This window comes from Hafnia alvei, assembly GCF_964063325.1.
Taxonomy (GTDB): domain Bacteria; phylum Pseudomonadota; class Gammaproteobacteria; order Enterobacterales; family Enterobacteriaceae; genus Hafnia; species Hafnia alvei_B.
Genome location: NZ_OZ061315.1, coordinates 57,672 through 115,342, shown reverse-complemented (window position 1 = coordinate 115,342; position 57,671 = coordinate 57,672). Strand labels below are relative to the sequence as shown.

Here is a 57,671-nt window from a genome sequence, read left to right as displayed (position 1 = left end):
TTTCGGGTTGAAGTGCAGGCCGTGCCACATACGCGTAACAAATTTAATCTCCTCGCCAGCTATGGTGAGGGAAATGGCGGGCTAATGCTGGCAGGCCATACGGATACCGTGCCGTTTGATGATGGGCGCTGGACGCGCGATCCTTTCACGCTCACCGAACACGACAATAAGCTTTACGGACTCGGCACCGCAGATATGAAAGGCTTCTTCGCTTTTATTCTGGATACGCTGCGCGATGTAGATTTGAGCCAGCTCAGCAAGCCGCTTTATATTTTGGCTACCGCCGATGAAGAAACCACTATGGCTGGCGCGCGTTATTTCGCCGCAACAACCCATCTGCGCCCTGACTGCGCCATCATTGGTGAACCAACCTCACTCAAACCCGTGCGCGCGCACAAAGGACACTTATCAGAAGCAATCCGCATCACGGGACAATCCGGTCACTCTAGCGATCCTTCTCGCGGCGTAAACGCAATTGAACTGATGCATGATTCCATCGGCCATCTGCTGACGCTGCGCAACACGCTAAAAGATCGCTTCCACCACGATGCTTTTACCATCCCATACCCAACCATGAACCTTGGGCATATTCACGGCGGCGATGCCCCTAACCGAATCTGTGCCTGCTGCGAATTGCATATGGATATCCGTCCGTTACCGGGCATGACGCTTAACGATATCGACGAGTTACTCAATCAAGCACTGGCACCGGTCAGTGAAAAATGGCCGGGACGTTTGACCATTGAACATATGCATGTGCCGATCCCTGGATATGAATGCCCTGTCCATGCCCCGTTGGTGCAGGTCATCGAGGGATTATTAGGCGAGCGGGCGGAAGTGGTGAACTATTGCACCGAGGCGCCATTTATTCAGGAAGTTTGTCCTACACTGGTCTTAGGGCCCGGCTCAATCGATCAGGCCCACCAGCCAGATGAATACTTAGCAACGTCGTTCATCCAGCCCACTCGTGATTTGATCGGCCAAGTGGTTAAGCATTTTTGTCGATAATTGATGAATTGCGGATCTGCGCTTTCATGAATTATTCGCAGTGAAAACGGCGGTGATATCACCCTATTGCCGCCGTTTGCAACGTAACTGTTATTAGAAACACTAATTCCCGTCACCGTGTAATTAAATTTCAGTTAAATCACCAAATTCATGTCGTTTAGCAATAAATTGTGACAATTGACGTAGACAATGGAACGTGGCTTTATAAAAGAGGCGGTCTACGCCTTTCGGGTGAAAGAAATTTACATATTGGAGGGGTCAGGGGTCTTATGAACGAACAATATTCGGCAATGCGAAGTAACGTCAGTATGCTAGGGAAGCTGCTCGGCGACACCATCAAAGAAGCGCTGGGCGAGAATATTCTGGACCGCGTCGAGACTATCCGTAAATTATCAAAATCCTCACGTGCGGGTAACGATGCAAGCCGTCAGGAACTTTTAACGACGCTACAGAACTTGTCGAATGATGAGCTATTGCCGGTTGCCCGCGCCTTTAGCCAATTCCTGAGTCTGACAAATACCGCCGAACAATATCACAGCATTTCCCCTCATGGCGAAGCGGCAAGTAACCCTGAAGTGATGGCTCAACTTTTCACCCGTTTGAAAAATAACAACCTCAGCGATGAGCAGATCAAAAAAGCCGTAGACGATCTCTCCATTGAGCTAGTTCTCACCGCTCATCCTACTGAAATCACCCGCCGTACCCTGATTCATAAACTGGTTGAGGTTAACAACTGCCTTAGCCAGCTCGATCACAGCGATTTGGCCGACTACGAACGCAATCAAATCATGCGTCGTCTGCGCCAGTTAGTCGCTCAGTCATGGCATACCGATGAAATTCGTAAGAACCGCCCATCCCCAATTGATGAAGCTAAATGGGGCTATGCAGTGGTGGAAAATAGCCTATGGGAAGGAGTTCCTGCATTCTTACGCGAGTTTAACGAACAGCTAGAAAACTCTTTGGGTTACCAGCTACCGGTTGAAGCTGTACCCGTGCGTTTCACCGCATGGATGGGCGGCGACCGTGACGGCAACCCGAACGTTACCGCAGACATCACACGTCACGCTTTACTGTTAAGTCGTTGGAAAGCCACCGATCTGTTCCTGCGTGATATCGCCGTGCTGGTTTCTGAACTGTCGATGACAGAATGCACGCCAGAACTGCGTGCTTTGGCCGGTGGTGACGACGTTCAAGAACCATACCGCGAGCTGATGAAAAAACTGCGCACGCAGCTAACCGAAACTCAGGTTTATCTAGCTGCGAAAATCAAAGGCGAACGCGCGACGCGCCCAGATAATCTGCTGGTGAAAAACGAGCAGCTTTGGGAACCGTTGTACGCTTGCTACCAATCACTCAAAGCCTGCGGCATGGGTATTATCGCCAATGGCCAGTTGCTGGACACGTTGCGCCGCGTTCACTGCTTCGGCGTGCCGCTAGTGCGCATGGATGTTCGTCAAGAAAGCACTCGTCACTCTGAAGCCTTAGCTGAGCTCACCCGTTATTTAGGCCTCGGCGACTATGAAAGCTGGTCAGAGGCTGACAAACAGGCCTTCTTGGTGCGCGAGCTCAACTCCAAACGCCCACTGGTTCCACGCCAATGGGAGCCAAGCGCTGAAACTAAAGAAGTCTTTGATACCTGCCGAGTGATAGCAGAAGCACCTCAGGGTTCCATCGCCGCCTATGTCATTTCGATGGCGCGCACCCCTTCCGACGTTCTCGCTGTTCATCTGCTATTGAAAGAAGCGGGCTGCCCTTACGCATTGCCTGTTGCTCCGCTGTTTGAAACTCTGGATGACCTAAATAATGCCGAAGATGTGATGACTCAGCTATTGAGCATCGATTGGTATCGCGGCTTTATTCAGGGTAAGCAGATGGTGATGATCGGCTACTCTGACTCAGCAAAAGATGCAGGCGTGATGGCGGCATCATGGGCGCAATACCGCGCTCAAGAAGCGTTAGTTAACGTATGCGAAAAAGCAGGCGTGGCATTAACCCTGTTCCACGGACGTGGCGGTTCAATCGGTCGCGGTGGTGCACCGGCTCATGCAGCTCTGCTTTCACAACCACCGGGCAGCTTGAAAGGCGGTCTGCGTGTCACCGAGCAAGGCGAAATGATCCGCTTCAAACTCGGTTTACCACAGGTCACTATCAGCAGCCTATCGCTGTACACCAACGCTATTCTAGAAGCTAACCTGTTGCCACCACCGGCACCAAAACAGGAATGGCGCGATTTGATGGATGAGTTGTCAGACGTTTCCTGCGATATGTATCGTGGCTACGTCCGTGAAAATAAGGACTTCGTACCTTACTTCCGTTCTGCAACGCCTGAACTTGAACTCGGCAAACTGCCTTTAGGCTCTCGTCCTGCCAAACGCAAACCAAACGGCGGCGTTGAGAGCCTGCGCGCCATTCCATGGATCTTCGCGTGGACGCAAAACCGTTTAATGTTGCCAGCGTGGCTGGGCGCGGGTGCCGCGCTACAGGCCGCCGTTGACGAAGGAAAACAGTCAACGCTGGAAACCATGTGCCGCGATTGGCCTTTCTTCTCAACCCGCATTGGGATGCTAGAAATGGTGTTTGCGAAGTCAGATTTATGGCTGGCTGAATACTACGATCAGCGCTTGGTTGACGAAAAACTGTGGCCGCTAGGCAAACAGCTACGCGATCAACTATCGAAAGATATCAAAGTGGTACTCACCATCGCCAATGACGATCACTTGATGGAAGACCTACCGTGGATCGCAGAGTCCATTGCGCTACGGAATGTGTATACCGATCCGTTAAACGTCTTGCAGGCTGAATTGTTACACCGTTCACGCTCGCTGCCGGAACCGGATGCTAACGTTGAACAAGCGCTGATGGTCACCATCGCAGGCGTTGCAGCCGGTATGCGCAATACAGGCTAATCTCCCCCTGACAATAGACGCGCTATCTCTTTAGGTAGCGCGTTTTTCTTCTAGCGCCCCCTCAGATCATTCAAGTCCTCGCCAAACAACTGTACGTAATACTTTCCTTCAATGAAAAATCACAATACATAACGAACTTTTATTAAAAATTAGCATCTATTGTTACGAAAAAATAATATTGCTAGTATCGTCCGGTTTTATTGCAGCGCTTACTCGTTGTTCGTTAATTCTGAGACACATGTTTATTGCGGTTTACTTAATCCGTTAATAAAAACTAAGGTTCCTTTAAGGTTAGATGATTAACATCCCCGCGGTGATATTCTCTGATAGGCTGAAATAATATGATTTCATCTTCAAACGCAGATAAGGCATTCAGCTGGAAAGCGTTATTCTGGCTTCTGTTGTTCTTTTGGTTTTTCTCTACAGTTCTTCAGGCTGTAATCCTCGTAACTGGATACAGTGGCTCCAACGGCATTCGAGATTCTCTGCTGTACAGCTCCCTTTGGCTAATTCCTGTATTTTTATTCCCAAATAAAACCCGCATTATTGCTGCGGTTATTGGCATTATTTTATGGGCAGCCTCTCTGTGCTCCTTGGGCTATTACATCATCTACGGACAAGAGTTTTCCCAAAGCGTCCTGTTTGTGATGTTTGAATCGAATACCAGCGAAGCCGGAGAGTACTTCAGTCAATATTTCAGCCTTCATCTTGCGCTCCTATTGCTGGCTTATACCGTTGTCTGCGCGTTCTTATGGACTCGCGTACGCCCGGTGTATATCCCATCATTCTGGCGTTATGTTATTCCAGCCGCGATCTTCTATGGCCTGATCGTTAATCCGCTGGCCTATAACATGGTGATCAAGAAACGTTCGTTTGTAGATTCTTTACCAAGTCTGACGTCACGTATGGAGCCCGCGGCTCCATGGCAAATGATCACCGGCTATTTCGAATATCGTAACCAGCTTGCGAGTCTGCAGGCGCTGATGAAAGAAAACAGCGCATTGCCTCCGCTCGCAAACCTCACCGATACCAGCGGCAGTGCGCCACGTACGTTGGTTCTGGTGATTGGTGAATCAACTCAGCGCGGCCATATGAGCCTGTACGGCTATCCGCGTGAAACCACGCCACAGCTGGATGAAATTCATAAAACTGACAAGAATCTAACCGTGTTTAACGACGTGGTAACTTCTCGTCCTTATACCATCGAGATTTTGCAGCAGGCTCTGACGTTCGCTAACGAGAAGAATCCAGATCTGTATCTAACCCAACCTTCATTGATGAACATGATGAAGCAGGCTGGCTACAAAACCTTCTGGATCACTAACCAGCAAACCATGACCAAGCGCAATACCATGCTAACCCTGTTCTCTCAGCAGACAGATAAGCAGTTTTACCTGAACCAGCAGCGTACGCAGAGTGCCCGCCAATACGACGGCGACGTGCTGAAGCCATTTAAAGAAGTGATGGCCGATCCTGCGCCGAAGAAATTTATCGTGGTACATCTGCTGGGTACGCACATTAACTACAAATTCCGCTATCCAGAAGGATTTGATAAGTTTAATAACGCTGAAGGCGTACCACCAGGTTTAAGCCAAGATCAGATTGACTCTTATAACGAGTATGACAACGCTAACCTGTACAACGACTTCGTGGTTTCTAGCCTGATCAAAGATTACTCGGCAACGAAACCTAACGGTTTCCTGCTGTATTTCTCTGACCACGGTGAGGAAGTGTATGACACTCCACCACACAATATTCAGGGACGCAACGAAGCGGCGCCAACACGCCATATGTACAGCATCCCGTTCATTCTGTGGACATCACCAAGCTGGCAGCAAGCGCATCCGCGTGACTTTGCTTCCATGACCGATCGTAAATACAGCAGCTCTGAGCTGATTCATACATGGTCTGACATGGCCGGTTTGAAATACGACCTGTTTAATCCTGAGAGAAGCTTGGTCAATCCGAGCTTCGTGGAAACAACACGTTGGATCGGCAACCCGTATGTGAAAAAAGGTCTGCACGATTACGATAAATTGCCGTATGGCGATCAGGTAGGTAATCAGTAGTAGGTCATCAGTAAAAGTGAAAAAGCCTCTTCTCGAAGAGGCTTTTTTTATTATTGCGCCTCTTTCACTGAATTTCAGGCAACAAAAAAGGCACCCTTAGGTGCCTTTTTCTTGAGCAAAAAGAATTACTTCTTAGTGCCTGGTACGCTGAAACGCTTGTTGAAGCGGTCAACACGACCACCGGTAGCAACATCACGCTGCTTGCCAGTATAGAACGGGTGGCAGTTACCACATACGTCCAAGTTCAGGTCGTGACCTGCGGTAGAATGAGTTTTAATCACGTTGCCGCAAGAGCAAGTTGCAGTGATTGCAACGTAGTTCGGGTGGATACCTTGTTTCATGGGATAACCTCAGTTAAGGCCGCGTCGCTATCCAGCCCTATTCCGCCAGACACCACGCGTGGTTGATAAATTTGGTTTGATAAAAAAGACTATCAAAGGCGGCGAATTATACAGAGATAAAACATCCACCGCAATCGAATTGCAAGTGGCTTTATTCATCTTCTATTACGACACGTAAAAGCAGCGATATCAATTAAACTGATCCACTCCCCCCACCCTGCATGTAAACTACGCATACATTTAGAAGCAGGATAAAACATGTCGGTCGCTCACGTAGCTTTACCCGTTCCATTGCCACGCACCTTCGATTACCTTCTGCCCGCAGGGGTGAAACCTGCCGTGGGTGTGCGGGTCAGTGTGCCTTTTGGACAGCGTAAAATGATCGGCATTATCACCGGGGTTAGCGAGCACAGCGAACTGCCGCTCGAAAATTTAAAGTCAATTCACCATATCATTGACGATGAATCGCTATTTTCCTCACGCATGTGGCACATGCTGCGCTGGGCGGCAGACTATTATCATTACCCGATCGGCGAGGTTTTATTTCATGCGCTACCGGTGATGCTACGTCAGGGGAAACCCGCCCAGCATGGACAGCTCTGGCAGTGGGTGATCACGGAACAGGGTAAAGCAACCTTGCCTGAATCGCTCAAACGCGCCCCCAAACAGCAACAGGCACTCGCCATGTTGTTGCAGCGCCCTCTGTACCGCCATCAGGTGGTTGAATGCGACCTAACCGATGCCGCGTTGCAAAGCATCAAAGCCAAAGGGCTAGCCGAATTACGCGCTGAGTCGCCAGAGCTTCAAGACTGGCGCAAAAACTACGCGGTAAACGGTGAACGCCTAAAGCTCAACACCGAGCAAGCCACCGCCGTGGGCGCGATTCGTAGTGAAGACAACCAGTTCAGCGCATGGCTGCTGGCGGGCGTCACGGGTTCTGGTAAAACCGAGGTTTACTTAAGCGTCATCGAAAATATTCTGGCACAGGGCCGCCAAGCGCTGGTTTTAGTGCCTGAAATAGGACTCACCCCGCAAACCATTGCCCGTTTCAGAGAACGTTTCAACGCACCGGTCGACGTTCTTCACTCTGGTTTAAACGACAGCGAACGCCTCGCCGCTTGGCTGCGCGCGCGCAACGGCGAAAGCGCCATCGTTATCGGGACGCGCTCAGCGCTATTTACGCCCTTTGCTCGCTTAGGCGTGATCATCATTGATGAAGAACACGATGGTTCTTATAAGCAGCAGGAAGGCTGGCGCTACCACGCACGTGATTTAGCCGTATTCCGTGCACATCAGGAAGATATTCCCATCGTACTTGGTTCGGCTACACCCGCTTTAGAGACGTTGCATAACGTTGAATTAGGGAAATACCGCCGCTTACGCCTCACGCAGCGAGCGGGAAACGCAAAGCCTGCTACCCAGCACTTGCTTGATTTAAAAGGCCTGCCGCTAAAAGCAGGTCTTGCACAACCCTTGCTACAACGAATGAAACAACACGTTGATGCAGGCAATCAGGTGATTTTATTTTTAAACCGCCGAGGTTTTGCTCCAGCGCTGCTGTGCCACGAATGTGGCTGGATTGCCGAATGTCAGCGATGCGATCATTACTACACGCTGCATCAGCAGCAACACCATTTACGCTGCCACCATTGCGACAGCCAAAAGCCAATCCCACGCCAGTGCCCGCAGTGTGGCACCACCAATTTGGTGCCTGTTGGGCTAGGAACAGAGCAATTAGAAACCGAGCTCACGGCGCTTTTCCCTGATACGCCGATTACCCGCATTGACCGCGATACCACCAGCCGCAAAGGCGCATTAGAGCAACAATTAGCTGAAGTACACCGCGGCGGTGCTCGTATTTTGATCGGTACCCAAATGCTGGCGAAAGGCCATCACTTTCCTAACGTCACGCTGGTTGCTTTGCTTGACGTAGACGGTGCGCTGTTTTCCGCTGATTTTCACTCCGCAGAACGCTTTGCTCAGCTCTATACGCAGGTATCAGGGCGCGCAGGCCGTGCAGGGAAACAGGGCGAAGTGATATTACAAACCCATCACCCAGAGCATCCTTTACTGCTTACCTTGCTTAATCAAGGCTATGACGCGTTTGCCGAACAGGCCTTAAAAGAGCGCAAAAGCGTATTTCTTCCCCCATACACAAGCCACATCATGGTACGCGCCGACGATCACGATAACCAAAATGCACCTCAGTTTTTGCAGCAATTAAGAAATTTATTAGAAGCTAGCCCGCTGCGTGATGAATCATTTTGGATACTGGGGCCAGTTCCCGCTCTGCAACCCAAACGCGGAGGGAGATTCCGCTGGCAGTTGCTGCTTCAGCATCCGTCTCGTGCTCGTTTACAGAAAATTGTTAAAAGCACACTGCCACTAATTGGCACATTGCCAACGGTGAAAAAAGTAAAATGGACAGTGGACGTTGACCCTACCGATAACTGATCTGTCTTGATGAGAAAGACCATCAGACAGAGAGATAAAAATGATGATTTGCGATCCCGATCTAAAAAATCTATCTAGGTCACATTTCTCATGCAAATTAGGTAACAACAGCAGGGTGCATTCTGTTTAAAATGTGATCCATATGGTAATTCATGAACTGGTATGAGCATTCCAGGCAATAAATTTGGGATGACGCAAGGAAGCTGGTTTTCATTCAGTAAAACAGGACGAGCAACACTCGCCGCGTCGGCGTTTCGCCAGACGCAAGGAGAACAGCGTTGGAAGAGAAGCAAAGCATGTCTGCTGCCACCATGAAAGATGTGGCTGAACACGCCGGTGTCTCAACGGCCACCGTTTCACGAACATTGATGAACCCCGAGAAAGTCTCTGCATCCACCCGACAAAAAGTTGAACAGGCTGTATTAGCCGTTGGTTACTCTCCGCATGCGCTGGCCCGTAGTTCAAAACGAAATGAATCGCGCACGATTCTGGTGATTGTGCCTGATATCTGCGATCCTTTTTTTGCCGAAGTGATTCAGGGCGTGGAACGCACCGCCGCCGAGCATGGATATTTAGTCTTGCTAGGCGACTGCGCTCAGCAACAGCAGCAGGAAAAAACCTTCGTCAACCTCATCATCACCAAACAAATCGACGGCATGCTGCTGCTCGGCTCGAACGTTCCTTTTGATGCCAGCAAAGAAGAACAGAAAAATTTGCCACCGATGGTGATGGCCAACGAGTTCGCTCCAGAACTTGAACTTCCTACTGTCCATATCGACAACCTCACCGCTGCCTTTGAGGCGGTGCTATATCTACATGAGCTTGGTCATCATCGTATTGCCTGTATTGCTGGCCCTGAAAGTATGCCACTGAGTAAATATCGCCTGCGTGGCTATATTCAGGCATTACGCCGTTGTGGTATTGCGGAAGAGAAAAGTTTTGTTGAGCGCGGCGACTTTACCTATGAGGCTGGCGCACAGGCCATGCATGCTCTGATGTCGCTGCCACAGCCACCAACGGCTATTTTCTGCCATAGTGATGTGATGGCAATTGGCGCGCTTTCTCAAGCCAAGCGCATGGGATTACGCGTACCCGATGACGTTTCTCTAGTCGGTTTTGACGATATAAAGCAGGCACAGTACTGCGATCCTCCGCTGACCACCGTTTCTCAACCACGCTACCAAATTGGCCGAGAAGCGATGTTATTACTGTTAGAACAGCTTCACAGTCGCTCCGTGGTTAGCGGTTCAAGACTGTTAGACAGCGAATTTATCGTCAGAGGAAGTACATCTGCGCCGAAACGCTAGTTAAATTGGGATGAGTTCAGTAACATGGCGCTCTTAATTCAAAATCACGATGTAGCGAAAAGACAGTGGCACAAAGAGACTATGTGAGCCGGGGCCGCTCATCAGGAGCGAAGCGCAAAACCAATACCCGGAAAAAGAAAAAATCATCTCGGGGTATATCTAAAACCATGGTGGTTATCGCCTTGGGGGTTTTAGTGACTTTCGCTGCCGGCCTTTATTTCCTGACTCACCATAAGCCAGACAGTGATGAACTGTTACCGACGCAGGCAAAACATGCGGGTAATGGACTTCCTCCTAAACCGGAAGAGCGCTGGCGTTACATCAAAGAACTTGAGAATCGTCAGGTTGGCGTTGCTACGCCTACAGATCCCACCAGTAGCGCAGCCACTGCACCTACGCAGCAGCCACAGCTAACCGCAGAACAGCGCCAGCTTCTTGACCAAATGCAGTCTGATATGCGTCAACAGCCAACTCAGTTGTCTGAAGTGCCGTATAACGATCAAACGCAGATCGCGCGTCGTGCGCCACAAAATAGCCGGATGCCGGATCAAACCTATACCCAGCAACAACAGCCGGTCACTAATTCACAGCCGCGCAATCCGTTCTCTCAGCAAAATACGGCACCTTCTCAGCCTCGCCAAACCACCGCTGAACCGGCACGCCCTGTGCGTACAGCACCGCCAGTGCAAACGACTCAGCCACCGGTTCAACAGCCGCATAAAGAAAAACCGGCTCCGGTAACCAGCGTGGCAGAACAACCTGCGCCAGCAAAAGAGACCAAAACAGAAAAAGCGCCAGAGAAAGCACCTGAAAAAGAAAACACGCAGAAATGGATGGTGCAATGTGGCTCATTCCGCAGCACCGATCAGGCCGAATCAGTCAGAGCCCAGCTTGCCTTCGGCGGCGTTGAAAGCCGTATTACCGCTGGCGGTGGCTGGAATCGCGTTCTGTTAGGCCCATACACCAGCCGCGCTTCAGCAGACAAAATGCTGCAACGATTGAAGGGTGATGGAATGTCTGGCTGTATTGCCCTCTCCGTCGGGGGTTGAAAAGCAAAATATCCCCCCCATCTATCTGACAATGCCCCCACACAAAAGTGTGGGGTTCTTATTTCGTCAGCTACGGGGGTCTGCTCGTGACAACAATAGTAAGCGTACGCCGCAACGGTAAAGTGGTGATCGGTGGTGATGGTCAGGCGACCATGGGCAATACCGTGATGAAAGGTAATGTTCGTAAAGTGCGTCGTCTCTATAACGACCGTGTTATTGCCGGATTTGCTGGTGGCACCGCAGATGCCTTCACCCTGTTCGAACTCTTTGAACGTAAACTGGAACTGCATCAGGGACATTTGGTTAAAGCCGCCGTTGAGCTTGCCAAAGACTGGCGCACCGACCGCATGCTGCGCAAACTCGAAGCGCTGCTGGCCGTCGCGGATGAAAACGCCTCCCTCATCATCACCGGCAACGGTGACGTTATTCAGCCTGAAAATGATTTAATCGCGATAGGTTCCGGCGGCCCGTATGCTCAGGCAGCCTCTCGCGCATTGCTAGAAAACACAGAACTGAGTGCCCGCGAAATCGTTGATAAAGCGCTGGGTATAGCTGGTGATATCTGTATCTACACCAATCAGTTCCACACCATTGAAGAATTAGACTCCAAAGCGTAAGGACTCCAAACATGTCTGAGATGACCCCACGCGAAATTGTCAGCGAACTCGACAGCTACATCATTGGCCAACACTCGGCAAAACGCGCCGTGGCAATTGCCCTGCGTAACCGCTGGCGTCGTATGCAGCTCAACGATGAGCTGCGTCATGAAGTGACACCAAAAAATATTCTGATGATCGGCCCAACCGGCGTCGGTAAAACCGAAATCGCCCGCCGTCTGGCTAAATTAGCCAACGCCCCGTTCATCAAGGTTGAAGCCACCAAGTTCACAGAAGTGGGCTATGTGGGTAAAGAAGTTGACTCTATCATCCGCGATTTAACTGACTCTGCCATGAAAATGGTGCGCATGCAGTCCATCGAAAAGAACCGCTATCGCGCCGAAGAAATGGCCGAAGAGCGTATTCTGGACGTCTTGATCCCACCAGCAAAAAACAACTGGGGTCAGGCCGAGCAAAGCGCCGAGCCATCCGCTGCGCGCCAGAGCTTCCGCAAGAAACTGCGTGAAGGTCAGCTTGATGATAAAGAAATCGAATTAGAATTAGCCGCTTCACCGGTTGGCGTTGAAATCATGGCTCCTCCTGGCATGGAAGAAATGACCAACCAGCTGCAATCCATGTTCCAAAACCTGGGTGGGCAAAAGCAGAAAGCGCGCAAAATCAAAATCAAAGAAGCGTTCAAGCTACTGATTGAAGAAGAAGCCGCAAAACTGGTTAATCCAGAAGAGCTGAAAGAGCAGGCGATTCACGCCGTTGAGCAAAACGGTATCGTATTTATCGATGAGATCGACAAAATCTGTAAACGCGGTGAATCCTCAGGCCCAGACGTTTCCCGCGAAGGGGTTCAACGTGACCTGTTGCCTCTGATTGAAGGCTGCACCGTTTCCACCAAGCACGGCATGGTGAAAACCGATCACATTCTGTTTATTGCTTCTGGTGCATTCCAGGTATCCAGCCCATCGGATCTGATCCCAGAACTTCAGGGCCGTCTGCCAATTCGCGTTGAACTACAGGCGCTGACGACAGAAGACTTCGAACGTATCCTGACTGAGCCAAGCGCGTCCCTGACAGAGCAGTATCAGGCGTTAATGGCAACTGAAGGTCTGAGCATTAACTTTACCGCTGACGGCGTACGCCATATTGCTGAAGCGGCATGGCGAGTTAACGAAAGCGCAGAAAATATCGGTGCGCGTCGCTTACATACCATTCTGGAACGTCTGGTCGAAGAAATTTCCTTCGAAGCCAGCGAAATGAGCGGTCAAACAGTGACGATTGATGCGGAATATGTACGTAATCATCTTGATGAGCTCGTTGCAGATGAAGATCTGAGCCGGTTTATTCTATAATTCGTTTTAAGAACCGTCCCTATCGGTTGTCGTAAAAGGGAGGCTTTGGCCTCCCTTTTTTACGTCTATACCCTAAACTATTGGCATTGCACGACACGGCTAACGCCAAGGCAGCATCACGGATAACGGGTATACAATATCCATTTGATAAAATATGGTAGATTACCGACCTTAACTGGAACCCTCACCCGAATATTTCACGATGGGATCCCCTGAGCGACTGAAGCGAATAATGAGTTCATCAACAACGATTAGCAGGCCACGCGCCTGGTTGGAAAGTTTGCGCCTGCGTACCTTGCCGCTGGCTTTGGCATCCATTGTCACAGGTTCTGCCATTGCAGCTTGGCAACATACCTTTAAGGTCGAAATTGCACTGCTTGCGCTGCTGACGGCGGCGATGCTGCAAATACTCTCCAACCTCGCCAATGACTATGGCGATGCCGTGAAAGGCAGCGATACCGAAGAGCGAATTGGGCCACTACGCGGTATGCAAAAAGGCGTAATTACCCAAGCGCAGATGAAACGTGCGCTAGGCATTACCGTAGTCATCACCATTTTATCCGGTATCGCATTAATTGCCGTCGCCTGCCAGAAGCCACAAGATATCATCGGATTTTTGGCTTTAGGTTTAATGGCCATCGTCGCCGCTATTACTTACACCGTAGGTACTCGTCCTTATGGCTATATGGGCTTAGGCGATATTTCTGTGCTGGTGTTCTTTGGCTGGCTCAGCGTAGCAGGCACGTACTATTTGCAGGCGGGGACTTTTGACAGCGTCGTCATGCTGCCTGCCACCGCCTGTGGCTTCTTAGCCACTGCGGTTTTGAATATCAATAACCTGCGCGATATCGAAAACGATGCGATGAATGGCAAAAACACGCTTGCCGTGCGTCTCGGGCCCATCAAGGCACGCGTCTACCACGTCGCTTTACTGGTTGGCGCCGTAGTATGCCTAGCACTGTTCGCCTTGGTAAATCTCAAAAGCGCCTTTGGCTGGCTGTTCGTTCTCGCTATCCCCATGCTGTATAAGCATGGCCGCTACGTTTTCACGCACCGCACGCCAGAAGCAATGCGACCAATGCTAGAAAACATGGTGAAAAGTGCCTTACTAGCCAACGTCTTATTCGCCATCGGCACCGTGCTCAGCTAATTCCCTTCTTTTCGCTGGCGCGCAAAACGTGCGCCAGCGCCGCGTTTAGCCATATTTAACAATTGGTGTTTTTGCAAACAACATGCATAAGGGGATATACTAGACCTCCCTGCGGCAAACAGACGTTAATCCTATGAAATACGATACTTCCGAACTATGCGACATTTATCATGAAGATGTGAATGTAGTAGAACCGTTGTTCTCCAACTTTGGTGGGCGTACTTCGTTTGGCGGGCAGATCACTACGGTGAAATGCTTTGAGGATAACGGCCTGCTCTATGAACTGCTGGAAGAAAACGGGCGTGGACGCGTGATGGTCATCGACGGCGGCGGCTCTGTGCGTCGTGCTTTAATCAACGCGGAACTGGCTCGTCTTGCTACTCAAAATGAGTGGGAAGGCATTGTAGTTTACGGTGCCGTTCGTCAGGTCGATGACCTTGAGGAGCTGGATATCGGTATTCAAGCAATGGCGGCGATTCCTGCTGGCGCAGATGGAGAAGGCATCGGCGAAAGCGATATTCGCGTCAACTTCGGCGGCGTGACCTTCTTCTCCGGCGATCATCTGTATGCTGATAACACCGGTATTATTCTTTCCGAAGAACCGTTGGATCTTGAATAATCCATCGCTTTCTTTGTGAGAAAAGGCGCTCATTGAGCGCCTTTTTTATATCTAAACCATGAACAAAGATAACTTAGTTAACTTCATCCATGCGGCCTAACAAAGAGCGCAGGCGCTCCTGCCATGCAGTTTGTTCTTCTTTAAGCTGTTCGTTTTCACGCACCAAAGACTCACGAGAGCCAGCGGCTTGCTGAACTTCTTGATTCAGTTGAGTGTTCTGTTCTTTCAGCTCTTCGATTTCCATCTGCAACAGCGTAATGGTATCAATCGCCTGCTGAACTTTTGCTTCCAATTTTTCAAATACTTCAAATGACATTCTTCTGTCCCCTTATCATAGCCAGGCGTACATCTGCTGTAGTGAGTGCGTTTCTTTAGCACCCACTGCGAAAATATAGTTGCGCCCATAAACACAACGGCTGCTGTCACCCCAAGGCGCGCAAGCCACTGCGCAATAAATTCGTTTCAACTCCGATTGTATGTACCCCATTCTCTACTGTCTAGCGCGATACTGAGGCAAAGTGCAGTCTGTAACAAATTCGCACCTTCTGCCTATCAGCAAATCCCTAAAAAAAGCATTTTTCACTACGACGTTGATTTCACAATTATTTTACAAAATCGTGTCACCATGATCTGTGTCAGTGGTCAGATCACAAAAAAATATCGCTAAAAGAGCACTAAATGCGCGGTTTCACTCATTTTTATGACGAAGCACACACATTTTGATTTCGCTATTTCTCGTTTTTGCTCGTTAACGATAAATTTACATCAGGCCCAGAAAAAATAGATAAGGGCTGATCCTTACTCCCTACAATAATTCGTCGTTAGGACATCAAGTCATGAGCCAAACAGCTAGTTCAACGTTAAAAGGGCAATGCATCGCTGAATTTCTCGGCACCGCGTTGCTGATATTTTTTGGATGTGGCTGCGTAGCCGCACTCAAGCTGGCGGGCGCAAGTTTTGGTCAGTGGGAAATAAGCGTCATTTGGGGCCTAGGTGTTGCTATGGCCATTTACCTGACCGCTGCGATCTCCGGTGCACACCTTAACCCTGCAGTGACCATCGCGTTATGGCTATTTGCCTGCTTCGATAAACGTAAGGTTGTGCCTTATATCATCGCGCAGATCGCAGGTGCATTTTGCGCAGCAGCGTTAGTGTATGGCTTATATCACAACCTGTTTGTCGATTTCGAACAAGCCAACCACATCGTTCGCGGCAGCGTAGCCAGCTTAGATCAGGCGGGCGTATTCTCAACCTATCCAAATCCACATATCTCGGTGGGACAAGCATTCTTGGTTGAAACCGTGATTACTGCCATTCTGATGTGCTTGATCCTCGCCCTTACCGATGACGGTAACGGTATTCAGCGTGGCCCATTAGCGCCGCTGTTGATCGGTATCCTGATTGCTGTTATCGGTGCATCCATGGGGCCACTAACCGGATTTGCCCTAAATCCAGCGCGTGACTTTGGCCCTAAAATCTTTGCCTATCTGGCAGGATGGGGGGAAGTGGCCTTTACGGGTGCCCGTGATATTCCATACTTCTTAGTACCTATCTTTGGCCCAATCGTCGGCGCATGTATTGGTGCCTTCGGTTACCGCTCATTAATTGGCCGCCACTTGCCATGTGACGTATGCAATTTAGAAGATGAGCCAGCAGTGAAACCCGAACAGCGTAAGGCTTAGTCATTCACCGGCGTTGGCAATGTCTGCGCCGGTTTTCATCTCTTTGAGACACCATGTCGTTTTCAGTTCATCAACGCAGGATTAATGTTATGACGACCGAAAAAAAATACATCGTCGCGCTCGACCAAGGAACCACCAGCTCTCGTGCCGTGGTACTGGATCATGACGCTAATATCATCAGCGTCTCTCAGCGTGAATTTGAGCAAATCTATCCAAAAGCAGGATGGGTTGAACATGACCCAATGGAGATTTGGGCGACGCAAAGTTCTACTCTGGTCGAAGTTCTTGCGAAGGCAGATATTAGTTCAGATCAAATCGCCGGTATCGGTATCACCAACCAGCGTGAAACCACCATCGTGTGGGAAAAAGAAACCGGTAAGCCAATTTATAACGCTATCGTCTGGCAATGCCGCCGTACCGCTGACATTTGCGAAAAGCTGAAAAAAGCAGGTATGGAAGAGTACATTCGCCACAATACAGGCTTAGTGGTTGACCCGTATTTCTCCGGTACCAAAGTAAAATGGATTCTGGATCACGTTGAAGGTTCGCGTGAGCGTGCAAAGCGCGGCGAGCTGCTGTTCGGTACCGTGGATACATGGCTGGTATGGAAAATGACGCAGGGACGTGTTCACGTCACCGATTACACCAACGCCTCGCGTACCATGATGTTCAACATCCACACGCTTGAGTGGGATGATCGCATGCTGGAAGCGCTGGATATCCCTCGCGAAATGCTGCCAACCGTACGCCCATCGTCAGAAATCTATGGGCAAACCAACATCGGTGGTAAAGGCGGAACACGTATTCCAATCGCGGGCATCGCGGGTGACCAGCAGGCGGCACTTTATGGCCAGCTGTGTGTTCAGGAAGGCATGGCGAAAAATACCTATGGCACTGGCTGCTTCCTCCTGATGAATACGGGTAAAGAAGCGGTTCCTTCTAAGCACGGTCTATTGACGACCATCGCCTGTGGCCCACGCGGTGAAGTTAACTATGCGCTGGAAGGTGCGGTATTTATCGGTGGTGCATCTATTCAATGGCTACGCGATGAGATGAAACTTATCAACGATGCAGCCGACTCTGAATACTTTGCTACGAAAGTGAAAGACAGTAACGGCGTGTACGTTGTTCCGGCCTTCACCGGTTTGGGCGCACCGTATTGGGACCCGTATGCGCGTGGCGCTATCTTCGGTCTAACCCGCGGCGTTAACGGCAACCACATCATTCGTGCAACGTTGGAATCTATCGCCTATCAAACTCGTGATGTGCTGGACGCCATGCAGGCAGACTCCGGTACTCGCCTGAAAGCGCTACGTGTGGACGGTGGTGCCGTTGCCAACAACTTCCTGATGCAGTTCCAGTCTGACATCCTGGGTACGCGTGTTGAGCGCCCTGCGGTGCTAGAAGTCACCGCGTTGGGTGCCGCTTATCTGGCTGGCCTAGCCGTTGGTTTCTGGAGCGATCTGGAAGAACTGCGCAGCAAGGCAACTATCGAGCGCGAATTCCGCCCAAGTATTGAAACCGTGGAACGTAACTACCGTTACAGCGGCTGGAAAAAAGCGGTGGCGCGTGCTCAAGCGTGGGAAGAGCACGATTGATATTTATATAAAGCTAAGGTGTAAGGTTTCGTTCGCCCGCTAGCCGTTGTGTTTTTCTGCAACCGCTGGCGTAGGCGACCGATGAGGGGCGCCAGCGCGCGCCCCTTCAATCCTCGCGCTTTTGTCCGCGACGCCATCTCCGCATCGGGTCGGCATGCGCCATCCTTGGCGCCTCCTCCCCTAGTAGAAACATCCTGTTTCTACTGCTCTCACTACCAAAACTTAAACAAATTAAAAGATAAGAAGACTAAATGTCTTTTGTCTTTTCCGTGTTAGATGAAATGCATTTTAGAGCCGCCAGCAGGGATGCTGGTGGCAGGTTGAGGGCGCACAGGACGTGCGCTCCGAGACCGGTCGGGCAAACAGCTCGGTAAAAAGCGCGCGAGTTGAGAGCCCCCGCGCAACGGGGCTCTCATCGGACGCCTACGCCAGCGGTTTCATGGAAACAAATTTGCTAATTGGCGGACGAAACCCTTCACCGTTTTATCATAGATGATAGAAAACCGCTGCTCATACAGACGCCTGCACAGTCCCACAGTGTGTGGAAGGCAGCAGCAATGAAGCCCATGCAATCGTTTTCCAATTCCCCCACTCACCTTGTGCTAAAATCCCCTCCCGTCTTTATCCTTCAAACTTTCAGTAACCAATACGGATCGACAATGAAACGTGAATTAGCCATCGAGTTCTCCCGCGTCACAGAAGCCGCAGCACTGGCAGGTTATAAATGGTTAGGTCGTGGTGACAAAAATGCCGCCGACGGCGCTGCCGTAAATGCGATGCGTATTATGCTCAATCAGGTCGATATCGACGGGGAAATCGTCATCGGCGAAGGCGAGATCGATGAAGCGCCAATGTTATATATCGGCGAGCGTGTCGGTACCGGCAGCGGCGATCAGGTTGATATCGCGGTAGATCCTATCGAAGGCACTCGCATGACGGCCATGGGGCAATCAAATGCGCTCGCCGTGATGGCTGTCGGTGATAAAGGTACGTTTTTACGCGCGCCAGATATGTATATGGAAAAGCTAGTCGTTGGGCCCCAAGCTAAAGGCGCTATCGATTTAAATCGCCCATTGGCCGAAAACCTACGTTTAGTCGCTGAAAAATTGGCAAAACCCCTGCATGAACTAACCGTCATCACGCTGGCAAAACCTCGCCATGATGCCGTTATTGCGGAAATGCAGGCGATGGGTGTTAAAGTTTTTGCCATTCCTGACGGCGATGTTGCCGCTTCAATTCTGACCTGCATGCCTGAAAGCGAAGTCGATGTGATGTATGGCATTGGCGGTGCACCTGAAGGCGTGGTATCAGCCGCCGTTATTCGTGCTCTGGATGGCGATATGCATGGACGCCTGCTGGCACGTCACGACGTAAAAGGCGATACACCGGAAAACCGTGCTTTAGGCGAGCAGGAGCTGAAGCGCTGCGCTGAAATGGGTATTGAAGCCGGCAAAGTACTACGTCTGGATGAAATGGCGCGTAACGATAACGTGGTGTTCTCCGCAACGGGGATCACTAAGGGCGATTTGCTGGAAGGGATTTATCGTAAAGGCAATATGGCGACAACGGAAACGCTGCTGATTCGTGGTAAGTCGCGCACCATTCGCCGCATTCGCTCAACGCATTATCTGGACCGTAAAGATCCGAAGATCTGCGAATTGATTATCTAGTTTCGCTCGTTCAGCCTCCCGTTCTTGAGGAGGCTGAACGATGTTATTTCAACGACTACGCCATATGCCCTTGCTGCTGCATTTTATGCGCCAGCGGCAGCCAGCAAAGCAGGATCATCACGCCCATCGCCGTCATTAACATACCTAGGCTGAATTGCCCCGTCTGAGGCAACAGTGCTGAAAACCACGCCATAGCGCCAGAACCCACGTTTTGCAGTCCCCCGACTAAAGCACCCGCCGCACCGGCCAAGAATGGGAATGGCTCCATAGCACCGGTGGTTGCCAATGGGAACAGCATTCCGGCACCAAAGAAGAACAGCGCCGCAGGCACAACCAGCGTCCAGATATTCATAATGCCAAACCAACCCGGTATCCACATCATAAACCCAGCAACCAAACAGCTAATCACCGAATGCCACATCAACGTAGAGAAGCTTTTTCCCTGACGTCCTGCGTACCAAGCGCCAAAGAAGGCCGCTGGAATAGGCAGAATAAACAGAATGCTGACGACAATACCGCTAAGCCCTAATACGCCGCCCATTAAGACGCCAGAACAAGCTTCAAAAACAGCCACCCCGGCCAGTCCACCGACCAACATAATCAGATAGCAACCAAACGAGCCGTTGGTCAGCAACATCTTATAGCTAGCAAGCATATTCTTACGCGGCGCGTTGGCAGGGCGCGTTTCTGGCAGAAAGCGATACATCGAAAACATGACGCAAACGCAAAGCAGCAGCAGGAACCCATAGCAAGCACGCCAGCCTAATACCGAATCCAACATGCCACCGATTACCGGCGCCAACAGCGGACTGACCAGAATACCCATGTTTAATAGACTATTGGCATAACGTAGAGAAGGCCCTTCGTAAAGATCGCGTGGCATGGTTCGTGCCATCACACCGGCAACACCAGTCCCCATACCTTGCAAGGCACTCGCCATGATCAGCATGTCCAAATTGGTAGACAGCAATGCCCACAGCGCACCTGCGATGAAAATCCCCATACCGAGCAGAATAACGGGACGGCGCCCTACTCGATCGGATATCGGGCCGTAGATCAACTGCGATCCACCATAGGTCAGTAAATAAGCAGCCATCACGCCCTGTACCGCACCGCTACGCACGCCTAAATCGCGCGCCATATCGGCAATAGAAGGCACATAAATGGTTTGCGCCATCTGACCAACGGCGACTAATAGAATCAACATCACTAACAGATGAAAATTTTCGAGCTTTCTCATTATCTTACGCTTGCCGACGCATTAAATTAGTATAATCAACTATTCACTTAGTGAAAGTCAGGAAGTTAAATCCATAGATCGGCGCATAATCTAACAGATTGGTTTAAATAAACGAGAGAGTTAGGTTCTTTATTCTGAGGTGATTTGGCGTATAAAAGTACCTAACTCGTAAAGAAAAAGTTACAGCCCTATGTTCTTTCTGCGACGAGATTAAAAATAGAGAATATTAATCATTTAATAGCGATTTATAAGTTATTAAACTATATACCCACTTTCCAAAAGGATTTGAGTCATGAAGACACCAGAACTGATTATGCTGCAGTTGAAGAGCCTAGGCCCTCAATCAGCCAAAATGCTCGCAGATAGAATTGCTATCACGACTATGGGCATTCGCCAGCATTTACAGCAGCTCGAGCAACGTGAGCTTGTCTGTTATGAAGAGGCCAGAACCAAGGTGGGTCGCCCAACGCGTTATTGGTCATTAACCACCAAGGGCCACGGCCAATTCCCAGACCGTCATCAAGACTTGTCACGCGTGCTACTTGGCGCTGCACAGCAATTATTTGGTGATGAAGGCGTCGACAAACTCATTAACGTGCGCGAAGACTCTCTCTTCAATCGTTACGCGACCGAACTTGAAAAGCATCCTGAAGGAGAGGAACGCTTTCAGGCCTTAGCTCGCCTGCGCCAAAACGATGGCTATATGGCCGAGTTGGAAGTCGAAGACGATGCCGTCGTCCTGATCGAAAACCACTGTCCGATTGGCGTTGCAGCCCACAACTGCGGTAACTTATGCAACTCAGAGCTGAGTTTATTGCATCGTCTTTTAGGGCCGAACTATGAAATTGACCGAGTCGAGCATATTATTTCCAACTCACGCCGCTGTGCATATCGCATTACACCTCGGGAGTTGTAACCATGGCAGAATGGGTAACGGGAACCATTACTCAAGTTCAACACTGGACAGATAATCTGTTCAGCATACAGGTGCAAGCACCGGTCAAAGCCTTTACGGCTGGCCAGTTTGCCAAACTCGGCTTAGATATCAACGGTGAGCGCGTGCAACGCGCTTACTCTTACGTCAACGCGCCGAGCGATAGTAACTTAGAGTTTTATCTGGTGACCGTGCCTGATGGCAAGCTCAGCCCTCGCCTACATAGCCTACAGGCCGGAGATACTTTACAGGTGACAGAAGAGGCCGCAGGCTTCTTTGTTCTGGAAGAGGTGCCTGACTGCAATACGCTGTGGATGCTCGCAACAGGAACTGCACTGGGGCCGTATTTGTCGATTCTGCAGGAAGGCAAAGACCTAGAACGCTTTGAAAATATCGTTTTGGTTCATGCGGCTCGTCTGGCACAAGACCTAAGCTATTTACCGCTGATGCAACAACTTGAGCAGCGTTATAACGGTAAACTGCGGATTCAAACCGTGGTGAGCCGTGAGAATGCTGCGGGTTCGCTGCAGGGTCGAGTTCCTGCGTTAATTGAGGATGGCTCGCTGGAAGCCGCAGTTGGGCTGAAAATTGATGCCGACACTAGCCATATTATGCTGTGCGGCAATCCGCAGATGGTCCGCGATACCCAGCAGGTCTTGAAGGAAACGCGTGGGATGCGTAAGCATCTACGCCGTAAACCAGGCCATATTACCAGCGAGCATTACTGGTAACCGCGCTACGATCGAGTGCCGGATAAACTATCCGGCACTTTTCTTGGTTTAGCGCCCCGCGTTCTTAAAATCGACAGGCGTAGGCTCTGGGCCAAAACGGTTATCACCTTCTGTTCCCACGAATGAGCCGCAATCAATCAGCACCATCACGCCAATTAGCGTAGGAATAAAACGCCCAACGCCCCACTGCCAGATCTCGGCCAGCATGCTCCAATTTCCGGCGGCTAACATCCATGCCAGTACCACTAAAAGCGCCCACCAGCCTGATTTATTACGATCGTGCAAACGCTTCACCAGCACCGCAGCCGTTGGCCAAAGAGAAAATACTAAGCCAAATGCCGCCGTTTGCAGTGAAACCCAACCGCTTCCCGCAATGGAAAAAATAATCACTAAAAGCAGCGCCCACAATCCCATCCAAATCCAGAAATCGCGCCGCCCGATTCGTCCGTTAAAAGAGAAACACCATTTTTGAATGGTCATTTTCCGACGTTACCTACGTAATTAAACCTAATGGCGGCAAAGTCTACCTTATCTCGATTAGTCATCGGGGAATTTTGCACACAATTTTGACAATCACCCTCCTAAAACGCTTTAATCAGGTATCAGGCGTGTGTATTACCAGCATTCAGAATAGTGGATTGGAAAATCAGACCAACAATGAAAAAAATGAGTTGCTACACATCCAACAAAGTTTTCTTCTTACCGATACTGCTTCTATGGGCCTCCACCATCAGTTTTTCTACCCATGCGGCATCAGATGAAAAGCACTCCCTGAGTGACGAGCTCCCTGCGGCGCCTTATCTGCTCCCCAATGCGCCCACGTTTGATTTAACGCTGGTTGAGTTCAGGTCTAAGTACAACATTGAAAATCCGACGCTCATCATCAATGAATACCGTGCTATCAGTGTTAAAAATGAAGAAATAGCCATTACCCGCGCGGCGAGCAAAATCAACGACGAGCTCTACTCTTCGGTGGTGCTGGAAAAAGGCACCGGCAAGATTAAAAGCTTACAGATTACCTATGTCCCACCCACCCCAGTAAAAGACGAAAAAGAGAGCGGCAAAGCTGAGGATAAAAAAGCAGTGAAGCCGGATGACAAAGACAAAGCATCACGCGCGCTGGCTGTAAATTATATGGCCGCCATCATGCGTCATTTTTCGCCTACACTGTCCTTTGATCAGTGCACCGCTAAGGTCTCCTCGCTGTTGAATAAAGGGAAAGGTCAGCTCTATTTCGCCCAAAATGATGGGGCATTGCGCTATGTGGTGTCAGATAGCGCAGAAAAAGGTATTACTTTCGCTGTTGAACCGATTAAGCTGTCGTTATCAGATAATGCAACTTAATCGCATCCTTTCGTATTTCATGATGGAAAACAAAACTTCTTAGTCGCGAGCTTTCTATACTGATTTACAGACAATGCCGTAAGGCAGACTTTTACGATTATGTGTTCCCGAATTGGAGAAATGAAAATGCGTCAACCATTAGTCATGGGCAACTGGAAACTCAACGGCAGCCACCACATGGTCAACGAACTGATCCTTGCGCTGCGTAACGAACTGAGCGAAGTGGCCAACTGTGACGTTGCTATCGCGCCACCAACTATCTATCTGGATCAGGCTGCACATACTCTGGCGGGTTCTCGTATCGCTCTGGGTGCGCAAGACGTTGGCATCAACGCTTCTGGCGCATTCACTGGTGAAACCTCTGCTCAGATGCTGAAAGATGTTGGTGCTAAATACATCATTATCGGCCATTCAGAGCGTCGTACTTACCACAAAGAAAGCGACGAGTTCATTGCTGAGAAATTCGCAGCGGTTAAAGAAGCAGGTTTAATCCCTGTTCTGTGCATCGGTGAAACCGACGCAGAAAACGAAGCAGGTAAAACTCAGGAAGTTTGTGCGCGTCAGTTAGACGCTGTGCTGAAAACCATGGGCGCTCAGGTGTTCAAAGGTGCAGTCATCGCTTACGAACCAGTATGGGCAATCGGTACTGGCAAATCTGCAACTCCAGCACAGGCTCAGGCCGTTCACAAATTCATCCGCGATCATATCGCTAAACACAACGCTGAAGCCGCTGAAGAAGTGATCATTCAGTACGGTGGTTCTGTGAATGCCGCTAACGCTGCTGAGCTGTTCACCCAGCCAGACATCGATGGCGCGCTGGTTGGCGGTGCATCTCTGAAAGCTGACGCTTTCGCAGTTATCGTTAAAGCAGCAGCTGAAGCGAAAAAAGCCTAATCGCTTTTTTATGCTTTAAATGCAAAAACCCCGGACATCCGGGGTTTTTTTATATCTAACATTTTATCGCTGCGAGATTTGATCAAACTCGCCGCCGGTTGAAAAGTGCTCTTTCTGCGCTTTCTGCCAGCCGCCAAAGACTTGGTCAACGGTAAACAGCTTCAGCTGTGGGAACTGCTGGCTGTATTGTTTGGCGATGGCCTCGTCACGCGGGCGGTAATAGTTCTTCGCCGCGATAGTTTGCCCTTCCGGTGAATACAGATACTTCAGATATTCATCAGCAACCTTACGCGTGCCACGCTTATCGACCACTTTATCGACAACCGATACCGTTGGCTCTGCAAGAATAGAGACGCTTGGCGTCACGATTTCAAACTGATCTTTACCCAGTTCATGCTGCGCCAACAACGCTTCATTTTCCCATGCAATCAGCACATCGCCGATGCCACGCTCAACAAAAGTATTGGTTGCGCCACGTGCGCCAGAATCCAGCACCTCAACGTTCTTATACAACGCTTTCACGAACTCTTTAGCTTTTGCCTGATCGTTGTTGTTGTTCTGCAATGCATAACCCCATGCGCCTAAATAGTTCCAACGAGCGCCGCCGGAGGTTTTTGGATTAGGAGTAATAATGGCAACGCCCGGCTTGATTAAATCATTCCAGTCGTGGATCTGCTTGGGATTTCCTTTACGTACCAAAAATACAATGGTCGAAGTGTAAGGTGCAGAGTTATCTGGCAGGCGTTTAATCCAGTTTTTATCGATGCGACCGCGTTCAGCGATGGCGTCAACGTCATAAGCCAGCGCGAGCGTGACAACATCGGCCTCGATGCCGTTGATGACCGAAGTCGCCTGCTTGCCCGAGCCACCATGAGACTGTCTGATCGTCACATTATCGCCCGTTTCTTGCTTATAATGTTTGCTGAAAGCCTCGTTGTATTGTTGATAAAGCTCTCGCGTTGGATCGTAAGAAACGTTTAGCAACTGAATATCTTTTGCCAGCGCACCGGTAGCCACCAGCAGTAACGACAGCCCAATCCCGAATTTATGCATCACCGCTCTCCAAAACTTTGTCCCCAAGAAGTTAAGATAGAGCCTGCCAGAAACCCGAGAAATGATTAAAGAATAAAAAAGATACAGTTATACCTTCAAGGAATAATAAAAAGAGTTTTACTCAGAGGGTTTATTAGTCAGGATAAGCAAAAAGCCCCAAGAAGGGGCTTTTGAATCAGGTTCACTGTCGATTTGTGAAACGAGATTTGTGAAACGAGATTTGTGAAACGAGATTTGTGAAACGATTAGTACAGTACTTTCGCTGTTTCTAACCAGTCACCTTTGAACGGACGCTTCATGTTTTCCACAGCGTCGATGATGTCATGGTGAACCAGTTTTTCGTTCTGAATACCAACGCAACGGCCGCCATAACCCTGCAACAGCAGCTCAATGGAGTACGCGCCCATGCGGGAAGCCAGAATACGGTCATAAGCAACCGGCGCACCGCCGCGCTGAATGTGGCCCAGTACGGTTGCACGAGTTTCACGACCGGTCTCTTGCTCGATGTGTTTCGCCAGTTCATCGATATCACAGATATGCTCGGTGATAGCCACAATCGCGTGTTTTTTACCTTTGATGATGCCCGCTTTGATTTCGTTAACCAGATCTTCGCGTTTGAACTCAACTTCTGGCAGAACGATGAATTCACAGCCACCGGCAATCGCCGCCGCCAGAGTCAAATCGCCACAGTAGCGACCCATCACTTCAACGATAGAGATACGCTGGTGAGAAGAAGAGGTATCACGCAGACGGTCAATCGCTTCAACCACGGTTTCTAACGCGGTGAAGTAACCGATGGTGTAGTCGGTACCGGCTACGTCGTTATCAATGGTGCCCGGCAAACCAATGCAAGGGAAACCCATTTCAGTGATGCGCTTCGCGCCCATGTACGAACCATCACCGCCGATAACGACCAATGCGTCTAAACCAACTTTACGCATGTTATCAACGGCTTTCTCACGCACTTTGTCGTCACGGAATTCAGGGAATCGCGCGGAACCCAAGAAAGTGCCACCGCGGTTAATCATGTCTGAAACACTTGAGCGATCCAGCTGCTTCATTCGACCTTCGTACAAGCCAAGGTAGCCGTCCTCAATACCGTAGACTTCTAACCCTTTCGCCAACGCTGCACGTACAACACCACGGATCGCAGCGTTCATACCTGGAGCGTCACCGCCACTCGTCAATACACCGATTTTCTTGATCATGACTACCTCTGAGCTTGTAGATGCTATTCTTAAGAATTGTTTTCGCCATCGCGCTAAACGTTATTATATGTGGTACAGGACACAGGTATAAAAAATGAACGTTTATCGCTGCTACTGCTGAATATTATATCAAAGTTATCCAGCTGAATTGATTCAGGTCAGTCTAGTTTGTGGTAAAAAAATTCCCAAGCATTTAAAGAATAAATTTAGAAACTCACCACACTAATAACATTATTTCTTATAGTTTAGCCGTGATTAGAGCTCCCAATGCCCTTTTCGTCCATCAGGCACCACCGAACATGGGTCTTGATGAATAATCACGTCCGAACCAGGAAAACGTTGCAAAATCGCCTGCTCAACCTGTTCAGCAATGCCATGAGCCTGAATTAAAGGCAGGTTGTCGTCCATCTCAATATGTAACTGAATAAAACGAGTCGGCCCAGACTGACGGGTTCTTAGATCATGCACGCCGCTGACGCCCGGCCAAGCGTGCACAATATCAACGATCGCCTGCCTTTCATCGTCATCCAAAGCCCGATCCAACAAAGACTGGACCGCTTCATATCCCATACGCAGCGCGCTATACAGGATATAAACCCCAATCCCCAACGCAAACAGGGAGTCCGCGCGGGTAAAGCCATACCAGCTCAGCCCCAGAGAAACAAGAATCGCACCGTTCATCATCACATCAGACTGATAATGGAGCATATCGGCACGCACCGCCTGACTGCGCGTTTTGCGCACAACCCAACGCTGGAAAGTGACCAATGCTATCGTACAAGCTAAAGCGATAATTGTTACCCCAATCCCCAAGCCGGGATCGGTCATGGGTTCAGGATTGATAAGGTGCTGGAATCCGGTGAGGAATAGGAACAACGCGGAACCAGAAATAAACATGCTTTGGGCCAGAGCAGCCAACGACTCGGCTTTCCCGTGACCAAACGTGTGCTCTTCATCGGCGGGCTGAAGAGAATAGCGAACCACAAACAGATTTGTCAGAGAGGCCGCGATATCCACCACGGAATCCACCAGCGACGCCAATAGGCTCACCGAGCCAGTATGCCACCAGGCAAGTGTTTTAATAATGAGGAGAGCGGTGGCAGTAACCGTGGCTCCCAGCGCAGCGGTTTTGACTAACCGTGCATACTGCTGGTCCATGAAAATTTCCTTTAACGATTAGGGCTGTTCAGTATAGCGAATTAATGACAAAAAAAAGCCTGTTGGAAAATGGCGCGATACGATCGTTAAATCACAGACAAAAAAAACCCCACCGTAAGGTGGGGAAGACAGGGATGGTGTCTATGGCAAGGAAAAACAGGGTGCTACTCTTTCGTACCTAACTTCAGGGCTGAAGTATTCTGCATGGTTGCTACCTGCTGCTGCCAACTGGCAATACGCTGCTGGTAACGCTCATTTAACTGGGCCTTTTGCTCGGGAGTCAGCAGGCTGTACATCTGGTTGCGAATTTTCGCCATTTCAACCTGACGGTTTATACTCTCCTGAGCCATTTTTTCGGCTAACTGCCGCACTGCGGCTTCATCGAACTTTTCTGCCGTTACCAGATTATGCATGGCTTCAGCCTCCGCTATATCAACGCGGGGTAAATCATGTCGCGCTAGTTGCATCAAATCGCGCATTTGTTGACGCTGATGTTCGGTAAGATTCACACCGTCAAACATGCGGTTATGATCCATACTTTGATACAACATACCGTTTTGTTGAGTGCCATCGGCAAATGCTGCGGTAGAGGCCATCGCAAGCATCAAAGTCATGGCTAACGAGGTTACTTTACGCATCATCTACTCCTTTGCTTTGGCTCGCTTATGTGAATCAACGAGAATCAGTGTAACTCGAGGCCTGAAAACTAGCGTCAGTGCATGTAAAACTAAGTAAAGTCATGGAATAGCGGCACTTGTTGTCGTATTTTGCGTCAGGAGGTAAACACCTATGAATAAAATTTTACTGGTTGATGACGATCGCGAACTGACGTCACTTTTACAAGAACTACTTGATTTAGAAGGTTTTAGCGTCGTGGTAGCGCACGATGGCGAACAGGCTCTGGAACTTTTAGATTCCAGCATTGATTTATTATTGCTCGACGTAATGATGCCAAAGAAAAACGGTATCGATACTTTGAAAGAAGTGCGCCAACATCATCAAACGCCGGTAATTATGCTCACGGCTCGCGGTAGCGAACTGGACCGAGTATTGGGTCTTGAGCTTGGTGCAGATGACTATCTGCCAAAACCATTTAACGATCGTGAACTGGTTGCGCGTATTCGTGCGATTCTGCGTCGCTCCAACTGGAATGAACAGCAGCAAAGCAACGAAAGCAATGCGCCAACGCTAGAGGTCGATCATCTGCTGCTTAATCCAGGACGTCAGGAAGCCAGCTTTGATGGGGAAACCTTAGAGCTCACCGGCACTGAATTTACCCTGCTCTACTTGCTGGCACAGCATTTGGGCCAGGTAGTGTCACGTGAGCATTTAAGCCAAGAAGTGCTCGGCAAACGTCTGACACCTTTTGACCGCGCGATTGATATGCATATTTCTAACCTGCGCCGTAAGCTGCCAGAGCGTAAAGATGGTCAGCCTTGGTTCAAAACGCTGCGTGGTCGCGGTTATCTGATGGTGTCTGTTTCATGATTAATAGCCTTACGGCACGTATCTTTGCCATTTTCTGGTTAACGCTGGCGTTGGTGCTGATGGTGGTGCTAATGCTGCCAAAGCTCGACTCACGCCAGCTAACCTCATTACTGGACAGTGAACGCCGTCAAGGCATTATGCTGGAGCAGCACGTAGAAGCAGAGTTGGCTGTCGATCCGGCGAATGACTTGATGTGGTGGCGCCGTTTGTTTCGCGCCATTGATAAATGGTCACCTCCGGGTCAACGCCTTCTGCTGGTGACAAGCGAAGGGCGCGTTATTGGCGCACAACGCAATGAAATGCAGATTGTACGTAACTTTATCGGCCAGTCTGATAACGCAGACCAGCCGAAAAAGAAAAAATATGGCCGACTCGAAATGCTCGGGCCATTCCCTATTCGTGATGGCGAAGATAACTACCAGCTCTATCTGGTTCGCCCCGCAAGCAGCCCTCAGTCTGATTTCATCAACCTGATGTTTGACCGACCACTGCTGCTGCTGCTTGTCACCATGCTTATCAGCTCGCCGCTGCTGCTTTGGCTCGCATGGAGCCTCGCAAGCCCCGCTCGTAAGCTTAAAAACGCCGCCGATGATGTTGCCAGCGGTAACCTAAAACAGCATCCGGAACTGGAGGCTGGCCCACAGGAATTCTTAGCCACAGGCGCCAGCTTTAACCAAATGGTCAGCGCGCTCGAGCGCATGGTCAATGCACAGCAGCGTTTGATCTCTGATATTTCGCATGAGCTAAGAACGCCGCTCACGCGCTTGCAGCTCGCCACTGCGCTGATGCGCCGCCGCCATGGTGAATACAACGAACTTTCACGCATTGAGATGGAGGCACACCGCCTCGACAGTATGATTAACGACCTGCTGGCGCTATCACGTAATCAGCATAAAACCGAGCTAGAACGCGAACATTTAAAAGCCGATGAGCTCTGGGATGACGTGTTGGACAACGCGAAGTTTGAGGCCGAGCAAGTTGGGAAAACGTTAGAGATCATAAGCCCTCCAGGACCTTGGCCGCTATTTGGCAGCCATGCAGCTCTGGATAGCGCGGTTGAAAATATCGTGCGTAACGCGTTGCGCTACTCTCATCATCAGATTGCGGTGACGTTTAGCTGCGACAATCAGGGCATCACCATCCACGTTGATGATGATGGTCCAGGCGTTGCACCAGAAGATCGCGAACAAATTTTCCGGCCGTTCTACCGCACTGATGAAGCGCGCGATCGTGAATCGGGAGGAACAGGCTTGGGTCTCGCCATCGTAGAAACCGTCGTTGAACAGCATAATGGCTGGGTGAAAGCCGAAGACAGCCCGCTGGGCGGTTTACGCCTAACGCTTTGGCTTCCGCTTTATACGCGATAAGTTTGGAGTATAATGCGCCCCCTGACCTTGGGGGCGCATCACATGCTTAATATCGTTTTATTTGAACCTGAAATCCCACCGAATACCGGCAATATCATCCGTCTTTGCGCCAATACTGGCTTTAGCTTGCACCTCATTGAGCCTTTAGGCTTCACATGGGATGACAAACGCTTACGCCGCGCAGGTTTGGACTATCACGAATTTGCTACGCTGAAGAAACACCATGACTATCAAGCATTTCTCGATAGCGAAAAGCCAGAACGCCTGTTTGCATTGACCACTAAAGGTACTCCAGCACACAGCGCGGTGAACTATCAGGCCGGAGATTATCTGGTGTTTGGCCCAGAAACACGTGGCCTACCCGCCTATATTCTCGATGCCCTTCCCGCACAACAGAAGATCCGCATCCCGATGCTCGCCAGCAGTCGCAGCATGAACCTGTCTAACGCAGTTTCAGTGGTGGTTTACGAAGCATGGCGTCAATTAGGCTACGAAGGGGCTTTGCTCAAAGAGTGAGTTTTACTGTGATATGCGAGGCAGGCGAGTGTCTGCCCCGTAGAATGAAATGAACCTGTCGTTAAATTCCGTCGCCGAACTCAAAACCATCGTGTGAACCATTAAACAACTGATCCATATCCATAGACGGTTTTTCACTTTCAGGACGTCCTACAATGCGTGCAGGCACGCCCGCCGCCGTGGTATGAGCAGGAATCGGATGTAGAACCACTGAACCCGCACCAATCTTGGCTCCGCGGCCCACTTCGATATTACCCAGAATTTTAGCACCCGCGCCGATCATAACGCCTTCACGGATCTTCGGATGACGATCGCCCCCTTCTTTACCCGTACCACCCAGTGTTACGGATTGCAGAATAGACACGTCGTTTTCAACCACGGCCGTTTCGCCGATCACAATACCCGTCGCATGATCGAGCATGATCCCACAGCCAATACGCGCAGCAGGATGAATATCAACGCCAAAAACAACCGAGATTTGATTTTGCAGGTAAATGGCTAGTGCTTTGCGATCTTGCGACCATAACCAATGACCAATGCGGTAGGCCTGCAAGGCATGAAAACCTTTCAGGTAAAGCAATGGCGTGGAGTATTTGTCTACCGCAGGATCTCGCTGGCGAACAGCGAGAATATCGCGCGCCGCGTAATCTGTCATATTGGTATCGGCGCGATACGCCTCTTCCACCACTTCACGAATAGCGATAGCAGGCATAATGGCATTGGCCAGTTTATTCGCCAAAATATAGCTCAGCGCACTGCCCAAATTTTCATGCTTAAGGAGTGTTGCGTGATAGAAACTAGCCAGCATCGGCTCACACTCGGCTAAACCACGCGCCTCGGTTTTGATGCATTGCCAGATTTGTTCTAGTTCTTCTATCGACATACAACACTCCCTTCAATCAATTTAATTGCTGCCGTTACTATATCAGCTATAGTTATAATTCAGACAACAATTAATCAGACCAGCCGTAGCATGGTCAAGCCTTGATGTTAAAAACTTGATCTCTAACGGCTGGTTTTTTCGTCTTTGCGTGCTCGACCTAACAGCGTCAACGCCGCTTCACGAGCATCTTTATGGCAATAAAGCACTTGATAGATTTGCTCAGTGATTGGCATCTCCACACCAAAGCGCTGGGCCAAAGCCATCACTTCTTTAGTATTTCGATAACCTTCAACCACTTGGCCGATCTTATCCTGCGCTTCCTGCACACCAACACCCTGTCCGAGCATAATCCCAAAACGGCGGTTACGAGACTGGTTGTCAGTACAGGTCAGCACTAAGTCACCCAATCCAGACATCCCCATAAAGGTGGTTGGATCGGCACCCAGCGCAACGCCAAGACGACTCATTTCGGTCAACCCACGCGTGATCAATGCAGTTCTGGCGTTCGCACCAAAGCCGATGCCGTCAGACATGCCTGCGCCAATGGCAATCACGTTTTTTACCGCACCACCTAGCTGTACACCGATGAAATCAGGGTTGCTATAAACACGGAAGCTTTTGCCGCAGTGTAGTAGCTGCTGTAAATCGTCGGTGAACTGTGCGTCGGTAGATGACAGCGCAATTGCCGTCGGCAAACCCGCAGCCAGTTCTTTGGCAAACGTTGGGCCTGATAGCGTAGCTAAAGGAATGTCAGGGCCAAGCGCCTCACGAGCAACATCTTGTAGCAAACGACCTGTTTCTGCTTCTAATCCCTTGGTTGCCCAAACGATTCGCGAATCAGCACGCAGGTATGGCTTCAGTTGACGCAGCACTTCACCAAACACATGGCTCGGCACAACGACCAGCACATCACGGCTTGCAGCCATTGCCTTCGCAAGATCGGTTTCCAGCGTCAGCGTATCAGGGAAAGGAACATCAGGCAGGAATGCCTGATTACAACGCGCAGCATCCAGTGCCTTGATATGTTTAGGGTCGTGACCCCATAACACCACTTGATGCCCATTACGCGCCAGCGTAATTGCCAAAGCGGTGCCGTACGAACCGGCACCGATGACGGTCATTGAAGCCGTAGGGTTATTCATTAGGCATCCTGAGGCTGCTGTTCAGCACCTTCTGCGCCTTCAGCCTGCTGCAGATAATTCATGAACAGTGCATCGAAGTTCACTGGAGCCAAGTTCAGCTGTGGGAAAGTACCACGAGAAACTAGGCTGGTGATGCATTCACGTGCATATGGGAACAGGATGTTCGGGCAGTAAGCACCCAGGCAATGCGCCATCTGAGTTCCTTCGATGCCAGAAATAGTGAAGATACCAGCCTGCTGAACTTCACACAGGAATGCAGTTTCTTCGCCCAGAGTTGCCGTTACCGTCACGCGCAACACCACTTCAAATACGCCGTCAGCCAGCTGAGTGGATGCAGTATCCAGATCCAGTTTAACTTCTGGCTGCCAATCTTTCTGGAATACAGCGGGCGCATTTGGAGCTTCGAAAGAGATATCTTTGGTGTATACACGTTGGATCTGGAAAGACATCTCTGAGTTGTTTTGTTCTGACATAGCGTTAATACCTTTTAAGTTAATATCCATAAATGGGAATTATGGGGCGAATACCGCACGGGTTACAGCAACGGGTCGAGGCCGCCTTTTGCATCCAGCGCGTGTAAATCGTCACAGCCACCAATGTGCTGCCCATCAATAAAAATTTGTGGCACGGTTGTACGACCACTGCGCTCAATCATTTCTTCACGCTTTTTCGGATCGTTATCAATAGCAATTTCATTAAACTGAGCGCCTTTTGACTGCAACAACGCTTTCGCACGATGACAGAAAGGACAGGTCGCTTTGGTATAGATCTCAATGTTTGCCATGATGAATTCCTTGCAGATTATTTACCGCGAGCTAAAGGCAGATTGTCACTGCTCCAGCCTGCGATGCCGTCTTTCAACGTATAAACACGCTCAAAGCCCGCTTTCACTAAATGCTCACCCGATTCACGAGAGCTCATGCCATTGGCACAAACCACGATAACCGGCTGAGCTTTATGTTTCTCTAATTCACCAAAGCTGCCATTTTTCAGGTCGCTAGGCGTCAGATTCAGAGAGTTTGCCAGATGACCCTTGCGGAAATCTTCGCGAGTACGGGTATCAACAACAACGGCATCTTCTTTGTTAATCAGAAGAGTGGCTTCACCACGAGTAATTTCTTTTACTTTGGAGAAACGGCTTTTAAAGGTGGTGACCAGTACTGCTACAAACAGAACAATCCACGCTACGCTAAGTATGGGATGGGCACTCACAAATTGCATAATCTCTTGCATTTGCATGGGGTGTAACTACTCCCGTCAGTTAAGGGATAAAATCAAAGAGTCAGAGTATACCTGCGCAGTGCGTCAATTACAGCCAGAAGACCTGTTACTAAAAACGAATCTGCGGCATAACCCGAAATTTTTCATGATTCAGACAGGATTTACCTGCTTGAAACAAGGTACAGAAACGATCATTTGATCTTTCTGCGCTCAATTCACCACAGACTGTAGTAAAATTACACTACTTTGAGTGCAAATAGCCGTGTATGTTATTCGGCCTTTGCTTAGGCACCGCTCTGCGGGCGTGTGAGTGATTCCGTTTTAACCTAAACGGCTATTCACACTTGAACGTATTTTGAACTCAAACTTTGAACTTATAAAGAAACGAGGTTGTTGCAATGTCGAGCGCCAAAAAACCAATGGTACTGGTAATTCTAGACGGTTATGGTTACCGCGAAGAAACCCAAGATAACGCGATTCTTAACGCAAAACGTCCCGTCATGGATCGTCTGTGGAAAGAGTATCCGCACACCCTGATTTCAGCTTCCGGTTTGGATGTAGGTCTGCCTGACGGCCAGATGGGTAACTCTGAAGTTGGTCACGTAAACCTTGGCGCAGGCCGCATCGTTTATCAAGATCTGACTCGTTTGGACAAAGAAATCAAAGACGGCGACTTCTTTGCCAATGAAGTTCTGGTTGGTGCAGTTGATAAAGCCGTATCTCTGGGCAAAGCCGTTCACATCATGGGTCTGATGTCTCCTGGTGGCGTTCATAGCCACGAAGAACACATTCTTGCTATGGTCGAGTTGGCCGCCAAGCGCGGTGCAGAAGCTATCTACCTGCACGCATTCTTGGATGGACGTGACACCCCACCGCGTAGTGCTGAAAATACACTGAAACGATTCACTGAGAAATTTGCCGAGCTGGGCAAAGGCCGCATCGCGTCCATAGTTGGTCGTTACTATGCAATGGACCGTGATAACCGTTGGGACCGCGTTCAGTTAGCTTACGATCTGCTGACCGAAGCGAAAGGCGAATACACTGCTGAAAATGCGGTTGCCGGCCTTGAAGCGGCTTACGCTCGCGACGAAAACGACGAATTTGTTAAACCAACCGTAATCCAAGCGGCGGGTGAAGCGGATGCCTCCATGAACGACGGCGACGCGCTGATCTTTATGAACTTCCGTGCTGACCGTGCTCGCCAAATCACTCGCACCTTCGTCAACGCTGACTTTGACGGTTTCAAACGCAACAAAGTGGTTAACTTCAGCAACTTCGTGATGTTGACTGAATATGCGGCTGACATCAAAGCGGCATGTGCTTACCCACCATCTTCACTGGCAAACACCTTCGGTGAATGGTTGATGAAGCATGACAAAACCCAGCTGCGTATTTCTGAAACTGAAAAATATGCTCACGTGACCTTCTTCTACAATGGCGGCGTGGAAGAGCCATTCAAAGGCGAAGACCGCATCCTGATCAACTCGCCAAAAGTAGCGACTTACGATCTGCAGCCAGAAATGAGCTCTGCTGAACTGACCGAAAAACTGGTTGGCGCTATCAACAGCGGTAAATATGATGCGATTATCTGTAACTACCCTAACGGCGACATGGTTGGCCACACCGGTATTTACGATGCCGCAGTAAAAGCCATTGAAACTCTGGATCAGTGTGTAGGCCAGGTAGTCGAAGCCGTACAAAACGTTGGCGGTCAGTTGCTGATCACGGCAGACCACGGTAACGCTGAGCTGATGCGCGATCAGGTGACAGGTGCTGCGTATACCGCTCACACCAACCTGCCAGTGCCATTAATCTACGTTGGCAAACCAGCTAAAGCCGTTGAAGGCGGGAAATTGTCTGACATCGCAGCAACCATGCTGACGATGATGGACATGGAAGTGCCTAAAGAGATGACTGGTAAGCCGCTGTTCATCGTGGAATAATCGATCCCCATGAGGGGAAAAGATCAATTTCATGAATCAAAGGTAGCCTTAACGCTCAAAGCGGGTAAAAACATCGGCGATAAACCAACCTGTTTATCGCCTACTCCCTCAGCGTTTCGCATGTTACCGATACTGTGTGCCAGCGTAATCTATGCTGGCGCATGGTTTTCTTCATTCCCCGCTCTGGCCGCTGATGACAACAAACAGCAGCTAAAATCTATTCAGCAAGACATTGCTGAAAAAGAAAAAGCCGTCAAACAGCAGCAGCAACAACGTAGTTCGCTACAAGATCAGCTTAAAGCGCAGGAAAAAATCATTGCTCAGGCGAGCCGTTCTCTCCGAGAAACGCAATCTGAACTGGCAACGCTGAATGCAAATGTAACCAAGCTGACCGCCTCGATTAAAAAGCTTCAGTCACAAGAAAACAAACACCTAAAGCTGCTCGAGCATCAGCTCGACATGGCTTTCCGTTTAGGCAAACATACCGGTATTCAGGTTTTGCTGAGTGGTGAAGAAAGCCAGCGCGGCGAACGTATTTTGGCTTACTTTGGTTATCTCAATGAAGCACGCCAAAAAAATATCGATAAGCTAAACCAGACTCGTACCGACTTAGCCAGCGAAAAGAAAGAGCTGGAAGCCGCACAAAATCAGCAGAAAGCGATTCTGGTTACCCAGCAGCAAGCGCAGCAACAGCTAGAATCTGCCCGAATTCAGCGCCAAAAAACCCTGTCATCATTGGAAAGCTCGCTGGCGAAAGATCAACAACAGCTCTCCGAAATGAAAGCGAACGAATCACGCTTGCGCGATCAGATCGCCAAAGCCGAGCGTGAAGCTAAAGCCCGCGCCGAACGTGAGGCGCGCGAAGCCGCCAAGCTCCAAGCTCAAATGAAGGCTAAAGAAGAGCAGGCGAAGAAAAAAGGCACGACGTATAAATATAAGCCAACGGAAAGCGAGCGTTCACTGATAGCGCGTACCGGTGGTTTAGGCCGCGGTAATGGCCAGGCTATGTGGCCCGTTCGTGGCCGAACCATCCACAGTTTCGGCGAAACGCTACAGGGCGAACTCCGCTGGAAAGGAATGGTTATTGCCGCATCCGAAGGCAGTGAAGTTAAAGCCATTGCGGATGGTCGTGTCCTGCTTGCCGATTGGCTACAAGGTTATGGTCTAGTCGTCGTGGTTGAACACGGCAAAGGCGATATGAGCCTGTACGGCTATAACCAAAGCGCTTTGGTTAACGTCGGCGCACAGGTTCGTGCAGGACAACCTATCGCGCTGGTCGGTAATAGCGGTGGCCAAGGTCAGCCAGCTCTTTACTTTGAAATCCGCCGTCAAGGCCAAGCCGTCAACCCACTACCGTGGCTTGGACGTTAGCCCCAAGAGCCCTCATTCACCCGCAGTTACCGCTCCTGCAACAACAAGGGAAAACACATTGCGATTTTTCAATGCTGTCACCTCCGCACTGCTTATTTTCACCTGTAGCACGGTATCTGCCTATGCTGGAAAATTAGCCATCGTCATCGACGATTTTGGCTATCGCCCACAAGAAGAAAATAAAATTCTGCAAATGCCTTTGGCTATCTCGGTTGCCGTTTTGCCCACCGCACCTCATGCACGTGAAATGGCAAACAAGGCTCATGCTCAAGGTCGTGAGATTTTGATTCACCTACCAATGGCGCCGATTAGCAAACAGCCATTAGAAAAAGATACATTGCAGCCCTCAATGAGCGAAGCAGAAATCCAGCGCATCATCCGCCAATCCGTAAACGCCGTGCCCTATGCCGTTGGGATGAACAACCATATGGGCAGCCTGATGACGTCAAATCTGCAGGGGATGCAGAAAGTCATGCGCACGCTGGAGCAGTATCATTTTCTTTATTTTCTCGACAGCATGACGATTGGCAATAGCCAAGTGACAAACGCCTCTGCTGGTACCGGGATTAAGGTCATTAAGCGTAGAGTCTTTCTTGATGATTCTCAAAACGAAGCCGCTATCCGCCAACAGTTTAATCGCGCCATCCAAATCGCGCGGAAAAGTGGGTCTGCAATAGCCATCGGCCATCCGCATCCGTCAACTGTACGCGTATTACAACAAATGCTGCCGTCATTACCGGCAGATATTGTATTGGTTCGTCCTAGCTCACTGCTTAATGGCGCTTCCGTACCAGATAAAAATCCGCTGCCGACACAGCAAAAACCACACAACCCATTCCGTGGTGTTAAACAATGCATCGGCAAAAAATCGCCAGAGAAGGTGTATGCCACCGCCATGTTTGATGCCATTAGCACCAGCATAGTAAACTCAGCTCCGATAAAATTTATACAGTCACGCTGGAATTACTGGCTGTAATTGCGTCAGTATTAAATTAATTCATAATCCGGCATAATGTTGCATTGCGGATTATGAATTAATTACCAAACTAAAATGTATAAAAAGACACCTTATTTACTCTTTGGGAAAGAGTATCTACTGCTAATTATTAGCGTAATTATTTTCAGTATTATCAATATACTGATGGCCCCCAACATTCACATGTCTTATCGCATTGTGACGTTCACGTTGTCGCTATTATTCCTTAAAGCGATTCGGTCAACGACTCTGCGGATCATATTGGCCTTACCGTTTCTGTTTCTCTGCTCATCAGATATCAGCCTTAGCCTCTACTCTTGGTTTACTTTCAAAACGCCGTTTAACGATGGCTTTGCTGTTAGCACGCTTGAAAGCAACCCAGTTGAGATGCTGGCTATGCTTGGTGTCTATATTCGCTTTGTGATTATCTGCCTAGCATTACTTATCTTGTTTATTTTGGCGATCCGTCCTGCTAAAGGAAAAATGATCTCCAAAAAAATAACGGGAATTCTACTGATAGTGATATGCGCTATTGCACTCGTCTCTTCGATGAAGTTCGTTAAAAAGCGCCCTGTTAATGAAGGTGCTAGCGCAGAACTTAAAGTTGCCGCCCGATTCACAACCTACATGCCTTTCTTTAACCTGAGTTATTTCCTGACGGCTATGCAGGAAAGCCAAATCTTGAAAAATATCAGCGGCGCGGCACCACACTATAGTCTTAGCGTTAAAGATACCGGTATTGATACCTATGTATTGATTATTGGTGAATCAGAGCGCGCTAAAAATATGAGTATTTACGGCTACCAAAAGCCAACTACGCCACAGCTAGAAGCGCAAAAGTCGTACTTAAAACTGTTTAATCACGCTATCAGCGGCGTGCCATTTACATCTGTTGCCGTTCCTATGGCGCTGAGCGCAGACAATATTAATAATCATGATCTTAAAAATTATTCAGATAATATTATTAGTTTAGCTAACCAAGCGGGCTTCCATACTACATGGCTAAGCGCACAAACTGCCTTTGGCAACTATGGCTCTTCTGTTGCAGGCATTGCCATGAATGCGGAAGATAAACTGTATATTAAAGGCTATGACAAAGAGTTGCTGCCTCACCTAAAAACGGCATTACAAAAACCAGCGCACGATAAAAAACTCATTGTTCTACACTTATATGGTAGTCATGAACCAGCATGTAAAAGGTATCCCGCAAACGAAACCGTATTTGATAAATCTAATGATATAGATGCTTGCTACGATAATTCTGTTCGATACACAGATAGCCTCTTGGGCGAAATATTTAGCTTGTTAAAACAAAATAAGGCCTCGGTGCTTTATTTCTCTGACCATGCATTAGAACGAGATCCAAGACAAAGTGCGCCTTATTTCCATGGCGGCATAACACCTAGTCAGGAGGCTTATCATGTGCCGATGTTTATATGGTATAGCCCAGCATTAACACCACGCGATAAAGATGAAACAGGGCAAGTAAACGCAGTTTTCTCAACCAGCTACAACGATATTCTCGTTGCAACATGGCTAGGGATTACCGATGCGCAGCGAGGAGCATTCACCAATATTAACGCCGTCATTGAGAAGTTCGCTGGCGACTCTACCGTTCTCGACAATCGCTACCAGAAATTGGACTACCACCAACTGAGAAAAACCGCTGAAGAGCCGCTATCTAACTAATAAAAAAAGCCCCTGTTTGGGTAATACAGTTCACTCAAGCGTGATTTTAGGGGAAGTACACCGATGGGGTCGTAGCAGCTTTAGCTGCCGGAGCGCCCCGCGGTGTGCTAGCCCCCTGTATCTCGAGCTCTTAAACGAACGGCATTGCCCTATTTGGGGCTTTTACTCATATAAAGATCTTAATCCCAGCTCAGAACGACCTTGCCTGATTGGCCTGAACGCATAGCATCAAAGCCTTTTTGGAAATCATCAATACCAAACTGGTGAGTGATGATTGGACTCAGATCCAACCCTGACTGCAGTAACGCTGCCATCTTGTACCATGTTTCAAACATCTCGCGGCCATAAATGCCCTTGATGAACAGCCCTTTAAAAATCACCTGATTCCAATCAATGGCCATATCTGATGGCGGGATCCCCAGCATCGCAATTTTGCCACCGTGATTCATGGTGCTCAGCATCGCACGGAACGCTGGCGGTGCTCCAGACATCTCCAAGCCGACGTCAAAACCTTCGGTCATTCCAAGCTCATTCATCACATCAGTGAGATTTTCTTTACTCACATTCACTGCGCGGGTCACGCCCATTTTACGAGCCAGATCCAGACGATATTCATTAACGTCGGTAATCACGACATTACGCGCGCCAACGTGTTTACACACCGCCGCCGCCATAATGCCAATCGGCCCTGCGCCGGAAACTAAGACGTCTTCACCCACTAAATCGAATGAAAGCGCGGTATGAACAGCATTGCCAAACGGGTCAAAAATAGCCGCTAACTCATCGGGAATATTGTCTGGGATTTTGAACGCGTTAAATGCCGGAATAACTAAATACTCAGCAAATGCGCCAGTGCGGTTAACACCCACGCCGGTGGTGTTTCGACATAGATGCGTGCGGCCACCGCGACAGTTACGACAATGACCGCAGGTAATATGCCCCTCACCAGAAACACGTTCGCCAATTTTATAGCCGGTGACTTCTTGCCCGATCGCAACAATCTCGCCCACATATTCATGGCCAACGACCATCGGAACCGGAATGGTTTTTTGCGACCATTCATCCCAGTTGTAAATATGGACGTCAGTGCCACAAATCGCCGTTTTACGGATTTTAATCATGATGTCGTTATGCCCAAGCTCTGGCTTAGGCACATCGGTCATCCAAATCCCTTCTTCCGCCTTCAGTTTTGACAATGCTTTCATAACGATGAGTTCCTTACGCAATCACACCCAGCTGCTTGCCGATACGAATAAAGGCCGCGACTGCGCGTTCAATTTGTTCTGGGGTATGGTCAGCAGACATTTGAGTACGGATACGCGCCTGACCTTTAGGAACAACAGGGAAGAAGAATCCTGTCACATAGATACCTTCTTTCAGCAATTCATTGGCAAATTCTTGCGCCAGTTTGGCATCACCCAACATCACAGGGATGATGGCGTGATCGGCACCTGCTAAAGTGAAACCCGCCGCACTCATTTTTTCACGGAATAAACGGGCATTGCTCCACAGACGGTTACGCAGCTCATCGCCATCAGCCAATAGCTCAAGGACTTTGATTGATGCTGCAACGATGGCAGGCGCTAAAGAGTTGGAGAAAAGGTATGGACGCGAACGCTGGCGCAGCCATTCGATCACTTCTTTGCGCCCAGCCGTGTAGCCGCCGGATGCACCGCCTAATGCTTTGCCCAAAGTACCGGTGATAATGTCTACACGCCCCATAACTTCACAGTATTCATGGGTGCCGCGGCCATTTTCACCAACGAAGCCAACCGCATGGGAATCATCAACCATCACCAACGCGCCATATTCATCGGCTAAATCACACACCGATTTCAGATCGGCAATAACGCCATCCATTGAGAACACGCCGTCTGTCGCAATCATGATATGGCGAGCGCCATCGGCTTTCGCCATTTCTAACTGAGCACGCAGTTCAGCCATATCGTTATTGGCATAGCGATAGCGCTTGGCCTTACACAGGCGCACGCCATCAATAATAGAAGCATGGTTCAACGCATCAGAAATAATGGCGTCTTCAGGACCTAACAGCGTTTCGAATAGTCCACCATTAGCATCAAAACAGGAAGAATATAAAATGGAGTCTTCCATACCTAAAAACTCAGCCAATCGCTGTTCTAGCTGCTTATGGCTATCTTGAGTACCACAAATAAAACGCACCGATGCCATGCCAAAGCCATGAGAATCCATGCCTTCTTTCGCTGCTTTAATCAGCGCAGGGTGGTTAGCCAAACCTAAATAGTTGTTTGCACAGAAATTAATGACACGGCGACCATCGGCAACTGCAATATCAGCCTGCTGCGCAGAAGTAATAATACGTTCATTTTTATACAGACCTTCGGAACGGGTCGTTTCTAATTGCTGAGTTAGCTGCTGGTAAAAATCCGCAGACATGGTGTTATCTCCTGGATGGGCAAGTTTGTGAAACATATTACTGTCTTGTTGCAATTGAAACGAGTTTGTAACTCACAGAATGTGAAAAATGCAGCATATATCACGCTGTGGCGTGGATAAGAGAAATAATTACTTTCAGTTATGAATGAGCCGCCATGCACTACTCATGACAGTATGAGGTCTAATTCAGACGCTTTTGATTCAGATTCATGCCCTATACGCTGAATGCTTAAGCATGAAATGCTATTATGAGGTCATATAACGTGGGGCGTTGTGCGCCACTGTTTCGTTTATTTAAAGGTAAATCTCATGATTATTGTAACCGGCGGCGCTGGCATGATCGGCAGCAACATCGTTAAGGCACTGAATAATAAAGGCTATAGCGACATTCTCGTGGTCGATAACCTTAAAGATGGCACTAAATTTGTTAATTTAGTCGATTTAGAAATTACCGACTACATGGATAAAGAAGACTTCATTGCCAGCGTTGTTGCTGGGGATGATTTCGGCGATATCGAAGCCGTTTTCCATGAAGGTGCATGCTCATCCACAACCGAGTGGGATGGCAAGTATATGATGGATAACAACTATCAGTACTCCAAAGAGCTTCTGCATTTCTGTTTAGAACGCCAGATCCCATTCTTGTATGCATCTTCCGCCGCCACTTATGGCTTAACTGAGCAATTTACCGAAGAACGCGAATTCGAAGGCCCATTAAACGTTTATGGCTACTCAAAATTCCTGTTCGATCAGTATGTTCGCCAGATCCTGCCAGAGGCAGAATCTCAGATTTGTGGCTTCCGCTACTTCAACGTCTATGGCCCACGTGAAGGCCATAAAGGCAGCATGGCAAGCGTTGCTTTCCATCTAAATAACCAAATCAACAACGGTGAAGATCCGAAACTGTTTGAAGGCAGCGATGATTTCAAACGTGACTTCATCTATGTGGGTGACGTTGCTGACGTAAACCTGTGGTTCTGGCAGAAAGGTATCTCTGGCATCTTTAACTGTGGTACTGGCCGTGCTGAATCATTCCAAGCCGTCGCTGACGCGGTTGTTGCCTATCATCAGAAAGGCAGCATCAGCTATATTCCTTTCCCAGAAAAACTGAAAGGTCGCTATCAGGGCTTCACCAAAGCCGATACCACCAAATTGCGTGCGGCTGGTTACGACAAGCCGTTTAAAACCGTTGCTGAAGGCGTGAGCGAATATCTTGCGTGGCTGAATAACAAAGCCTAAACACGGCTCCACAACCGTAAGGAATGAAACACGGTATGAAAATACTGGTTATCGGCCCTTCATGGGTAGGCGACATGATGATGTCGCAGAGCTTGTATCGAACCCTGAAGGCCGAACATCCTGACGCTAAAATTGACGTGATGGCACCTAACTGGTGCCGTCCTTTGTTAGCGCGAATGCCAGAAGTTAACGAAGCGATTGCCATGCCCTTAGGGCATGGCTCTTTTGCGCTGGGCGAACGCTACCATTTAGGCAAAAGCCTGCGTGATAAGGGCTATGATCGCGCCTACGTGCTGCCAAATTCGTTCAAATCTGCATTAATCCCATTCTTTGCCCGCATTCCTGCTAGAACTGGCTGGAAAGGTGAAATGCGCTATGGCTTGCTGACGGATGTTCGCCAGCTCGACAAAGCCGCATTCCCGCTAATGGTTGAACGATATGTCGCATTGGCTTACCCGGCACAGCAGATAAAATCCGCGCAAGATTTACCTCAGCCACTGCTTTGGCCAGCGCTCAGCGTTTCAGATGAAGAAATTGCCGAAACAGCGGCAGCGTTTAATCTGACAGACCACCGCCCAATCATTGGTTTCTGCCCTGGTGCCGAATTTGGCCCAGCCAAGAGATGGCCGCACTATCACTATGCTGCGCTAGCACAGAAGCTGATTGAGCAAGGCTATCAGGTGGCTCTTTTTGGCTCTGCCAAAGACCACGAAGCCGGTGAAGAGATTTGCCAAGCGCTAACTGAAGACGCCCGCGAATATTGTTTAAATGTCGCAGGGCAAACAAATTTAGATCAGGCAGTGATATTAATTGCGGCATGTCAGGCGATTGTGACCAATGACTCTGGCTTAATGCATGTAGCAGCTGCGCTTGATAAGCCATTAGTGGCGCTTTATGGCCCTAGCAGCCCAGATTTCACACCACCGCTGTCAAACAGAGCCAAAGTTATCCGCTTGATCACGGGTTATTTGAAAATACGTAAAGGTGATGCAAATCAAGGCTATCACCAGAGCCTAATCGATATTCAGCCTGATGTTGTTATGCAAGCATTGAACGAGTTACTACCAAAGGATACCCAGCAGTAATGCATGTCTTGATTGTCAAAACCTCATCGATGGGCGATGTGCTGCATACGTTACCAGCACTGACAGATGCTATGCATGCCATTCCAGATATTAAATTTGATTGGGTGGTAGAAGAAGGGTTCGCGCAGATACCAAGCTGGCATCCTGCGGTCGATCGCGTGATCCCAGTGGCTATCCGCCGCTGGAGAAAGAACTGGTTTGGCGCGAATACACGTCAAGAACGCTGTGATTTTAAACGAGAAGTACAGCGCCGCACCTATGATGCTGTCATTGATGCCCAAGGGCTGATAAAAAGTGCAGCGCTAATCACCCGCATCGCAAAAGGCCCACGCCACGGACAAGATTGTCAAAGCGCCCGTGAGCCCTTCGCCAGTTGGTTCTTCAACCACCGCTACAGCATTAATAAAAAAATGCATGCGGTCGAGAGAACGCGTGAGTTATTCGCACTGAGCTTAGGCTACACAAAACCGGAAAGCAGAGGTGACTACGCTATCTCTCAGCGTTTTCTTAATCATCTTCCAGCGGATCATGGACAGTATTTCGTGTTCTTACATGCAACAACACGCGACGATAAGCACTGGCCAGAAGAAAATTGGCGTGAGCTTATCACTCTGGTTGAGCCGACAGGTATGAAGATTAAATTACCTTGGGGAGCGGAACATGAGCACCAACGCGCACAGCGCTTAGCTGAAGGTTTTAGTCATGTAGAAGTGTTGCCACGCTTACCGTTAGAACAGGTGGCAGAAGTCCTCGCGGGGGCGAAAGCTGTCGTATCTGTTGATACAGGGCTAAGTCATCTAGCCGCCGCACTCGATCGACCAAATATTACGCTCTATGGCCCAACCGATCCGGGGCTGATTGGAGGATATGGAGAAAATCAGGTGGCGTGTTGTTCTCAGGATAAATCATTAACTAATTTGTCAGCTAATACCGTATTTAGCGCTTTGGTTAAGATTTAATAAGAACTGTTTTATCTTCGGAGTATATATGATTTCAGAACTACCAAATCAGAGAAGGAATCTCGATTGGCAGTCTATATGGAATAGATCTATTATATTTTTATTTATAGTGACCTATTTTTTTGATGGGGTAAGTCGATACAAACATGCAATTAGCTATGCTATATACATAACTGGATTAGTTTATATTGTTAAGCAAAGAAAAAATATATTCCGCATATTCAGAAATAATCTATTTTTATCTTTAACTATCTTTTGCATAGCAATAATATATGCAATAGCCATTTCCGTAGAACCATCACTGAGCCTAAAGCGCGCTCTGAATACAGTTTTTGAAAAAATGCTCCTAGTATCAGTGATGATTGCAGCCGTTCTTCACAAAGAAGACAACAGCAAAATAGCAACTATGCTAACAGCAGCTCTAATCACAACATTAGTTATTCTAACCGGCACAGAAATTCATCAATATGTCGAAGAATATAAAGTCGGCATTATTCCATTTACCAGCTTCGAACACCGCAGGATTTCAGACACTCTAATTTTTATCTTCCCTGCAATACTCACTCTATGGGTTATTCCTGATAAGAAGTACAAAATACTATTCTTCGTACTTGCAGCAATTTTTGCTATTCTCATGCTTGGCACACTGCAGCGAGGGACTTGGCTATCATTAGCAGTTCCCGCATTAATTTGGGCGCTTATTAAACGTGAGTGGAAGCTACCTTTGATAGCACTACTGGTGATCGGCGTCGGCCTATTTGCAGTTCATCAAAAAGATCCACAGCAGGTCAAAACACTATTCCACAAACTACAACAAACTGACAGCAGTGGCCGTTATGAAAATGGCACGCAGGGAGCAGCACTCGATCTTATCCTTGAAAACCCAATCAAAGGCTATGGCTTTGGCAACGATCTTTATCATCATGTTTATAATGAACGTTCTTCAAGCTACCCTGACTGGCGTTTTAAAAAATCTATCGGACCGCATAACTTAACGCTTTCTATTTGGTTCGCAGGCGGTGTCATCGGACTCGCTGCACTTTATTACTTGTTAGCATCAACACTAGTTTCGAGTATAAAAGGATACCGTGAAAATAAGGGCCAAACGCAAGATGCGTTCCTCATATTGACGCTCATATTATTGGGCGACTTTATCATTAGAGGCGCTTTTGAAACGGTAAGAATTGAGAATATTGCCGTTATCATCGGTATTCTTCTCGCTTTACACGCAAAAAAATACCGCTCAGAGAACTGAAACTAAAAGGGCCCTTCCGGGCCCTTTTAGTTTCTCATCGAAATCATGTTTTCAATAGCATACCTAATTATATCATCAGGAATATCTTCAACATTACGCGTATCCGATAATACCTGAATAGCATGTTCACTGTTCGGCCCCCAAGTTAAGGGCTGTGAATTGACTCGGGCTTTAGACATCGGATAGAAAGCTACGATAGGTTTATTGAATGCAGTGGCTGCATGAACTATCGATGTATCAACAGAAACAATGTAATCAACCTGTTTTACCAAAGATGTAGCATGTATATATCGAGTAAAAGGCGTTTTTTCTACACCATCTATTGTTATATGCCTAATCTCGGAATCAAGCCCAGAGATAATTATGACGGGATTCTCGATTTTTTTCTTAATAATATCTACAATTGCACTAATTTTAGTAGCGCTGAATTTTCTCGTTTTGAGCGCCCCAAATGGATTTAGCAACACCGTTGTTTTTCCGCTAAAACGTTCTAGGTATTGTTTTACCGTTGCATCGACATCCTGTGGGACAGGTAAGTCATATGACATATCTACTTTATCAAGATCTATATCAGGTTTTATTTTCTGTAGAATTGATTTAATTCTTTCTGATGTATGTCGATTTAATGATAAATCTTCCGGTAAACTAATATCATATGTTTTATATTTTCCCTTTTTATTAAAACCAAGAATGTGCTTGGGATTAATTACCTGCATCATCATAATACTGCGATAGCTATGTACTTCATTAAGAGGATCAATAACTAAATCATATTTTTTCTTTCTCAGTTTAAGAGCGAGAAAGAACATATTAAAGAATTTCTCTTTACATACGAATATATTTTTAATGTTTTTATTTTCTTTTAGCAACTCAGCACATACGTCACCCGTAACGACAGACACGTCTAGGCCTAACCGATGACACTCCCGAAAAAGCGGAGTAAATATGATCATATCGCCAAGCTTGTTATTATCCCTCATGATTAAGATGTTTTTTATTTTTTTCGTTTCAAAAACATTTTTTTTAAAACGGAAAAATAAAACCATCATCATGAAAATTTTAAAGTCTTTAATAAAAACTTTTTTTCTTCTGTGAAAAGAACCTAATTTCACTGATGAGACTCCAATAAAATCAAAACAAAAATAACTAAAACCACTTATTCTTTCGCATCTAAATACGGGATGATTTTATAATCAATTGCCGTATTATTTGACAAATTATATATATTGATATCTTTAACGTTATTTTTCATATAGTGAAAGAATGGAATAATTTTCCCCAAATCTCGGCTTAGTTCAGAAGGCATTGATGACTCGCCATTTTTATCATAAAACCGAGAACACGAATCAACTAAATCTAGGCCAGAGCATATGATTTTTGCATAACGTAAACTATAGGCAATTTGGATTGCAGCATATGCAACGGTATGACAAGAACAATACCCATCACTGATATCTAAACTAAACCCAACTAATCTTCTTCTTTTTGACAGTGGCACGTCAATTAAAATATTTTTATTTCTCATTGACAAAATTTTGAATTTTATCTTCTTGAAAAAACCACCCTTCTCTCTTTTATAAAGCATTTTCATGATATGACAATTTTCTTGCAAAAATTGCTTATCCTCTAAACTCGCCTTCTCAAATACATCACAGTTAACTATAGTATGCTGACTATTTTTAACAAAAAACTTAAAGTCATCGTTTCTTTGTAATAAAAATCTGTCATCGGTTAATACATAGATAAATGGCTTAATTTCATTTTCAATGAGATAACGAGCAGAGCCATTTACCGCTATGACATCCGATTGATTGAGTAATGAAAGTGGTGTATTCACCGATGTTGGACCTGAAAGAAAAACAACTGAATTTTCATGCATTTTCTCTTTCATTAGCATATCTACATCATTTCTTGAAATGTATCGAGGATGATTCATAAAATTAACTCAGGCCTTACGTTTTTTTAATCCTAAAAACATTTTTATTTTTGCTTTAAATGATTTTATTTTTTGACGTAAAATGTTCTTATAGACAACGGAAAAATAAGCAAAGTCATTAACGGTATTATCAATATTAAGATGCCTTTCCATATCAATTCTATCTTTGGCTTTACGTTTTGCATTACACGCTTTGCCTGATAAATCGATAATTCTTATCCCATCTGGTGATAAAATGAAATTGCCTTTATGGGGATCGCCAGAAACCATATTATGTTGGTGCAATTCATTCATCTTAGTATGAATTTCAGCACGAATGCTTTCATTGAAATCGCCAACGTCCGACAGTTCAACACCATCAACAAACTCAATCAGCATAATAAACACGCTAGCGTAATTAAATATTTTCTTTTCCGCTAGGAGATAAAAATCATTCGGGAATGTAACACCTTCATTTCTGACTCTATCGGTTTGAAGCAACAAATTTAGATAATAGTCACCTTTAACGAAAGACTTGAAAAATCGTTCAGCTTTTTTTTCTTGTGGTGCAAAAACTTTAAATACAAACTTGCCATGGGGAGTGTTAATTAATGAAACCTTGGTATCTTCAATACTACGAAATACTTTTATGACATCAAGGTTATTATTGAGAAAATCCCTGAATATGTTTTCATAAATTTCATTATTGTCTTTTATATAGACTTTGAGATTTTTTATTTTTTTACTAACTATCATGAAAATATCCGAATATTGGTATTGGACTTCATCCAAACATTTTCTTTACGAAATACATAAAGTAAAAGTAGATGCCTTCAAAAGATTTATTCTGGTTAAACTTATGTTTAGCGCAGTAACGAAATTGGCTGCTGCTGCGAGGATTTATCAGTGATACTGCGCCCCAAGGGGAGAGCGTTTTCGCTTGATAAAATGGAGCCGCACTCGGGTATTGAGCCCACTCATGCCAAGGTTTTGTTGGACCGATGTAATGAATTAGCACTGTATTTTCGTCAACAGGGCTTTTACAGTCCTTTTTTAGTTCATAATTTAAACTAAATTGTGTATTGTATTTCTTATCCAAAAATAGCACGCGTCCTGCTAGGATAATATTAAGCACATCTTGATCGTAGTAAGTCAGTTTACTTCTTATAGCGCTATCGTTTAGTGACGTCATTGCCTGCGTGCTAACATCAAGTGCTTTCCATTCAGGTAAGTTAATCACCAATACACCAGTGTTGAAATACCCTTTGGCGATCAGGCTATTTCCTAACACCTCAGAACGTTGGAGCCACCACTTTTCATCACGCTCAGTAACTGCAGCGACTACACTGCCATCCAGAGGAAGATGAACAAGCTCTTGTATTGAACCATTGCATACAACATCAGAATCGATATATGTAATTCGCTCTAACTTTTCACTAAAATAATCAGCAATAATGAATCTAAAGTAAATAGCATATGTCCAAAGCTTATTTTCTGGCAGAGATTTTAAACTATCTGCATTAACGAGATAAATAGAGATATTTGTTTTATATTGCTCAGCTAAAGCTTTAAATTTTTCTCTATCGCTCTCTGAAAAAGAATCGATGAACACATGAAAATTAAATTTTACTTCTGGGTTCTTGATAAGAAATGACGTTATTGATACCGCACAGCCAAACAAAAAATTTTTATCCGTTCCGTAAGCAATATCCTGATATTGACTGCTATCATCAGGTTTATTACCCGTATATGTTATGACATCCTTGATGTAGTGCTCTTCATGGAAAAACATAGTTTCTCACTTATCCTATCAATACACTAAAAGATCGGTCATAGCGATTTACGTATAGTACGTTCTTTAATTCTCTCAGACTTCACAATCGCCTTTTCTAGTAACTCCCGTTCTTGCGCTAATATCTGATGCAATGGAGCATCAAAATAAACTTTAAGAAAATAAAGAATATCTTTTTTGCTTAGCCCAATATTGGAGGATGAGAAATATAAACCAATCAGATCTTTATCTCTCCAGCGCTGCGGTACTTTGTTGCGAATCTGCGATCGGTGTAGGTCGATAACCGATAATTTGAGCTGGCTTTCATCACCATCAAACGGCAAGTGAAGTAAAAAATGGCAAATATAACAATCACGATGATTTACACCACCACGGTGCATCTTCCTCACCATCGTAGCCAATCGCTTAATCAGCATGCGCTTGATACGAAAATCGGGCGGATTTTGCTCCCAATCAGCACAATAATCTTCTAGGCTAATTGTTGGAGCTAGATCTTCAGTAATAATAAAAGACTTCCGCGTCAGTGGGTTGACCCCAGTTTGGCCAAAGCCAATACCTTTCATCGTATCAACATCTAATTGGTATAAACGGTGAATCGCTTTCCATTCACGATCGGCGCCCAATACAGGAATACGGAAAGAAATCAGATTCTTCAAAACTTCCTTTAGCGTAGTGCCGTAGTGAATTTTAATAAAATATGATTTCTCTGCTAAAGAAAAACGAAGCGTTTTACGAGTCTCCAAAGCACGAAAAACCTCCCCTTGAAGTTTCTCCACTTCAACAAAAGGATCTTTTCCCTTCCACAATGTGGTTAAGGGCTCTTTTAACTCAATCATTTTTACCACCTAAAATGAGATCCGCCGCTCTTTCTGGCAAGCTATACAGATCTTCTTTATCCGCATACGATTTAGCGTATTCGGACCATGTTTCTCTCAGTTTTTTATCATCTAGCGCACGAGCTAAAACTTCATTTAACTGTTTCTGTTCGAATGGTTCAGAAATTACCACTCCACAACCCGCGCTAGCAACATGATGAGCATAACCACAGGTCTCTGTCGTAATAACCGGCAACCCAGCCGCAATTGCCTCAATTAAAACGATGCCTGCTGACTCTTGATACGCTGGATGCATTAACACATCCGCAGCAGCCATTAATTCAGGGATATCATCTCGACCAGAGTAAAATTGAACCTGAGATGAAATACCCAGTTTTGCGGCGAGTGCTTGATAACGCTTAGGCTTGTCTTGCCCTACGACAATTAACTTTGTCTTTGACTTAACCGCCGTTGGCAATGCAGAAATAGCACGCAGTGTTCGATCAACGCCTTTGCGTTTAAAATCAGAACCCACCTGTAGCACCAGTAATTCATCATCTGCAATAGCACTGCGCTGCCGAAAATCTTCGCGAATATTGGCTGGACGATGATCATATTTTCTATCTAAAGATATTCCTGGCGGAACAATATGAAAGCGCTCGGGCGCAGTTTGATAGTGTTTTTTAAAATCCGCAATTTGCTTGCCGGTCAGCATTAGCAGCTCAGCGTGACTCTCATTTGAAAATACTGCGCGCTCAAATTCCGCATAGTGCTTATAGCGAGAAGTTAATCGGTAGAAAAATCCTTTTTCCTGCGCCACTTTTTCGGCGTAACACACGTCTGCGGCATAGTAATAATCGAGCCCCGGCATCTTGTTGAAACCTACTACGATGTCGGCTGGATTGGTCTGCAGATCATGTATTACCCAATCACTATATTCTTTATTTCGACCATGATTCGAATGTGAGCGAGTTGGTACTTGGATGTATTCGAAATCTGCTGGTCGTTCGCCTTCCCAAGACATCGCATAAACACGGATATGATGTCCACGAGCCTGACATGCTAAAGCAATACGTAAGAAATCACGCTGCAATCCGCCAAACGGAAAATATTTATATAAACAGAACGCAATATTCATCATTCGCTATCCCTAGACGTAAGTTCATCTGAGTTATCCTTCAGAAGCTTTTCTGTAGCCTCAATAACGTCGCTTGCGGGGATACAGGATAGGTATTTTCGGTGGCGATCCAGATTGTCTCGGGTCGGCATGGGCTGATAGTCGCCAGCCCAAAACATAATAAAATTGTCACTCCACGGGCGCCAGAACCGATGATCGGTAGCACCAAATAAGCAAATGATCGGCGTTTTCAGAGCAGCTGCAATGTGCATTGGCGCAGAATCGACGCCAATAAACAGAGAAGCATGATCAATCAGAGCCGCGAGTTCAGGGAACGATGTTTTACCGGCCAACGCTGTTACAGGTTTTATTTTGCAGTTTTCTTTGATTTTAGTTACGCAGGCAATATCAGCAGCACTCGGCCCTGAGGTTAACACCACGCTATACCCACGGGATTCTAAGGAATCAATGACCTCTGAGAATTTTTCTTCATCCCAGCATTTAAACATCTGACGGGCCGTTGGCTGAATAACAACATAGCGCTGGCTATCAACACCGTTCTCAGAAAGATGTTGCTGGATAGTATGCCAATGATCAGGTCGATAACTCATCGTTGTTGCAGTGATGATTTTTGGCAGCCCCAGAGGCGTAAGAGTCGATAAATTACGCTCTACGATATGCGTACCTTCAGGTTGGACCGACTCACTAAAACAACTTGTCCAAAATATCGATTTACGATGGTGAAACTTCAGTGAAATCTTATCTTTTGCCTGTAAGCACTTCACTAAAAAAGCAACTGGCCACTGGTCTGTCAGGTTAATCACTAAGTCGTAATTATTTTTCCTTAACAAACCAATCGTCTTCGCCACATTTTTTAGTTTTTCAAATACCGACGTTTTTCTATTTTTGATCCCGTAAAGCGCATTAACTTCAGGATTTTCCGAGAGAATTGGCATAGTGTCTTCATATAATAAGACATCAATTTTGGCATCTGGATAGTTGCGTTTCAGCGTACTGATGACCGGTGTTGTCAGCAGCATGTCCCCATGAAACCTAAGCTTGATGACGAGTATTCTTTTATATTGTTTATCCACTTGCCGCTCTTATCTATCGGGTTATAAGACACTGTACGCGCACACTTATGTATAAAGGTGCTCTGCGAGTAGGCACGCTACCGCCCTTGGCTCTACAGCAACCAATTCACTGATAAAATCTTCTCTGTTTATATTTTCCTATTGTATCACTAGTTATTGTGGGTGCCGAATTCCTTATTTCCAATAAAAAACAATAAATCATTTAAAATCAAACAAATAACAAAATTATTTTTGACAAAAGAAAAAGCACTTCTGCAAAATATTCTCTATCAAATTGAATTTATAAATTAATAATACAACCCTATAAAAACCACATCATTAACAATGAGTTGTAAGTGATTTCTCGGTTTTTCAGGTGGTTGAAGACCAAAAGTGATGGCTTTGCCTTAGTTAAATACTTAGAATCCCAACCAAGTTTACCTACCATACAAACCTCTTATGCTTCAAACGCTTTACACCGTACTGCTTTACCTAATCCAGCCGCTCATTTGGATCAGATTGTGGATGCGTGGTCGTAAAGCTCCTGCCTATAGAAAGCGTTGGGCGGAGCGATATGGCTTTTGCTCAAACAAAATGCTTTCCGGCGGGATCATGTTGCACTCAGTTTCCGTAGGGGAGACGCTGGCGGCGATCCCGTTAGTTAGAGCATTGCGCCATCGCTATCCAACGTTACCCATCACAGTAACCACGATGACGCCAACAGGATCCGAACGCGTGCAGTCCGCGTTTGGTAAAGATGTTCAGCATGTCTACTTGCCATATGATCTTCCCGGTTCAATTAACCGCTTTCTAGACCGCGTTAATCCGAAGTTAGTTCTCATCATGGAAACCGAACTTTGGCCAAATCTGATTACTGCGCTCAATAAACGCCAGATACCGCTTGTTATTGCCAATGCGCGTTTGTCTGCCCGCTCTGCAAAAGGTTATGCAAAACTCGGCGGTTTTATTCGTGATATCTTGCGTCGTATTACGCTGATAGCTGCGCAAAACCAAGAAGATGGTGAGCGTTTTATCTCTTTGGGTCTAAAACCCTCCCAATTAGCCGTCACTGGCAGTTTAAAGTTCGATATATCTGTCACGCCACAGCTAGCCGCTAAAGCGGTAACGCTTCGACGCCAGTGGGCACCTCATCGTCAAGTTTGGATTGTAACCAGCACCCACGAAGGCGAAGAAGATATTTTGATTGATGCTCACAAGCAGCTGCTAGAGCACTTCCCTGAGCTGTTACTCATTCTTGTCCCACGTCACCCTGAACGTTTCAACGACGCCATTAAGCTCACGCAGCAAGCAGGTCTAAGCTACATCACTCGTTCATCCGGCGAAATTCCCTCGGCCAAAACTCAAGTGGTGATTGGCGATACGATGGGCGAACTGATGTTGCTATACGGCATTGCCGATCTTGCCTTTGTGGGGGGAAGCTTAGTCGAACGAGGTGGGCACAATCCGCTGGAGCCTGCAGCTCATGCAATCCCCGTACTTATGGGCCCTCATACCATCAACTTTAAAGATATCTGTGCCAGACTAGAACAGGCCGATGGTTTAATTACCGTGACAGATGCAGCGTCTTTGGTAAAAGAGATCACGACGCTGTTAACTGATGAAGACTACCGTAGTTACTATGGTCGCCACGCTGTTGAAGTGCTATATCAGAATCAGGGTGCATTACAGAAATTATTACACCTGCTTGAACCTTATCTTCCCGTAAAGAATCATTGAGAGCGGTAATCATGGAAAAGCGCGCCATCTATCCCGGTACTTTTGATCCGATGACCAACGGTCATTTAGATTTAGTGACTCGTGCCGCTAGCATGTTTGATCACGTTATTCTTGCGATTGCAGCTAGCCCAAGCAAAAAACCGATGTTCAGCTTAGAAGAACGCGTCGCCTTAGCAACGCAGGTGACAGCTCATCTGCATAATGTGGAAGTTCTGGGGTTTAGTGAGCTCATGGCACATTTTGCTCAGCATCAAAATGCCAATATTTTGGTTCGTGGTCTCAGAGCTGTTTCTGATTTTGAATATGAAATGCAGCTCGCAAATATGAACCGTCATTTGATGCCAACGTTGGAAAGCGTGTTCCTCATGCCCTCCAAAGAGTGGTCGTTTATCTCATCATCTTTGGTGAAAGAAGTTGCTCGCCACGGTGGCGATATCGCTCCTTTCGTGCCTGAAATAATTGCTCAGGCACTGAGTGAAAAACTCATCTAACACCTACTTCTGGCAGCGTGGACAAAAAAACGTCGTGCGCTGCCCGTGCTTTCCGCTCAGTATTTTCTCGCCGCACACCCTACATGCTTCCCCTGCTCGGCCATAGACCTGTAGTTCCTGCGCAAAATACCCAGGCTTACCATCGGACTGCAAAAAGTCTTTCAAAGTCGTACCACCCTGTTCAATCGAACGTAGTAGCACTGCTTTTATGGTTTCCACAAGCACATCGGCATCTTTTTTCGTTAATGAGCCAGCTGGCCGATCGGGGCTAATGCGTGCGGTAAACAGTGACTCACTAGCATAAATATTTCCGACTCCCACAACCACCTTATTATCCATCAGCCACGCCTTTACGGCGGTCTTCTTGTTACGTGACTTCCGATACAGATAATCACCGTCAAACTCATCACTGAGCGGCTCAGGGCCAAGATGGGCCAACACGTTAGATGAATCTAAATCTCTACACCACAGCCAAGCACCAAAACGGCGTGGGTCGGTGTAACGCAGCATCATGCCACTCGACAAGATCATATCGACATGGTCATGTTTTTGAGGGGGTTCATCGGCGGGCAAGATACGAACGCTACCAGACATACCAAGATGAACAATAATCCATCCATCAGCCAACTCAATCAGCAAATACTTGGCACGGCGCTGCACGCTAAGCACCGGTTTATCGCTTAATCGAAGCAGTTCATCAGAGACTGGCCATCGGAGTTTAGGCTGGCGAACCACAAGATGTTCGACTGAATGCCCGACTAAAAAGGGTTCGATCCCACGGCGGCTAGTTTCTACTTCTGGTAGTTC

53 protein-coding genes (2 of these 53 cut by a window edge) are annotated in these 57,671 nt (G+C 47.5%); 30 read left to right on the top strand and 23 right to left on the bottom strand.

Going from position 1 to position 57,671, the window contains the following annotated elements:
- From argE to AB3Y96_RS00535, 3 genes are all read left to right on the top strand, one after another.
- Nucleotides 1-1,008: the 3' portion of an acetylornithine deacetylase gene (gene argE / locus AB3Y96_RS00545; protein ID WP_367298264.1), read on the top strand. Its footprint begins 141 nt before the window's first position; 1,008 of the gene's 1,149 nt are visible here — the last part of the coding sequence; its start codon lies beyond the left edge, outside the window; the stop codon is at nt 1,006-1,008.
- Between the two features lie 269 nt (nt 1,009-1,277).
- On the top strand, nt 1,278-3,914 hold the full coding sequence (gene ppc, locus AB3Y96_RS00540; protein ID WP_025801461.1) for a phosphoenolpyruvate carboxylase: 2,637 nt from the start codon (nt 1,278-1,280) through the stop codon (nt 3,912-3,914).
- A 341-nt stretch (nt 3,915-4,255) separates the two neighbouring features.
- On the top strand, nt 4,256-5,983 hold the full coding sequence (locus AB3Y96_RS00535; protein ID WP_072308221.1) for a phosphoethanolamine transferase CptA: 1,728 nt from the start codon (nt 4,256-4,258) through the stop codon (nt 5,981-5,983).
- A gap of 125 nt (nt 5,984-6,108) precedes the next feature.
- On the opposite strand, the gene rpmE is transcribed toward AB3Y96_RS00535, so the two are convergent.
- A complete protein-coding gene (rpmE, locus tag AB3Y96_RS00530; protein ID WP_025801463.1) occupies nt 6,109-6,324 on the bottom strand; it encodes a 50S ribosomal protein L31 in 216 nt (71 codons plus the stop codon).
- Nucleotides 6,325-6,582: 258 nt separating this feature from the next.
- On the opposite strand from rpmE, the gene priA reads away from it, so the two are divergent.
- The 7 genes from priA (at nt 6,583) to rraA (ending at nt 14,863) form a co-directional block, all read left to right on the top strand.
- A complete protein-coding gene (gene priA / locus AB3Y96_RS00525) occupies nt 6,583-8,778 on the top strand; it encodes a primosomal protein N' (protein ID WP_072308220.1) in 2,196 nt (731 codons plus the stop codon).
- A 278-nt stretch (nt 8,779-9,056) separates the two neighbouring features.
- A complete protein-coding gene (gene cytR / locus AB3Y96_RS00520) occupies nt 9,057-10,085 on the top strand; it encodes a DNA-binding transcriptional regulator CytR (protein WP_072308219.1) in 1,029 nt (342 codons plus the stop codon).
- A gap of 65 nt (nt 10,086-10,150) precedes the next feature.
- Complete coding sequence (gene ftsN / locus AB3Y96_RS00515; protein WP_367298263.1) at nt 10,151-11,134, top strand: cell division protein FtsN; 984 nt, start codon at nt 10,151-10,153, stop codon at nt 11,132-11,134.
- An 86-nt stretch (nt 11,135-11,220) separates the two neighbouring features.
- The gene (hslV, locus tag AB3Y96_RS00510) at nt 11,221-11,751 is read left to right on the top strand and encodes an ATP-dependent protease subunit HslV (protein ID WP_025801467.1); all 531 of its coding nucleotides are present in this window, start codon (nt 11,221-11,223) and stop codon (nt 11,749-11,751) included.
- A gap of 11 nt (nt 11,752-11,762) precedes the next feature.
- On the top strand, nt 11,763-13,094 hold the full coding sequence (gene hslU / locus AB3Y96_RS00505) for an HslU--HslV peptidase ATPase subunit (RefSeq protein ID WP_072308217.1): 1,332 nt from the start codon (nt 11,763-11,765) through the stop codon (nt 13,092-13,094).
- Between the two features lie 232 nt (nt 13,095-13,326).
- Nucleotides 13,327-14,244 carry a 1,4-dihydroxy-2-naphthoate polyprenyltransferase gene (locus AB3Y96_RS00500; RefSeq protein ID WP_072308216.1) on the top strand — a complete coding sequence of 306 codons (918 nt, stop codon included), beginning with the start codon at nt 13,327-13,329 and terminating at the stop codon, nt 14,242-14,244.
- A 133-nt stretch (nt 14,245-14,377) separates the two neighbouring features.
- On the top strand, nt 14,378-14,863 hold the full coding sequence (rraA, locus tag AB3Y96_RS00495) for a ribonuclease E activity regulator RraA (protein WP_004094220.1): 486 nt from the start codon (nt 14,378-14,380) through the stop codon (nt 14,861-14,863).
- Nucleotides 14,864-14,936: 73 nt separating this feature from the next.
- On the opposite strand, the gene zapB is transcribed toward rraA, so the two are convergent.
- Nucleotides 14,937-15,179 (bottom strand): cell division protein ZapB, encoded by a 243-nt coding sequence (zapB, locus tag AB3Y96_RS00490; RefSeq protein ID WP_025801471.1) that lies wholly within the window; start codon nt 15,177-15,179, stop codon nt 14,937-14,939.
- A 520-nt stretch (nt 15,180-15,699) separates the two neighbouring features.
- Between zapB and AB3Y96_RS00485 the strand changes: the two genes are divergently transcribed.
- From AB3Y96_RS00485 to glpX, 3 genes are all read left to right on the top strand, one after another.
- Nucleotides 15,700-16,545: an MIP/aquaporin family protein gene (locus AB3Y96_RS00485; protein WP_367298262.1), complete on the top strand. Its 846-nt coding sequence runs from the start codon at nt 15,700-15,702 to the stop codon at nt 16,543-16,545.
- A gap of 89 nt (nt 16,546-16,634) precedes the next feature.
- Nucleotides 16,635-18,143, top strand: a complete 1,509-nt coding sequence (gene glpK / locus AB3Y96_RS00480) for a glycerol kinase GlpK (RefSeq protein ID WP_072308215.1) — start codon at nt 16,635-16,637, stop codon at nt 18,141-18,143.
- 659 nt (nt 18,144-18,802) lie between these two features.
- Nucleotides 18,803-19,813, top strand: a complete 1,011-nt coding sequence (gene glpX, locus AB3Y96_RS00475; RefSeq protein WP_367298261.1) for a class II fructose-bisphosphatase — start codon at nt 18,803-18,805, stop codon at nt 19,811-19,813.
- Nucleotides 19,814-19,868: 55 nt separating this feature from the next.
- Here the strand turns inward: glpX and emrD are convergent, their stop codons facing one another.
- A complete protein-coding gene (emrD, locus tag AB3Y96_RS00470) occupies nt 19,869-21,053 on the bottom strand; it encodes a multidrug efflux MFS transporter EmrD (RefSeq protein ID WP_025801477.1) in 1,185 nt (394 codons plus the stop codon).
- A gap of 292 nt (nt 21,054-21,345) precedes the next feature.
- On the opposite strand from emrD, the gene AB3Y96_RS00465 reads away from it, so the two are divergent.
- Together AB3Y96_RS00465 and fpr are read left to right on the top strand one after the other, a co-directional pair.
- Nucleotides 21,346-21,969 carry a metalloregulator ArsR/SmtB family transcription factor gene (locus tag AB3Y96_RS00465; RefSeq protein ID WP_072308212.1) on the top strand — a complete coding sequence of 208 codons (624 nt, stop codon included), beginning with the start codon at nt 21,346-21,348 and terminating at the stop codon, nt 21,967-21,969.
- A gap of 2 nt (nt 21,970-21,971) precedes the next feature.
- Nucleotides 21,972-22,718: a ferredoxin--NADP(+) reductase gene (gene fpr, locus AB3Y96_RS00460; RefSeq protein ID WP_367298260.1), complete on the top strand. Its 747-nt coding sequence runs from the start codon at nt 21,972-21,974 to the stop codon at nt 22,716-22,718.
- A 48-nt stretch (nt 22,719-22,766) separates the two neighbouring features.
- Here fpr and AB3Y96_RS00455 read toward each other — a convergent pair whose 3' ends face one another.
- Nucleotides 22,767-23,198: a DUF805 domain-containing protein gene (locus AB3Y96_RS00455; protein ID WP_072308210.1), complete on the bottom strand. Its 432-nt coding sequence runs from the start codon at nt 23,196-23,198 to the stop codon at nt 22,767-22,769.
- A 150-nt stretch (nt 23,199-23,348) separates the two neighbouring features.
- On the opposite strand from AB3Y96_RS00455, the gene AB3Y96_RS00450 reads away from it, so the two are divergent.
- Both AB3Y96_RS00450 and tpiA read left to right on the top strand, forming a co-directional pair.
- Complete coding sequence (locus AB3Y96_RS00450) at nt 23,349-24,062, top strand: DUF1454 family protein (protein ID WP_367300258.1); 714 nt, start codon at nt 23,349-23,351, stop codon at nt 24,060-24,062.
- Between the two features lie 126 nt (nt 24,063-24,188).
- The gene (gene tpiA / locus AB3Y96_RS00445; RefSeq protein WP_025801482.1) at nt 24,189-24,956 is read left to right on the top strand and encodes a triose-phosphate isomerase; all 768 of its coding nucleotides are present in this window, start codon (nt 24,189-24,191) and stop codon (nt 24,954-24,956) included.
- 63 nt (nt 24,957-25,019) lie between these two features.
- On the opposite strand, the gene AB3Y96_RS00440 is transcribed toward tpiA, so the two are convergent.
- The 4 genes from AB3Y96_RS00440 to cpxP form a co-directional block, all read right to left on the bottom strand.
- Nucleotides 25,020-26,009: a sulfate ABC transporter substrate-binding protein gene (locus AB3Y96_RS00440; protein WP_367298259.1), complete on the bottom strand. Its 990-nt coding sequence runs from the start codon at nt 26,007-26,009 to the stop codon at nt 25,020-25,022.
- Between the two features lie 245 nt (nt 26,010-26,254).
- Nucleotides 26,255-27,217 (bottom strand): 6-phosphofructokinase, encoded by a 963-nt coding sequence (gene pfkA / locus AB3Y96_RS00435; protein WP_025801484.1) that lies wholly within the window; start codon nt 27,215-27,217, stop codon nt 26,255-26,257.
- A 255-nt stretch (nt 27,218-27,472) separates the two neighbouring features.
- Nucleotides 27,473-28,375, bottom strand: a complete 903-nt coding sequence (fieF, locus tag AB3Y96_RS00430) for a CDF family cation-efflux transporter FieF (RefSeq protein ID WP_072308207.1) — start codon at nt 28,373-28,375, stop codon at nt 27,473-27,475.
- Between the two features lie 164 nt (nt 28,376-28,539).
- Nucleotides 28,540-29,016 (bottom strand): cell-envelope stress modulator CpxP, encoded by a 477-nt coding sequence (gene cpxP, locus AB3Y96_RS00425; RefSeq protein WP_367298258.1) that lies wholly within the window; start codon nt 29,014-29,016, stop codon nt 28,540-28,542.
- Between the two features lie 148 nt (nt 29,017-29,164).
- On the opposite strand from cpxP, the gene cpxR reads away from it, so the two are divergent.
- Genes cpxR through trmL form a run of 3 tightly spaced genes read left to right on the top strand, consistent with a single transcriptional unit; the run spans nt 29,165 to nt 31,746 of the window.
- Nucleotides 29,165-29,863: an envelope stress response regulator transcription factor CpxR gene (gene cpxR / locus AB3Y96_RS00420; protein ID WP_025801488.1), complete on the top strand. Its 699-nt coding sequence runs from the start codon at nt 29,165-29,167 to the stop codon at nt 29,861-29,863.
- Nucleotides 29,860-31,230: an envelope stress sensor histidine kinase CpxA gene (gene cpxA, locus AB3Y96_RS00415; protein WP_025801489.1), complete on the top strand. Its 1,371-nt coding sequence runs from the start codon at nt 29,860-29,862 to the stop codon at nt 31,228-31,230. The genes cpxR and cpxA overlap by 4 nt, the downstream gene beginning before the upstream one ends.
- Before the next feature lie 42 nt (nt 31,231-31,272).
- Nucleotides 31,273-31,746 (top strand): tRNA (uridine(34)/cytosine(34)/5-carboxymethylaminomethyluridine(34)-2'-O)-methyltransferase TrmL, encoded by a 474-nt coding sequence (trmL, locus tag AB3Y96_RS00410; RefSeq protein WP_072308238.1) that lies wholly within the window; start codon nt 31,273-31,275, stop codon nt 31,744-31,746.
- A 61-nt stretch (nt 31,747-31,807) separates the two neighbouring features.
- Here the strand turns inward: trmL and cysE are convergent, their stop codons facing one another.
- The 5 genes from cysE to AB3Y96_RS00385 form a co-directional block, all read right to left on the bottom strand.
- The gene (cysE, locus tag AB3Y96_RS00405; protein WP_040045225.1) at nt 31,808-32,629 is read right to left on the bottom strand and encodes a serine O-acetyltransferase; all 822 of its coding nucleotides are present in this window, start codon (nt 32,627-32,629) and stop codon (nt 31,808-31,810) included.
- Nucleotides 32,630-32,751: 122 nt separating this feature from the next.
- Nucleotides 32,752-33,771, bottom strand: coding sequence for an NAD(P)H-dependent glycerol-3-phosphate dehydrogenase (gene gpsA / locus AB3Y96_RS00400; protein ID WP_072308206.1), 1,020 nt, complete (start codon nt 33,769-33,771; stop codon nt 32,752-32,754).
- Nucleotides 33,771-34,244, bottom strand: coding sequence for a protein-export chaperone SecB (secB, locus tag AB3Y96_RS00395; protein WP_025801493.1), 474 nt, complete (start codon nt 34,242-34,244; stop codon nt 33,771-33,773). Before secB ends, gpsA begins: the two co-directional genes overlap by 1 nt.
- A gap of 62 nt (nt 34,245-34,306) precedes the next feature.
- A complete protein-coding gene (gene grxC / locus AB3Y96_RS00390) occupies nt 34,307-34,555 on the bottom strand; it encodes a glutaredoxin 3 (RefSeq protein WP_025801494.1) in 249 nt (82 codons plus the stop codon).
- A gap of 17 nt (nt 34,556-34,572) precedes the next feature.
- Nucleotides 34,573-35,004: a rhodanese-like domain-containing protein gene (locus tag AB3Y96_RS00385; protein WP_072308237.1), complete on the bottom strand. Its 432-nt coding sequence runs from the start codon at nt 35,002-35,004 to the stop codon at nt 34,573-34,575.
- A gap of 386 nt (nt 35,005-35,390) precedes the next feature.
- Here AB3Y96_RS00385 and gpmM point away from each other — a divergent pair, with 386 nt between their 5' ends.
- From gpmM to AB3Y96_RS00365, 4 genes are all read left to right on the top strand, one after another.
- Complete coding sequence (gene gpmM / locus AB3Y96_RS00380) at nt 35,391-36,935, top strand: 2,3-bisphosphoglycerate-independent phosphoglycerate mutase (RefSeq protein ID WP_072308205.1); 1,545 nt, start codon at nt 35,391-35,393, stop codon at nt 36,933-36,935.
- A 9-nt stretch (nt 36,936-36,944) separates the two neighbouring features.
- Nucleotides 36,945-38,306, top strand: coding sequence for a murein hydrolase activator EnvC (gene envC, locus AB3Y96_RS00375; RefSeq protein ID WP_072308204.1), 1,362 nt, complete (start codon nt 36,945-36,947; stop codon nt 38,304-38,306).
- A gap of 88 nt (nt 38,307-38,394) precedes the next feature.
- On the top strand, nt 38,395-39,282 hold the full coding sequence (locus tag AB3Y96_RS00370) for a divergent polysaccharide deacetylase family protein (RefSeq protein WP_247650301.1): 888 nt from the start codon (nt 38,395-38,397) through the stop codon (nt 39,280-39,282).
- A gap of 183 nt (nt 39,283-39,465) precedes the next feature.
- Nucleotides 39,466-40,971, top strand: coding sequence for a phosphoethanolamine transferase (locus tag AB3Y96_RS00365; RefSeq protein WP_367298257.1), 1,506 nt, complete (start codon nt 39,466-39,468; stop codon nt 40,969-40,971).
- Nucleotides 40,972-41,150: 179 nt separating this feature from the next.
- Here AB3Y96_RS00365 and tdh read toward each other — a convergent pair whose 3' ends face one another.
- Both tdh and kbl read right to left on the bottom strand, forming a co-directional pair.
- Nucleotides 41,151-42,176, bottom strand: a complete 1,026-nt coding sequence (gene tdh / locus AB3Y96_RS00360; protein ID WP_025801499.1) for an L-threonine 3-dehydrogenase — start codon at nt 42,174-42,176, stop codon at nt 41,151-41,153.
- A 13-nt stretch (nt 42,177-42,189) separates the two neighbouring features.
- Complete coding sequence (gene kbl / locus AB3Y96_RS00355) at nt 42,190-43,386, bottom strand: glycine C-acetyltransferase (protein ID WP_072308201.1); 1,197 nt, start codon at nt 43,384-43,386, stop codon at nt 42,190-42,192.
- Nucleotides 43,387-43,695: 309 nt separating this feature from the next.
- Here kbl and rfaD point away from each other — a divergent pair, with 309 nt between their 5' ends.
- The 4 genes from rfaD to rfaL are packed head-to-tail and all read left to right on the top strand — an operon-like array spanning nt 43,696 to nt 47,924.
- On the top strand, nt 43,696-44,625 hold the full coding sequence (gene rfaD, locus AB3Y96_RS00350; RefSeq protein WP_072308200.1) for an ADP-glyceromanno-heptose 6-epimerase: 930 nt from the start codon (nt 43,696-43,698) through the stop codon (nt 44,623-44,625).
- A 35-nt stretch (nt 44,626-44,660) separates the two neighbouring features.
- Nucleotides 44,661-45,710, top strand: coding sequence for an ADP-heptose--LPS heptosyltransferase RfaF (gene rfaF / locus AB3Y96_RS00345; protein ID WP_367298256.1), 1,050 nt, complete (start codon nt 44,661-44,663; stop codon nt 45,708-45,710).
- Entirely contained in the window at nt 45,710-46,669 is a 960-nt protein-coding gene (gene rfaC, locus AB3Y96_RS00340; protein ID WP_072308198.1) for a lipopolysaccharide heptosyltransferase RfaC, read from the top strand. Before rfaF ends, rfaC begins: the two co-directional genes overlap by 1 nt.
- 28 nt (nt 46,670-46,697) lie before the next feature.
- On the top strand, nt 46,698-47,924 hold the full coding sequence (rfaL, locus tag AB3Y96_RS00335) for an O-antigen ligase RfaL (RefSeq protein ID WP_367298255.1): 1,227 nt from the start codon (nt 46,698-46,700) through the stop codon (nt 47,922-47,924).
- A gap of 26 nt (nt 47,925-47,950) precedes the next feature.
- On the opposite strand, the gene AB3Y96_RS00330 is transcribed toward rfaL, so the two are convergent.
- Genes AB3Y96_RS00330 through rfaQ form a run of 7 tightly spaced genes read right to left on the bottom strand, consistent with a single transcriptional unit; the run spans nt 47,951 to nt 54,657 of the window.
- Entirely contained in the window at nt 47,951-49,036 is a 1,086-nt protein-coding gene (locus AB3Y96_RS00330) for a glycosyltransferase family 9 protein (protein ID WP_072308196.1), read from the bottom strand.
- A gap of 44 nt (nt 49,037-49,080) precedes the next feature.
- Nucleotides 49,081-49,860 (bottom strand): 3-deoxy-D-manno-oct-2-ulosonate III transferase WaaZ, encoded by a 780-nt coding sequence (gene waaZ, locus AB3Y96_RS00325; protein ID WP_367298254.1) that lies wholly within the window; start codon nt 49,858-49,860, stop codon nt 49,081-49,083.
- A gap of 9 nt (nt 49,861-49,869) precedes the next feature.
- Complete coding sequence (rfaY, locus tag AB3Y96_RS00320; protein ID WP_367298253.1) at nt 49,870-50,595, bottom strand: lipopolysaccharide core heptose(II) kinase RfaY; 726 nt, start codon at nt 50,593-50,595, stop codon at nt 49,870-49,872.
- A 28-nt stretch (nt 50,596-50,623) separates the two neighbouring features.
- A complete protein-coding gene (waaO, locus tag AB3Y96_RS00315) occupies nt 50,624-51,631 on the bottom strand; it encodes a lipopolysaccharide 3-alpha-galactosyltransferase (RefSeq protein WP_072308193.1) in 1,008 nt (335 codons plus the stop codon).
- Nucleotides 51,632-51,669: 38 nt separating this feature from the next.
- Nucleotides 51,670-52,467 (bottom strand): lipopolysaccharide core heptose(I) kinase RfaP, encoded by a 798-nt coding sequence (gene rfaP / locus AB3Y96_RS00310; protein ID WP_072308192.1) that lies wholly within the window; start codon nt 52,465-52,467, stop codon nt 51,670-51,672.
- Entirely contained in the window at nt 52,460-53,584 is a 1,125-nt protein-coding gene (locus tag AB3Y96_RS00305; RefSeq protein ID WP_367300257.1) for a glycosyltransferase family 4 protein, read from the bottom strand. The genes rfaP and AB3Y96_RS00305 overlap by 8 nt, the downstream gene beginning before the upstream one ends.
- Nucleotides 53,584-54,657 carry a lipopolysaccharide core heptosyltransferase RfaQ gene (rfaQ, locus tag AB3Y96_RS00300; RefSeq protein WP_072308191.1) on the bottom strand — a complete coding sequence of 358 codons (1,074 nt, stop codon included), beginning with the start codon at nt 54,655-54,657 and terminating at the stop codon, nt 53,584-53,586. The genes AB3Y96_RS00305 and rfaQ overlap by 1 nt, the downstream gene beginning before the upstream one ends.
- 438 nt (nt 54,658-55,095) lie before the next feature.
- Here rfaQ and waaA point away from each other — a divergent pair, with 438 nt between their 5' ends.
- Together waaA and coaD are read left to right on the top strand one after the other, a co-directional pair.
- Nucleotides 55,096-56,373, top strand: coding sequence for a lipid IV(A) 3-deoxy-D-manno-octulosonic acid transferase (gene waaA, locus AB3Y96_RS00295; protein WP_367298252.1), 1,278 nt, complete (start codon nt 55,096-55,098; stop codon nt 56,371-56,373).
- 11 nt (nt 56,374-56,384) lie between these two features.
- Nucleotides 56,385-56,864 carry a pantetheine-phosphate adenylyltransferase gene (gene coaD / locus AB3Y96_RS00290; RefSeq protein ID WP_367298251.1) on the top strand — a complete coding sequence of 160 codons (480 nt, stop codon included), beginning with the start codon at nt 56,385-56,387 and terminating at the stop codon, nt 56,862-56,864.
- A 3-nt stretch (nt 56,865-56,867) separates the two neighbouring features.
- Here the strand turns inward: coaD and mutM are convergent, their stop codons facing one another.
- On the bottom strand, nt 56,868-57,671 hold the 3' portion of the coding sequence (gene mutM / locus AB3Y96_RS00285; RefSeq protein ID WP_072308188.1) for a bifunctional DNA-formamidopyrimidine glycosylase/DNA-(apurinic or apyrimidinic site) lyase. The gene runs 6 nt beyond the window's last position; the window shows 804 of its 810 coding nt (coding positions 7-810); its start codon lies beyond the right edge, outside the window — the gene reads right to left on this strand; it ends in the stop codon at nt 56,868-56,870.

Excerpts from the sequence above, each read along its gene's own strand:
- ppc (WP_025801461.1), top strand. The coding sequence starts at position 1,278 with ATGAACGAACAATATTCGGCAATGCGAAGTAACGTCAGTATGCTAGGG.
- AB3Y96_RS00535 (WP_072308221.1), top strand. The coding sequence starts at position 4,256 with ATGATTTCATCTTCAAACGCAGATAAGGCATTCAGCTGGAAAGCGTTA.
- rpmE (WP_025801463.1), bottom strand. The coding sequence starts at position 6,324 with ATGAAACAAGGTATCCACCCGAACTACGTTGCAATCACTGCAACTTGC.
- priA (WP_072308220.1), top strand. The coding sequence starts at position 6,583 with ATGTCGGTCGCTCACGTAGCTTTACCCGTTCCATTGCCACGCACCTTC.
- hslU (WP_072308217.1), top strand. The coding sequence starts at position 11,763 with ATGTCTGAGATGACCCCACGCGAAATTGTCAGCGAACTCGACAGCTAC.
- AB3Y96_RS00500 (WP_072308216.1), top strand. The coding sequence starts at position 13,327 with ATGAGTTCATCAACAACGATTAGCAGGCCACGCGCCTGGTTGGAAAGT.
- rraA (WP_004094220.1), top strand. The coding sequence starts at position 14,378 with ATGAAATACGATACTTCCGAACTATGCGACATTTATCATGAAGATGTG.
- zapB (WP_025801471.1), bottom strand. The coding sequence starts at position 15,179 with ATGTCATTTGAAGTATTTGAAAAATTGGAAGCAAAAGTTCAGCAGGCG.
- AB3Y96_RS00485 (WP_367298262.1), top strand. The coding sequence starts at position 15,700 with ATGAGCCAAACAGCTAGTTCAACGTTAAAAGGGCAATGCATCGCTGAA.
- glpK (WP_072308215.1), top strand. The coding sequence starts at position 16,635 with ATGACGACCGAAAAAAAATACATCGTCGCGCTCGACCAAGGAACCACC.
- glpX (WP_367298261.1), top strand. The coding sequence starts at position 18,803 with ATGAAACGTGAATTAGCCATCGAGTTCTCCCGCGTCACAGAAGCCGCA.
- emrD (WP_025801477.1), bottom strand. The coding sequence starts at position 21,053 with ATGAGAAAGCTCGAAAATTTTCATCTGTTAGTGATGTTGATTCTATTA.
- AB3Y96_RS00465 (WP_072308212.1), top strand. The coding sequence starts at position 21,346 with ATGAAGACACCAGAACTGATTATGCTGCAGTTGAAGAGCCTAGGCCCT.
- fpr (WP_367298260.1), top strand. The coding sequence starts at position 21,972 with ATGGCAGAATGGGTAACGGGAACCATTACTCAAGTTCAACACTGGACA.
- AB3Y96_RS00455 (WP_072308210.1), bottom strand. The coding sequence starts at position 23,198 with ATGACCATTCAAAAATGGTGTTTCTCTTTTAACGGACGAATCGGGCGG.
- tpiA (WP_025801482.1), top strand. The coding sequence starts at position 24,189 with ATGCGTCAACCATTAGTCATGGGCAACTGGAAACTCAACGGCAGCCAC.
- AB3Y96_RS00440 (WP_367298259.1), bottom strand. The coding sequence starts at position 26,009 with ATGCATAAATTCGGGATTGGGCTGTCGTTACTGCTGGTGGCTACCGGT.
- pfkA (WP_025801484.1), bottom strand. The coding sequence starts at position 27,217 with ATGATCAAGAAAATCGGTGTATTGACGAGTGGCGGTGACGCTCCAGGT.
- fieF (WP_072308207.1), bottom strand. The coding sequence starts at position 28,375 with ATGGACCAGCAGTATGCACGGTTAGTCAAAACCGCTGCGCTGGGAGCC.
- cpxP (WP_367298258.1), bottom strand. The coding sequence starts at position 29,016 with ATGATGCGTAAAGTAACCTCGTTAGCCATGACTTTGATGCTTGCGATG.
- cpxR (WP_025801488.1), top strand. The coding sequence starts at position 29,165 with ATGAATAAAATTTTACTGGTTGATGACGATCGCGAACTGACGTCACTT.
- cpxA (WP_025801489.1), top strand. The coding sequence starts at position 29,860 with ATGATTAATAGCCTTACGGCACGTATCTTTGCCATTTTCTGGTTAACG.
- trmL (WP_072308238.1), top strand. The coding sequence starts at position 31,273 with ATGCTTAATATCGTTTTATTTGAACCTGAAATCCCACCGAATACCGGC.
- cysE (WP_040045225.1), bottom strand. The coding sequence starts at position 32,629 with ATGTCGATAGAAGAACTAGAACAAATCTGGCAATGCATCAAAACCGAG.
- gpsA (WP_072308206.1), bottom strand. The coding sequence starts at position 33,771 with ATGAATAACCCTACGGCTTCAATGACCGTCATCGGTGCCGGTTCGTAC.
- secB (WP_025801493.1), bottom strand. The coding sequence starts at position 34,244 with ATGTCAGAACAAAACAACTCAGAGATGTCTTTCCAGATCCAACGTGTA.
- grxC (WP_025801494.1), bottom strand. The coding sequence starts at position 34,555 with ATGGCAAACATTGAGATCTATACCAAAGCGACCTGTCCTTTCTGTCAT.
- AB3Y96_RS00385 (WP_072308237.1), bottom strand. The coding sequence starts at position 35,004 with ATGCAAGAGATTATGCAATTTGTGAGTGCCCATCCCATACTTAGCGTA.
- gpmM (WP_072308205.1), top strand. The coding sequence starts at position 35,391 with ATGTCGAGCGCCAAAAAACCAATGGTACTGGTAATTCTAGACGGTTAT.
- envC (WP_072308204.1), top strand. The coding sequence starts at position 36,945 with ATGAGGGGAAAAGATCAATTTCATGAATCAAAGGTAGCCTTAACGCTC.
- AB3Y96_RS00365 (WP_367298257.1), top strand. The coding sequence starts at position 39,466 with ATGTCTTATCGCATTGTGACGTTCACGTTGTCGCTATTATTCCTTAAA.
- tdh (WP_025801499.1), bottom strand. The coding sequence starts at position 42,176 with ATGAAAGCATTGTCAAAACTGAAGGCGGAAGAAGGGATTTGGATGACC.
- kbl (WP_072308201.1), bottom strand. The coding sequence starts at position 43,386 with ATGTCTGCGGATTTTTACCAGCAGCTAACTCAGCAATTAGAAACGACC.
- rfaD (WP_072308200.1), top strand. The coding sequence starts at position 43,696 with ATGATTATTGTAACCGGCGGCGCTGGCATGATCGGCAGCAACATCGTT.
- rfaF (WP_367298256.1), top strand. The coding sequence starts at position 44,661 with ATGAAAATACTGGTTATCGGCCCTTCATGGGTAGGCGACATGATGATG.
- rfaC (WP_072308198.1), top strand. The coding sequence starts at position 45,710 with ATGCATGTCTTGATTGTCAAAACCTCATCGATGGGCGATGTGCTGCAT.
- rfaL (WP_367298255.1), top strand. The coding sequence starts at position 46,698 with ATGATTTCAGAACTACCAAATCAGAGAAGGAATCTCGATTGGCAGTCT.
- waaZ (WP_367298254.1), bottom strand. The coding sequence starts at position 49,860 with ATGAATCATCCTCGATACATTTCAAGAAATGATGTAGATATGCTAATG.
- rfaY (WP_367298253.1), bottom strand. The coding sequence starts at position 50,595 with ATGATAGTTAGTAAAAAAATAAAAAATCTCAAAGTCTATATAAAAGAC.
- waaO (WP_072308193.1), bottom strand. The coding sequence starts at position 51,631 with ATGTTTTTCCATGAAGAGCACTACATCAAGGATGTCATAACATATACG.
- rfaP (WP_072308192.1), bottom strand. The coding sequence starts at position 52,467 with ATGATTGAGTTAAAAGAGCCCTTAACCACATTGTGGAAGGGAAAAGAT.
- AB3Y96_RS00305 (WP_367300257.1), bottom strand. The coding sequence starts at position 53,584 with ATGAATATTGCGTTCTGTTTATATAAATATTTTCCGTTTGGCGGATTG.
- waaA (WP_367298252.1), top strand. The coding sequence starts at position 55,096 with ATGCTTCAAACGCTTTACACCGTACTGCTTTACCTAATCCAGCCGCTC.
- coaD (WP_367298251.1), top strand. The coding sequence starts at position 56,385 with ATGGAAAAGCGCGCCATCTATCCCGGTACTTTTGATCCGATGACCAAC.